The organism is Streptomyces sp. NPDC006207 (genome assembly GCF_040613835.1).
Classification (GTDB): Bacteria; Actinomycetota; Actinomycetes; order Streptomycetales; family Streptomycetaceae; genus Actinacidiphila.
The window spans coordinates 842-51485 of record NZ_JBEXSX010000069.1 but is presented as its reverse complement, the minus strand read 5'-3'; the positions used below and the strand labels follow the sequence as shown (position 1 = coordinate 51485).

General features: G+C 72.9%; 47 protein-coding genes and 1 pseudogene. 13 read left to right on the top strand and 35 right to left on the bottom strand.

Annotated features, from left to right (window positions below; all coding sequences use genetic code 11):
* Positions 1–130: 130 nt before the first annotated feature.
* The gene (locus ABZ312_RS37430) at positions 131–1192 is read right to left on the bottom strand and encodes a S1 family peptidase (RefSeq protein WP_500328515.1); all 1062 of its coding nucleotides are present in this window, start codon (positions 1190–1192) and stop codon (positions 131–133) included.
* 389 nt (positions 1193–1581) lie between these two features.
* On the bottom strand, positions 1582–2724 hold the full coding sequence (locus ABZ312_RS37425) for a DUF5685 family protein (protein ID WP_500328517.1): 1143 nt from the start codon (positions 2722–2724) through the stop codon (positions 1582–1584).
* A 292-nt stretch (positions 2725–3016) separates the two neighbouring features.
* On the opposite strand from ABZ312_RS37425, the gene ABZ312_RS37420 reads away from it, so the two are divergent.
* Positions 3017–3466, top strand: coding sequence for a cell division protein SepF (locus ABZ312_RS37420; RefSeq protein WP_499511054.1), 450 nt, complete (start codon positions 3017–3019; stop codon positions 3464–3466).
* Positions 3467–3527: 61 nt separating this feature from the next.
* On the opposite strand, the gene ABZ312_RS37415 is transcribed toward ABZ312_RS37420, so the two are convergent.
* Complete coding sequence (locus ABZ312_RS37415; protein ID WP_500360028.1) at positions 3528–4712, bottom strand: acyl-CoA dehydrogenase family protein; 1185 nt, start codon at positions 4710–4712, stop codon at positions 3528–3530.
* A gap of 82 nt (positions 4713–4794) precedes the next feature.
* The gene (locus ABZ312_RS37410) at positions 4795–6426 is read right to left on the bottom strand and encodes an MFS transporter (RefSeq protein ID WP_500328522.1); all 1632 of its coding nucleotides are present in this window, start codon (positions 6424–6426) and stop codon (positions 4795–4797) included.
* A 679-nt stretch (positions 6427–7105) separates the two neighbouring features.
* Between ABZ312_RS37410 and ABZ312_RS37405 the strand changes: the two genes are divergently transcribed.
* Complete coding sequence (locus ABZ312_RS37405) at positions 7106–8110, top strand: phosphatase PAP2 family protein (RefSeq protein ID WP_500328524.1); 1005 nt, start codon at positions 7106–7108, stop codon at positions 8108–8110.
* Positions 8111–8229: 119 nt separating this feature from the next.
* Here ABZ312_RS37405 and ABZ312_RS37400 read toward each other — a convergent pair whose 3' ends face one another.
* From ABZ312_RS37400 to ABZ312_RS37390, 3 genes are all read right to left on the bottom strand, one after another.
* Positions 8230–8445 carry an I78 family peptidase inhibitor gene (locus ABZ312_RS37400; protein ID WP_499511058.1) on the bottom strand — a complete coding sequence of 72 codons (216 nt, stop codon included), beginning with the start codon at positions 8443–8445 and terminating at the stop codon, positions 8230–8232.
* 219 nt (positions 8446–8664) lie between these two features.
* Positions 8665–9054: a DUF779 domain-containing protein gene (locus tag ABZ312_RS37395; protein ID WP_499511059.1), complete on the bottom strand. Its 390-nt coding sequence runs from the start codon at positions 9052–9054 to the stop codon at positions 8665–8667.
* Positions 9055–9058: 4 nt separating this feature from the next.
* Complete coding sequence (locus ABZ312_RS37390) at positions 9059–9979, bottom strand: bifunctional DNA primase/polymerase (RefSeq protein WP_500439649.1); 921 nt, start codon at positions 9977–9979, stop codon at positions 9059–9061.
* Between the two features lie 204 nt (positions 9980–10183).
* Here ABZ312_RS37390 and ctaD point away from each other — a divergent pair, with 204 nt between their 5' ends.
* Positions 10184–11890: an aa3-type cytochrome oxidase subunit I gene (gene ctaD, locus ABZ312_RS37385; protein ID WP_500439648.1), complete on the top strand. Its 1707-nt coding sequence runs from the start codon at positions 10184–10186 to the stop codon at positions 11888–11890.
* 45 nt (positions 11891–11935) lie between these two features.
* Here the strand turns inward: ctaD and ABZ312_RS37380 are convergent, their stop codons facing one another.
* The 3 genes from ABZ312_RS37380 to ABZ312_RS37370 form a co-directional block, all read right to left on the bottom strand.
* Complete coding sequence (locus tag ABZ312_RS37380) at positions 11936–13258, bottom strand: glycosyltransferase family 4 protein (protein WP_500328532.1); 1323 nt, start codon at positions 13256–13258, stop codon at positions 11936–11938.
* 503 nt (positions 13259–13761) lie between these two features.
* The gene (locus ABZ312_RS37375; RefSeq protein WP_500328533.1) at positions 13762–14259 is read right to left on the bottom strand and encodes a transglycosylase family protein; all 498 of its coding nucleotides are present in this window, start codon (positions 14257–14259) and stop codon (positions 13762–13764) included.
* A gap of 114 nt (positions 14260–14373) precedes the next feature.
* Entirely contained in the window at positions 14374–15000 is a 627-nt protein-coding gene (locus tag ABZ312_RS37370; protein ID WP_500328535.1) for a LysM peptidoglycan-binding domain-containing protein, read from the bottom strand.
* Between the two features lie 537 nt (positions 15001–15537).
* Between ABZ312_RS37370 and ABZ312_RS37365 the strand changes: the two genes are divergently transcribed.
* Together ABZ312_RS37365 and ABZ312_RS37360 are read left to right on the top strand one after the other, a co-directional pair.
* Positions 15538–16308: a DUF8842 C-terminal domain-containing protein gene (locus tag ABZ312_RS37365; protein WP_500328537.1), complete on the top strand. Its 771-nt coding sequence runs from the start codon at positions 15538–15540 to the stop codon at positions 16306–16308.
* Positions 16309–16486: 178 nt separating this feature from the next.
* A complete protein-coding gene (locus ABZ312_RS37360; RefSeq protein WP_500328539.1) occupies positions 16487–16729 on the top strand; it encodes a hypothetical protein in 243 nt (80 codons plus the stop codon).
* 184 nt (positions 16730–16913) lie between these two features.
* Here ABZ312_RS37360 and der read toward each other — a convergent pair whose 3' ends face one another.
* The 5 genes from der to aroH all read right to left on the bottom strand — a co-directional run bounded on the left by der (position 16914) and on the right by aroH (position 21342).
* Positions 16914–18371 carry a ribosome biogenesis GTPase Der gene (gene der / locus ABZ312_RS37355; protein ID WP_500328541.1) on the bottom strand — a complete coding sequence of 486 codons (1458 nt, stop codon included), beginning with the start codon at positions 18369–18371 and terminating at the stop codon, positions 16914–16916.
* 66 nt (positions 18372–18437) lie between these two features.
* Positions 18438–19136 carry a lysophospholipid acyltransferase family protein gene (locus tag ABZ312_RS37350; protein ID WP_500328543.1) on the bottom strand — a complete coding sequence of 233 codons (699 nt, stop codon included), beginning with the start codon at positions 19134–19136 and terminating at the stop codon, positions 18438–18440.
* Entirely contained in the window at positions 19094–19807 is a 714-nt protein-coding gene (gene cmk / locus ABZ312_RS37345; RefSeq protein WP_499511069.1) for a (d)CMP kinase, read from the bottom strand. The genes ABZ312_RS37350 and cmk overlap by 43 nt, the downstream gene beginning before the upstream one ends.
* A gap of 90 nt (positions 19808–19897) precedes the next feature.
* Positions 19898–20983 (bottom strand): prephenate dehydrogenase, encoded by a 1086-nt coding sequence (locus ABZ312_RS37340; protein WP_500359316.1) that lies wholly within the window; start codon positions 20981–20983, stop codon positions 19898–19900.
* Positions 20980–21342, bottom strand: a complete 363-nt coding sequence (gene aroH, locus ABZ312_RS37335) for a chorismate mutase (protein ID WP_500328547.1) — start codon at positions 21340–21342, stop codon at positions 20980–20982. The genes ABZ312_RS37340 and aroH overlap by 4 nt, the downstream gene beginning before the upstream one ends.
* Before the next feature lie 118 nt (positions 21343–21460).
* On the opposite strand from aroH, the gene ABZ312_RS37330 reads away from it, so the two are divergent.
* The 5 genes from ABZ312_RS37330 (at position 21461) to ABZ312_RS37310 (ending at position 24374) form a co-directional block, all read left to right on the top strand.
* Positions 21461–21823, top strand: coding sequence for a DUF952 domain-containing protein (locus ABZ312_RS37330; protein WP_500328549.1), 363 nt, complete (start codon positions 21461–21463; stop codon positions 21821–21823).
* Between the two features lie 89 nt (positions 21824–21912).
* Positions 21913–22572 carry a hypothetical protein gene (locus ABZ312_RS37325; protein WP_500328550.1) on the top strand — a complete coding sequence of 220 codons (660 nt, stop codon included), beginning with the start codon at positions 21913–21915 and terminating at the stop codon, positions 22570–22572.
* A gap of 33 nt (positions 22573–22605) precedes the next feature.
* Complete coding sequence (locus ABZ312_RS37320) at positions 22606–23196, top strand: DUF6529 family protein (protein WP_500328552.1); 591 nt, start codon at positions 22606–22608, stop codon at positions 23194–23196.
* Positions 23193–23645: a Rieske (2Fe-2S) protein gene (locus tag ABZ312_RS37315; RefSeq protein ID WP_500328553.1), complete on the top strand. Its 453-nt coding sequence runs from the start codon at positions 23193–23195 to the stop codon at positions 23643–23645. The genes ABZ312_RS37320 and ABZ312_RS37315 overlap by 4 nt, the downstream gene beginning before the upstream one ends.
* 18 nt (positions 23646–23663) lie before the next feature.
* Complete coding sequence (locus tag ABZ312_RS37310; protein WP_500328554.1) at positions 23664–24374, top strand: nucleotidyltransferase domain-containing protein; 711 nt, start codon at positions 23664–23666, stop codon at positions 24372–24374.
* Here the strand turns inward: ABZ312_RS37310 and ABZ312_RS37305 are convergent.
* The 11 genes from ABZ312_RS37305 to pyrG all read right to left on the bottom strand — a co-directional run bounded on the left by ABZ312_RS37305 (position 24333) and on the right by pyrG (position 37519).
* Positions 24333–25322 carry an ADP-ribosylglycohydrolase family protein gene (locus ABZ312_RS37305; RefSeq protein WP_500328596.1) on the bottom strand — a complete coding sequence of 330 codons (990 nt, stop codon included), beginning with the start codon at positions 25320–25322 and terminating at the stop codon, positions 24333–24335. The two genes, ABZ312_RS37310 and ABZ312_RS37305, sit on opposite strands and share 42 nt — an antisense overlap.
* Positions 25323–25342: 20 nt before the next feature.
* Positions 25343–26119 carry a nucleotidyltransferase domain-containing protein gene (locus ABZ312_RS37300; RefSeq protein WP_500328556.1) on the bottom strand — a complete coding sequence of 259 codons (777 nt, stop codon included), beginning with the start codon at positions 26117–26119 and terminating at the stop codon, positions 25343–25345.
* 118 nt (positions 26120–26237) lie between these two features.
* The gene (locus ABZ312_RS37295; RefSeq protein ID WP_500328558.1) at positions 26238–27338 is read right to left on the bottom strand and encodes a pseudouridine synthase; all 1101 of its coding nucleotides are present in this window, start codon (positions 27336–27338) and stop codon (positions 26238–26240) included.
* Entirely contained in the window at positions 27338–28015 is a 678-nt protein-coding gene (gene scpB / locus ABZ312_RS37290; protein ID WP_500328560.1) for an SMC-Scp complex subunit ScpB, read from the bottom strand. The genes ABZ312_RS37295 and scpB overlap by 1 nt, the downstream gene beginning before the upstream one ends.
* Positions 27960–29171 (bottom strand): segregation and condensation protein A, encoded by a 1212-nt coding sequence (locus tag ABZ312_RS37285; RefSeq protein WP_500439647.1) that lies wholly within the window; start codon positions 29169–29171, stop codon positions 27960–27962. Before ABZ312_RS37285 ends, scpB begins: the two co-directional genes overlap by 56 nt.
* 61 nt (positions 29172–29232) lie before the next feature.
* Positions 29233–29916, bottom strand: coding sequence for a hypothetical protein (locus ABZ312_RS37280; protein ID WP_500439646.1), 684 nt, complete (start codon positions 29914–29916; stop codon positions 29233–29235).
* Positions 29913–30986 (bottom strand): ParA family protein, encoded by a 1074-nt coding sequence (locus ABZ312_RS37275; RefSeq protein WP_499511083.1) that lies wholly within the window; start codon positions 30984–30986, stop codon positions 29913–29915. Before ABZ312_RS37275 ends, ABZ312_RS37280 begins: the two co-directional genes overlap by 4 nt.
* 364 nt (positions 30987–31350) lie before the next feature.
* On the bottom strand, positions 31351–32466 hold the full coding sequence (ald, locus tag ABZ312_RS37270; protein WP_500359318.1) for an alanine dehydrogenase: 1116 nt from the start codon (positions 32464–32466) through the stop codon (positions 31351–31353).
* Positions 32467–32716: 250 nt separating this feature from the next.
* A complete protein-coding gene (locus tag ABZ312_RS37265; RefSeq protein WP_500328566.1) occupies positions 32717–35056 on the bottom strand; it encodes a tetratricopeptide repeat protein in 2340 nt (779 codons plus the stop codon).
* A gap of 129 nt (positions 35057–35185) precedes the next feature.
* Complete coding sequence (locus ABZ312_RS37260; protein ID WP_499511085.1) at positions 35186–35809, bottom strand: NUDIX domain-containing protein; 624 nt, start codon at positions 35807–35809, stop codon at positions 35186–35188.
* 63 nt (positions 35810–35872) lie between these two features.
* Positions 35873–37519, bottom strand: coding sequence for a CTP synthase (gene pyrG, locus ABZ312_RS37255; RefSeq protein WP_500328600.1), 1647 nt, complete (start codon positions 37517–37519; stop codon positions 35873–35875).
* Positions 37520–37923: 404 nt separating this feature from the next.
* Between pyrG and ABZ312_RS37250 the strand changes: the two genes are divergently transcribed.
* Positions 37924–39732 (top strand): glycoside hydrolase family 15 protein, encoded by a 1809-nt coding sequence (locus tag ABZ312_RS37250; RefSeq protein ID WP_500328570.1) that lies wholly within the window; start codon positions 37924–37926, stop codon positions 39730–39732.
* A 28-nt stretch (positions 39733–39760) separates the two neighbouring features.
* On the opposite strand, the gene ABZ312_RS37245 is transcribed toward ABZ312_RS37250, so the two are convergent.
* The 6 genes from ABZ312_RS37245 to ABZ312_RS37220 all read right to left on the bottom strand — a co-directional run bounded on the left by ABZ312_RS37245 (position 39761) and on the right by ABZ312_RS37220 (position 46321).
* The gene (locus ABZ312_RS37245; RefSeq protein WP_500439645.1) at positions 39761–40897 is read right to left on the bottom strand and encodes a glycosyltransferase family 4 protein; all 1137 of its coding nucleotides are present in this window, start codon (positions 40895–40897) and stop codon (positions 39761–39763) included.
* Positions 40898–41384: 487 nt separating this feature from the next.
* On the bottom strand, positions 41385–43127 hold the full coding sequence (gene recN, locus ABZ312_RS37240) for a DNA repair protein RecN (protein ID WP_500360326.1): 1743 nt from the start codon (positions 43125–43127) through the stop codon (positions 41385–41387).
* A gap of 49 nt (positions 43128–43176) precedes the next feature.
* Positions 43177–44115, bottom strand: a complete 939-nt coding sequence (locus ABZ312_RS37235) for an NAD kinase (protein WP_500328576.1) — start codon at positions 44113–44115, stop codon at positions 43177–43179.
* Complete coding sequence (locus tag ABZ312_RS37230; RefSeq protein WP_500328578.1) at positions 44112–44918, bottom strand: TlyA family RNA methyltransferase; 807 nt, start codon at positions 44916–44918, stop codon at positions 44112–44114. The genes ABZ312_RS37235 and ABZ312_RS37230 overlap by 4 nt, the downstream gene beginning before the upstream one ends.
* A gap of 7 nt (positions 44919–44925) precedes the next feature.
* Positions 44926–45186, bottom strand: coding sequence for a hypothetical protein (locus ABZ312_RS37225; protein ID WP_500328580.1), 261 nt, complete (start codon positions 45184–45186; stop codon positions 44926–44928).
* The gene (locus ABZ312_RS37220; RefSeq protein WP_500439644.1) at positions 45179–46321 is read right to left on the bottom strand and encodes a histone; all 1143 of its coding nucleotides are present in this window, start codon (positions 46319–46321) and stop codon (positions 45179–45181) included. Before ABZ312_RS37220 ends, ABZ312_RS37225 begins: the two co-directional genes overlap by 8 nt.
* 147 nt (positions 46322–46468) lie before the next feature.
* On the opposite strand from ABZ312_RS37220, the gene ABZ312_RS37215 reads away from it, so the two are divergent.
* Entirely contained in the window at positions 46469–46819 is a 351-nt protein-coding gene (locus tag ABZ312_RS37215; protein ID WP_500328584.1) for a sterol-binding protein, read from the top strand.
* On the opposite strand, the gene ABZ312_RS37210 is transcribed toward ABZ312_RS37215, so the two are convergent.
* A complete protein-coding gene (locus ABZ312_RS37210; protein WP_500439643.1) occupies positions 46816–47838 on the bottom strand; it encodes an HAD-IIA family hydrolase in 1023 nt (340 codons plus the stop codon). The genes ABZ312_RS37215 and ABZ312_RS37210 overlap by 4 nt on opposite strands.
* Positions 47839–47910: 72 nt before the next feature.
* Here ABZ312_RS37210 and ABZ312_RS37205 point away from each other — a divergent pair, with 72 nt between their 5' ends.
* Complete coding sequence (locus ABZ312_RS37205; protein ID WP_500328588.1) at positions 47911–49194, top strand: DUF1015 family protein; 1284 nt, start codon at positions 47911–47913, stop codon at positions 49192–49194.
* Between the two features lie 65 nt (positions 49195–49259).
* On the opposite strand, the gene ABZ312_RS37200 is transcribed toward ABZ312_RS37205, so the two are convergent.
* Together ABZ312_RS37200 and ABZ312_RS37195 are read right to left on the bottom strand one after the other, a co-directional pair.
* Complete coding sequence (locus ABZ312_RS37200) at positions 49260–50132, bottom strand: hypothetical protein (RefSeq protein ID WP_500439650.1); 873 nt, start codon at positions 50130–50132, stop codon at positions 49260–49262.
* A gap of 50 nt (positions 50133–50182) precedes the next feature.
* Positions 50183–50644, bottom strand: a pseudogene (locus ABZ312_RS37195) (hypothetical protein); the annotation flags it as partial.

Sequence of the window (50644 nt, the reverse complement as noted above, 5' to 3'; positions counted from 1 at the left end):
TGGGCGGGGCATGGAGGATTTTGCCGCGGATCGGCCGGCGACACAGTAGCACAATGGGGGCGGGGCCGGGGGGGCGGGGGCCGCGGGGCCACGTCCGTGACGGAAGGGAGGGCGTGGACCTGCCCGGGGGTCAGAAGACGCTGACGCCGTAGACGCTGAGCGCCTCCGTCACCGGCTGGAAGAAGGTCGTCCCGCCGACGCTGCAGTTACCGCTGCCACCGGAGGTCAGACCCAGCGCGATGCCGCCGGATGTGTACAGCGCGCCACCGGAGTCGCCGCCTTCGGCGCACACGTTGGTGCGGATCATCTGGTAGACCACGTCGCCGCCGCCGTAGTTGACGGTGGCGTTGAGGCCGGTGACCGAACCGCTGTGGATGCCGGTGGTGGAGCCGTCACGCAGGACGGCCTGGCCCACGAAGGCGTTGCCGGCGCTGGTGATGTCGGTGTTGCCGGCCGTGCCGCTCTTGGTCACGGAGGTGTTGCTGTACCGGACCAGCGCGTAGTCGTTGGTCGGGAAGCTGTAGCTGACGTTCGAGCCCAGCACGGTGGACTGGCTGGAGTTGGAGTACCAGGTGGACGCGACCTCACCGCAGTGCCCGGCGGTCAGGAAGTAGTTGGTGCTGCCGCTGCGCACGTTGAAGCCGAGCGAGCAGCGGTAACCGCCGCCGTAGATGGCGTCGCCGCCGGCGATCAGCCGCTTGAAGGTGCCGGCCGTGCGGCGGAAGGTGACCGCGTCGCCGTAGGAGGCGGTGGCCTTCTGCAGCGTGGCGAGTTCGGCGCCGGTGACCGTGCTGTCGGCGGTGACCTCCAGGCGGTTGGACTTCGGGTCGACGACCCACGAGGTGCCCGCGATGTCCGCGGCGAGGGTGGCCTTCCCGGCCTTCTCCAGCTGGGCGGTGCTGTGCGCCACGAACTTCGGGACCGCGCCGGCCGCGCTGACGGCCTGGGCCGCCTTGTCGTTCGTGACGTTGACGACCATGGTCTTGGCCTTGGCGTCGTAGTACGAACCGGCGGTGGAGGCGGTGCCGAGGGACGTGGTGAGCGCGGCCGCGGCCTCGGGGGAGGCCTTGGGCGCGGGAGCGGCCTGGGCGGCGGGCAGGGTGAGCGCGGTGGCCGCCAGCAGACCGGACGCCACGGCGATCAGCCGTGCACGTCTCGGGACGGGGGTGTGGGTGGTGCGCTTGATCCTCACGCGTTTTCCTCCTGTGGGGGAACGGAAGTTGACCCGCGTAGCGCGGGCCGGTGAGGCGCAGCGAGGGCGCCGCCGTACTGTGGGGGTGGCGTGCCCCTGACAAGTGCTGCGCACACGGGAGTATTCAGAGTCATGCACAAGCGCACAAGGGCGGGTTTCGGCCGCGTCACGTACCCGAAACGCCCCGGCGGCTCCCCCGGGTCAACCGCTGTGACGGTGTATCACCTGGTGGGCCCACCGCCGCCGCCACCCGCCGGCCGCCCCCGCGCACCACCCCCGGTTTGGCGCGAACGGGCGGCTGCGCCGCGGCCCGCCCCCGCCCGCCGGGCCCGGCACGTCGAACGCCCGCACCGGTCACCGTCGTCGCGGGGAGGGCCGGCGTGTCCCCGTCAGCAGTCGCAGCCGCAGCAGTCGCAGTCGCAGCAGCAGCCGTCACCGCAGCCGCAGTCGCAGCCGGAGCAGTCGCAGTTGGAGCACCAGCCTTCGCGCCGCTTCCCGGTCCAGGGGTCGTCGTAGTGGTCCCGGCAGCAGATCTGGCACGTGCAGCAGAGCCCCGCGAACACCGCGCAGCCCATGAGCAGCCCGCGGCGGGGGCCCGGCTGGTGCGGGGGGCCGGGGGTCAGCCAGGGCGACTGCACCGGCCCGCCGGGGCCACCAGGGCCCGGGTGGTGGGCGCACGAGGCCCCGAACGCGCGGTCCACGGAACGGCGCAGTTCGTGGGCGAGCAGGACGTGGGCGAGCGCGCCGTCGGTGAACTCCACGTCACGCAGGGCCAGCCGGACCCCGTGCACCGCGTCGTCGCACAGCCGCCGCGCCTCGTCCACGCTCGTCCCGGTGGCGGTCAGCGGGTTCCACGCGCCCGCCGCCGCGTCGGCGGCCAGGTCCTCCACCGCGTCCAGCAGGTGGGCGAGGCGGCCGAAGAGCCGGCCTGCTTCCTCCAGCGGGGCACGGTTGCCGGGGCGTCCGGCCAGCACCGCCGTGTGGCCGAACGCGGCGGCGGTGGCGGTCTCGGTGGGCTCGGTGACGGTCAGCAGGGAGGTACCGGGCCCGGCGGCCGCCTCGACGGCGGTCTGCCGGCCCACGGCGTCCACCAGCACCGCGGTGTCGAAGCCGAGCCCCGAACCGGTCACGGCCCCCGCCCGGTCCCAGCGCCGGGCGACCGTGCGCGCCGCCGCGGCGACCGGACGGCGCGCCAGCAGACCGTCGCCGTCCGCCATGTGGTCGCGCATCTTCGCCGAGGCCAGCACCAGCGAGACCGCCGCGGCCAGCCGCGCGCCCTCCCCCTTGGCCACCGGCGCGGTCCGCATCGCGCGCAGCGGGCACGGCCCGGCGGTACGGCGTCCGTCCTCCGTCCACCCCGACTGGGCCTCCACCAGCACCGAGACGATGAGCCCGTCGTAATTCGTGGCGACCCTGGCCAGTTGACCGTGGTCGTCCCTCAGGGCGAGGCAGAGCCCGCACAGATGGGCCGTCCACGCTATGGCCAGCTTCTCCGGCAGACGGTGCCGGCATGGTCTGACGATTCCGAACATCACAATCCCCCGTACGTCATTCGCAGCAATGGAACACGTCATCGGCTGGTCGTTCTGTACGCCGCCCGTTCGGCTGTCCGGCGGTGAGCCATCACCCTACCGAGCGGGACCCTTTCCGATGATCCGTCAGGAGCCATATTCCACGGGGTACCTGGGGGCCACTAGTGCGATTTATGCACCAGGTCTGTCACGAATCCACCCCACGGTGGGTATCCGCTTGGCGCATCATCCGCATCATGGACGACCATAGGGGTGCGGACGGCAAACTGACCGCGTGCGAGAGGAGGCGTCCATGGGATCGGTACGACGGGCGAGCGCCTGGCTGGGACTCGTCGACGACAACAGCGCCGAGGAGTACTACGACGAGGACTACGCCGATTACGGCGACGGCGCCGAGACGTCCTCCCCCGACTCCTGGGTCACCGACCCCCGCGTGCGCGTGGCCTCCGATTCGGCGGAGGAACAGGGCCGCCGGATCGCCACGGTCACCCCGGACGGCTTCCGGGACGCCCGCGGCATCGGCGAGCTGTTCCGGGAAGGCGTCCCGGTGATCGTCAACCTGACGGCGATGGACCCCGCCGACGCCAAGCGCGTCGTCGACTTCGCGGCCGGCCTCACCTTCGGCCTGCGCGGTTCGATCGACCGCGTGGCCAACCGGGTGTTCCTGCTGACCCCGCCCGACTACCTGGTCGTCAACGCCGACAGCAAGCGCGGCGGCGACGGCTTCTTCAACCAGAACTGACCCGTGGCGTCGGCGCCGGAACCCGGCGCCGATGCCACGGCCTGCCCGCCCGCCTGCCCGCCTACCGGAAGGCGTCGAGTCCGGTGAGCGCCTTGCCGAGCACGAGCTGGTGCATCTCGACGGTGCCCTCGTAGGTGAGCACGGACTCCAGGTTGGTGGCGTGCCGCATGACGGGGTACTCCAGGGAGATGCCGTTCGCGCCCAGGATCGTCCGGGAGTTGCGGCAGATCTCGATCGCCTCGCGCACGTTGTTGAGCTTGCCGAAGCTGACCTGCTCGGGACGGAGCGTGCCCGCGTCCATGCGCCGCCCGAGGTGGTGGGCGAGGAGGACGCCCTTGTGCAGTTCGAGCGCCATGTCGGCGAGCTTGGCCTGGGTCAGCTGGAAGCCGCCGATGGGCCGGCCGAACTGCTCACGGGTGCGGGAGTACTCCAGGGCGGCCTCGAAACTGCTGCGCGCGGCGCCCATGGCACCCCAGACGATCCCGTAGCGCGCGTGGTTCAGGCAGCTGAGCGGGCCGCGCAGGCCGGTGACCTCGGGGAGCACGGCGTCGGCGGGCAGGCGCACGTCGTCCATGACCAGCTCGCTGGTGACGGAGGCGCGCAGCGACCACTTGTGCTTGATCTCGGGTGCGGAGAACCCGGGGGTGTCGGTGGGCACGACGAATCCGCGGATGCCCTCGTCGGTGCGGGCCCACACCACGGCGACGCCGGCGACCGAGCCGTTGGTGATCCACATCTTGCGGCCGTTCAGGACCCAGTCGGAACCGTCGCGCTTGGCGTGGGTGCGCATGCCCGCCGGGTCGGAGCCGTGGTCGGGCTCGGTGAGCCCGAAGCAGCCGATGACCTCGCCGGCGGCCATCCGGGGGAGCCAGCGCTGCTTGTGCTCCTCGGAGCCGTACCGGTGGATGGCGTACATCGCCAGCGAGCCCTGCACGGAGACGAGCGAGCGGATGCCGGAGTCGGCGGCCTCCAGCTCCAGGCAGGCGAGGCCGTACTGGACGGCGGTGGCGCCCGCGCAGCCGTAGCCGGCCAGCGACATGCCCAGCGCGCCGATCGAGCCGAGCTCGCGGGCCAGCTCGCGGATCCCGGGCAGCTCGCCGCGCTCGTACCAGTCCGCCACGTGCGGCAGCACGCGGTCGGCGGCCCAGCCGCGCACGGTGTCCCGCACGGCGCGGTCCTCGTCGTCGAGCAGGTCGTCGATGCCGAGCGGGTCGTACGGGTCGAACTGCGGCTTTCCAGCGGACATCGTCGTCCTCTCCGGTGATCACTGCGCTTCGCGGACGAAGCTACTTCCGTGGCGTGGACGGGTAAAGCCCCCGACGGTGTGCTCAGCGCGACACGTCGGCCCCGGCCAGGGCGTGCTCGCGCGGTGCCGGGATCCCGGGGGCGGCGGACCGCTCGGACGCCTCCGTGCCGCACTCCATGCGGCGGGGCAGCCGCAGCGCGGCGACCGCGCCGAGCAGCAGCAGACCGGCGCTGACCACCAGGGTGATGTGCATCCCGTGGACGAAGGCGTGCCGTGCGGCGTGCCGCAGGGAGGCTCCGGCGGTACCGCCGAGGCGGTCGGAGACCTCGTAGGCCTCGCCGAGCGACTTCCCGGCCGAGACGCGGGCGTCCGCCGGCACCCCGGGGACCCGGGCGACGCCGGGGGCGTAGGCGGCGTTCATGACGCTGCCCAGCAGCGCGATGCCGATGCCGGCGCCCAGTTGGTAGGAGGTCTCGCCGATCGCGGCGGCGCCGCCCGCCTGCTCGGCGGGGGCGTCGCTGAGCATGGACTCGTACGCGCCGAAGAGCGTGGTCTCCAGCCCGAAGCCGAGCAGGACGAAGCCCGTGGTCAGCACGCCCGGCCGGTCGTGCTGGCCCATGAGGGTCAGCACGAGCACCGCGCAGGCCGTGAGGACGAAACCGGAGCTCACCATGACGCGCGGCCCGAAGCGGCCGAGCATCCGGGAGCCCAGGAGGCCGGCACCCATGGCCGCGAGGGTCAGCGGCAGCAGCCGCAGCCCCGTCTGCAGGGGGCTCAGGCCCAGGACCAGCTGCAGGTACTGGACGGCGATCAGTTCCAGGCCGACGAGGGCGAGCAGCGCCAGCACGATGCAGCCCACGGAGGTGCCGAAGGCGGGCCTGACGAACATGCGTATGTCGATGAGCGGGTGCTCGCGCCTGCGCTGCCGGCGCACGAACAGCACCAGCAGGGTCAGGCCCACGAGCAGCGGGACGAGCGCGGAGGGCTCGTACGGAGCCGCGCCTCCGCCGACCCTCTTGACGCCGAGGATGGCGCCGAGGATGCCCAGCGCGGCCATGACCGCGCCCAGCACGTCCCAGGGGCCGTCCAGCTCGCCGCGGGACTCCGGCAGCAGCCAGCGGGCCACCGGAAGGATGACGGCCATCAGGGGGATGTTGACCAGGAAGACCGAGCCCCACCAGAAGTTCTCGACGAGGAAGCCGCCGAGGACCGGCCCGACGGCGGCGCCGACGGCCGCGACGGCGCTCCACACGCCGATGGCCACGGCCCGCTCACGGCGGTCGGGGAAGACCTGCCGGAGGATCGACAGCGTGGCCGGCATGATCATCGCGCCGCCGACGCCGAGCAGGGCCCGGGCCGCGATGAGGACGCGCGGGTCGGGGGCGAAGGCGGCCACCGCCGAGGCGGCCGCGAAGATCGTGCAGCCGAGCAGCAGGATCCGGCGTCTTCCGACGCGGTCGCCGAGGGTGCCGAAAAGGATGAGCAGGGACGCGGCGACGAGCGGATAGGCGTCGACGATCCACAGCAGCTCTATCGCGCCGGGGCGCAGGTCCTCGCTCACCGCGGGAACGGCGACGTGCAGCACGGTCGCGTCGAGGGCGACGAGCAGCAGGCTGACGCAGAGGACGATCAGCACGGTCCAGCGGTTGACCGGCCGAGTGTGCCGTGGGACGGCGGCCGGCCCGGGAATGCCGGCCGAGGACGTCCCTGTCATGTACGTACCTCCCAGCGGTGCGCTCGCGGTGTCCCTGGGCAGGACGAGGGGGACGGTCCCGGGGGAACCCAGCGACGAGGGCGAGTGAAGTCGTCAGACTACGCGAGTCCGCGCCGATGGTGGGTGGCGCGGGTCACGTTCCGACGTGGCCGTCGTCACGTGACGGCCATCCGCCGGAGACCTGCCGGACATTTCCGGTACCGCGCGGCACCGGGCCTCCCGCCGGGAACGGAACGGCCCCGCCCGCCGACTCGGTGGCGTGTACCCGCCCGTTCCGGTCGTATGCACCCCGAGCGCGGGGCGCGCGGTTCAACGCGTACGCCCGCCGCGCGCGTTCACACGCCCGCCGATCGGGAATCTCCCAGGTCACGACTGCGATCCGGGGCCGCGACGGACGGCGCGCAGGGAACCCGACCGCCCCGCCGGAATGGCAGGCGAACTCCAGGAGAAGTGACGGGTAATCAAAGATAAACAGGGCATGCGGAAATCGAACGCGCGATTTCCCAAGATCCTCCGCATGCACTTCGAAACATAAAATCAAGGAGTTCCCGCATTCGGCTCAATGTGCACGTCCGCACTACGGCCAATGGGTGGAGTGAGACGCAGTCCACATCACATCGTCATTACGAACCCGGCCTTCCGGCCGAACTCCGCCATCACACGCTGTAACGTCGATTGAGTGCGTACCGATGACAAGCTTCGCCTCATGGAGGAGCCCGAGACAGCCCAGGCGCCACCGGGCATGAGCCGGACACGCGTGCTGCTGTTCGGATCGACGCTCGTGGCCTATGTGGCCATCGTCGTAGCCGTCCTGACCACGTCCAAGCTCGTGACCCTGGACTGGCAGGTCATGATGTGGCGGCCCTACAAGCAGTGGCCGCAGATCCACGCGTTCCTGGACTACTTCGTGGTCCTGGGCCAGCGCGGCCCGACGGCCGTGATCGTCGCCTCCTGGCTGGGCTGGCGCGCCTGGCGCCACCGCACCCTGCACCCACTGCTGGTGCTGGGCACGTCGCTGCTCCTGCTGAACGTCACCGTGGGTTCGGTGAAGTACGGCCTCGGCAGGCTCGGCCCGCACTACGCGACCAGCGCCGGATCGGCCGAGCTCTTCGCCGGCGGCGATATATTTCCCTCCGGTCACACCGCGAACGCCGTGGTGACCTGGGGGGTCCTGGCCTATCTGGCCACCACCCCGTGGGTCCGCCGGGTCACCTCCGTGATCGCGGCGTTGCTGGCGCTGGGCGTCGGCATGACCACCATCTACCTCGGCACCCACTGGGTCAGCGACGTCCTGCTCGGCTGGGCGGCCGGCCTGCTGATCCTGCTGGCACTGCCCTGGTTCGAGCCGCTGATGGCCTCGGCCGAGCAGCGGATCACGGCCGCCTGGGCGCGCCGTCGCGGCACCCGCACGGCGCCCGCCACGGCTCCCGCCGCGAACACGGCGCCGGCCTCCGTGCAGCTCTCCGACAACCCGGACGGCGTACTCGAGCCCGTCGTTCTCAGCGGCCGCGCGACGACACCTGCGTCCGGCGTACCGCACCACCCGGCACGTCCGCACACCACCCGCCACGAACGCACCCCGGTCACCCCGGCCGGCAGCCGCCGCCCGCCCGCGGACCGGCCCGGCCGCCCGGCACCGGTCGGCCAGGCCGGCGTGGCCCGCGGCCGCGGCGCCACCGGCTGACGGCCCGCGGGGCAGGTACGCACACCTCCCGCCCCGCCCGCGCCCGTACGAAGGCCCCGGCCGCCCCTCTTCGGGGGCGGCCGGGGCCTTCGTCGTGCGGGGATGCGGGGAGAGGGCCTTCAGCCGCTCCAGCATCGGGTCACCCGGCCGCCCTCGACGGTGAAGTTGAGCCGGCCCACCCGGTACTCCATGGTGATGACGGCGCCCGGCGGCAGGGCACGCACCATGCTCCAGCCACGCTCGGTGGCCCGGCGCTCGGCCTCGTCGGCGCCGAGGCCGACGTAGGTGTCCGGTTCGTCCTGCGGTTGCCGTGCGGCACTCGGATCGGTTGCCATGAGAGCAACCGTAGGCGCACACGAGCCGTGACGGAAGACGGCGGCCGACTTGATCGTCACACTTCTGTCACAGAATCCAGGGCAGCGTTTGGCGTGCACCGTTCACTCTTTGGGGGCGACTTTTCCAATCACCCGCCGAATTCGCGGACCCGGCCGCCGAAAAGCGTCCGGGCCGGCCGCCACGGAATTCCGGGAAACGGTCCACACACTTCCCTCACATCACATCCCCAGCGTCGACAGCTCTTCATCCGTCAGCAACCGGGACCGAATGAGGAACCGGTTGCCCGTCGGCGCCTCCAGCGAGAAGCCGCTGCCGCGCCCCGGCACCACGTCGATCGTCAGATGCGTGTGGCTCCAGTAGGCGAACTGGTCGCGCGACATCCACACCGCCACCGGGTCGATGCCCAGGACGTCGAGGTCGCCGAGGTGCACGTCGGAGTCCCCGGTGAGGAACTCCCCCCGCGGATAGCACATGGGCGAGCTGCCGTCGCAGCAGCCGCCGGACTGGTGGAACATCAACGGGCCGTGCTGGTCGGCGAGACGCCGCAGCAGCCCCGCGGCCTCCTCGGTGACGGCGACCCGGCCGGCCCTCGGTGCGATAGAGGTCATGGGGTCAGAGTGCTCCCGCCGAGCGCCGCCCGCCAGACCCCCGCAGGACATGCCGACGGGCGGAACCCACCGTCGACTCCGCCTCGCGCTCCGACAGGCCGGTGCTGACGGCCGCCCCGACCATCTCCGCGGCGACCCGGTCGCCGTGGCCGTTCTCGAACGCGCGGCAGGCGGCCCAGAACAGCCGCTCGTTGCGCTCCCCCACCGACGAGCCCAGCACGAAGCGGATCAGCGGCCCGGCCGTGCCCCCGCCCGTCCCGGCACCCGACCCGGCGCCCGCCGGCGCGCCCGCCGCGGCACGCGCGGCACGGCGCTGGGGGGTCGTCAGCAGCAGCCGCAGCAGCCGCTTGGGCACGGCGGCCGGCGGCATCGAGGCCGTCGGCGGGTCCCAGCGGTAGAGCCCGGCGGTGGTCACCGAGCCGGGTCCCACGAGGTAGCCGCCGCTGCCGCGCACGTCGATCCCGTTGCCGAGCCGGCGCACGGAGTTGGGCACGATCGCCTCGGCCGGGCCGCGCAGCCACAGGTGCCGGCCGCCGCTCGGGGTGATGACCGTGCGCGTCCACGGCACGGCGAAGCCCCACCGGGCGGCCAGGTCCACCAGGTCGGTCACGCCGTCGACGCCGTCCTTGCGGTCCAGGTCGAGGCCGATCAAGTAGTGCGGTGAGCGTCCGCACGCGATCCCGTACCCGCTGGCCCAGGGGGCCGCCGCGAACATCTCGGTTATCCGGGCGGGCTCGGTGGCGGCGTCGTGCACGCCGTGGCCGAGCCGTCCGCACTGGCCGCGGCACATCCCGCGCCCGGTCTCCCCCCGGTGCGGCGAACGGACCGCGGGGAGCTTGGTCCGCGACAGCGGGATGACGGGGAAGCCGCGCCGCCCGGCGGCGAGCGCGCACTGCAGCGCGCGGTCGTGGTCCGGATGCGTCACGGGGTGCCCCCTCGGTGCGCTACGGCATGGCCCCTTTATCGTACTTTCGTTCGACCCTCCACTCAATGGCGCACCGACGGCGCGCGGCACGGCCGTCCCGTCCCGGTCCGTCACATGACGGGTCGTCTGCCCGAGACTGTACGGAAGATGCGAGTACGGAAGACCGAGTGCCGGCAGGATCTCCTACCGCGAGGGAACGCGCCGATGGGGACGAACGCAACGCAGACCGCGACCGACCGGGCGGCGGCGCCCCGGCGGCCGGGACGGCTGATGGTGGAATGGCTGACCACCACCGACCACAAGAAGATCGGGCACCTCTACCTGATCACGTCGTTCGGCTTCTTCCTCGCCGCGGGACTCATGGCGCTGCTGATGCGCGCCGAGCTCGCCCGCCCCGGCCTGCAGCTGATGTCGAACGACGGCTACAACCAGCTGTTCACGATCCACGGCACGGTCATGCTGCTGCTCTTCGCCACCCCGACCTTCGCGGGCTTCGCCAACGAGATCATGCCGCTGCAGATCGGCTCGCCCGACGTCGCCTTCCCCCGGCTGAACATGCTGTCGTACTGGCTGTTCCTCTTCGGCGGCCTGATCGTGCTCGGGAGCTTCCTGACGCCCACCGGGGGCGCCTCCTTCGGCTGGTTCGCCTACGCGCCGCTGAACAGCCTCACCCGCTCGCCCGGGATCGGCGCCGACATGTGGATCATGGGGCTGGCGCTGTCGGGCTTCGGCACCATCCTGGGCGCGGTCAACTTCGTCGCGACGATCGTGGGGATGCGCGCGCCGGGCATGACCATGTTCCGGATGCCGATCTTCACCTGGAACGTGCTCTTCACCTCGGTGCTGGTGCTGATGGCCTTCCCCGTGCTGGCGGCGACGCTGCTGGTGCTGGAGGCGGACCGGCGCTTCGGCTCGCTGGTCTTCGAGCCGGGCAACGGCGGGGCGCTGCTGTGGCAGCACCTGTTCTGGTTCTTCGGCCACCCGGAGGTGTACATCATCGCGCTGCCGTTCTTCGGCATCATCACCGAGGTCATCCCGGTGTTCTCGCGCAAGCCGGTGTTCGGCTACGCGACGCTGGTGGGCGCGACGACGGCCATCACCGGGCTGTCGATGGTGGTGTGGGCGCACCACATGTTCGTCACCGGCGCCGTGCTGCTGCCGTTCTTCTCGCTGCTGTCGTTCCTGATCGCCGTGCCGACCGGGGTGAAGTTCTTCAACTGGATCGGCACGATGCTGCACGGCTCGCTGTCCTTCGAGACACCGATGCTGTGGGCCGTCGGCTTCCTGGTGAGCTTCCTGTTCGGCGGCCTCACCGGGGTCATCCTCGCCTCGCCCCCGCTGGACTTCCAGGTCAGCGACTCGTACTTCGTGGTGGCCCACTTCCACTACGTGGTCTTCGGGACGGTGGTCTTCGCGATGTTCGCCGGCTTCTTCTTCTGGTGGCCTAAGTTCACCGGGAAGATGCTCGACGAGCGGCTGGGGAGGATCCAGTTCTGGACGCTGTTCGTCGGCTTCCACACCACCTTCCTCGTCCAGCACTGGCTGGGCGTTGAGGGCATGCCCCGGCGGTACGCCGACTACCTGGCGGCGGACGGCTTCACCGTGCTCAACACGATCTCGACGATCGGGGCGTTCCTGCTGGGCCTGTCCACCCTGCCGTTCCTCTACAACGTGTGGCGGACCGCCAAGTACGGCCGGCGCGTGGAGGTCGACGACCCCTGGGGCTTCGGCCGTTCGCTGGAATGGGCGACCTCCTGCCCGCCACCACGGCACAACTTCTCGACGCTGCCGCAGATCCGTTCCGAGTCCCCCGCCTTCGACCTGCACCACCCGGAGGTCGCCGCCCTCGACCAGGCACGCTCCACCGGCCGCCGCGACGCCGTCGAGCCCGGTGCCGGCGGCCAGGACTGACGGCGCCCGGTCGCGGCACCGGCAGCGCCGTCACCCGCCCGGGGTTCAGCCCCTCCGCGTCCGCCCGCCGAGCCGCCTGCGCGCCGCGGCCCGCAGCTTCTTGCGCAGCCTGCGGGCCCGCCGCTTCGCCGCACGGGCAAGGTCCTTGCCCGCGTACAGCACGCCCATCCCCAGTCCGCCGACGTGGCGCCAGGCCGCGCGCAGCCGTCCCGAGGGGCCCGTCCGGCGGGCCAGCAGCTCCTCCAGCAGGCGTTCGCAGCTCCTGGCGATCTCCGCGGGGTCGTAGCTGGCGCCCTTGTCCAGGGCCGCCCGGCCCATCCGGCGGCGCAGCTCGTCGTCGTTGATCAGCCGGAGCATCGCGGCGGCAAGGGCGTCGACGTCACGCGGGGGCACCAGCAGGCCGTCGACCCCGTCGCTGATGATCTCGCCGGGACCGAGCGGGCAGTCGGTGCTGACCACCGGCAGCCCCACGCGCATCGCCTCGACGATCGTCATGCCGAATGACTCCATGCTGGAGGAGACCGCCAGCAGCGAGCCCTTGGCCATCTCCGGCTCGATCGGCGTCACTGTCCCCATCATCGTCACCCGGTCGCCGAGTTCCAGGCGCTCGATGAGCTGTTCCAGCTTCTCCTTCTGCCCACCGGTGCCGTATAACCGCAGGCCCCAGTCCGGGTGTTCGACCGAGACCTTGGCGAAGGCCCTGATGAGGTCGCCGTAACGCTTCACGGGGGCCAGCCGGCCCGCCGCGACCACGTACTTGGCGTCCAGGGCGCTGGGCACGACACCCGGGTCGGGGACGCTGTTCGGCAGGGCGAGCACCCGTACGCCGGGCAGCCACAGTCTGCGGCGGTAGCAGACGGCGTCGGCCTCCGTCGTGGTGGTGACCGCGTCCAGCCGGGGGTAGAGCCGGCGCAGCCTGAGGACCAGCGCCAGCGAGTGGGTGTCGAGCGTCAGGTGCTCCTGTGCGATCCGGACCACGTGACGCGGCGCCTGCAGGGCGATGTGGACGTTCAGCCCGGGGCGGGTGCCGATGACGACGTCGGCGTCGAGCGCCGCGAGGTGGGCGGCGATCCGCTGGTCGGTGAGGGCGCTGTACTGCTCGTAGCGGTTCTCACCGGAGGGGAAGACCTTCGCCGGCCGGTGGTACAGCGGGTCGTCGAGGTCGCACGTGTCGCTGCTCCTGCGCAGGTCCACCAGGTGCCGCAGCCGGACCTGCGGGTCGAGGGCGAAGGAAGGTTCGTCGCGGTGGCGGTACACGGAGACGATCTCGACCTCGTGGCGCTCGGCCAGGGCGCCGGCCAGGTTGTAGGTCGTGCGGATGGTGCCACCGACCCCGTAGGCGTTGTGAATCAGTATGGAAATGCGCATGCGTCCCCGTGTTCTCCCGCTCCCCGCGGGCTCCCGCCCGCACTTCGTGCAGGCAAGACGATCGCCCCGGCCCTTAGGTTGCGTTCCTTCACCTTCCCTGCCCCTCGCCGTATACGCACTGTGATGTCCCCGTGACCGGTCGGTATCCTTCCGGATCGCGCCCGTCAGGCACGGTGGCCCAGCTGCGGCACGTCGAAGCAATTGCGCTCGATGCCGCCCCCCTCCGTCACCCAGCCGCCCCGGCGGCCGCTCGCCGCGTCACTCCACCGGGCTACGGACGGGCGGGCCCGAGAGGTGACGGACGGTTCGGCGAGCACCTGAGAGCGCGGCGGGAGCGACGGGCCGCACACATCGCGGCTTTGGGCGGACGGACCGTTCAGGGTATTGCCGCACACGACGTATTTCCACTAATCGGTTGACATGGCCATAAGATGACACGAATTCAGGCACGTCATGACCAGGACCCGCCAGGACCCGCCGCACCCGGCCAGGGTCCAGCGGGCTCAGCGCGGCAGGCGCAGCAGTGTCCCGGGCGTGAGCTGCCGGGTCGGGTCGGAGCCGATGACGTCCTGGTTGAGCCGGTACAGCTCGGCCGCGCCGCCGCTGACGTTGAAGCGCCGGGCGACTCCCTCCAGGGTCTCGCCGGGCTGGACCGCGTGCGCCCGGCCGGCCAGCCGCAGGCGCTGCGCGCAGGTCGGCCAGGCCTCCCAGCCCTGGTCGCGGAGGATCTCCTCGGCGACGGTCATCTGCTGGTCGGGGGTCGCGCGGTCGGGCCTGGCGGCCAGGTCGAGACCGCCGTGCTCGACCCAGGTGGGCTGGAAGATCTGCAGCCCACCGTAGAAGCCGTTGCCGGTGTTGGTCTTCCAGCGGTTGCTGCTCTCGCAGGTCGCCAGTTCCAGCCAGACGGGGGCGTGCCCGTCGGCCCGCGCTCCGGGAGCCAGGGCCGCCCACGTGGCGAGCAGAGCGAAAGCGGTCACCGCGAGACGGCGGGGACGGGACATGCGGGCCAGGCTAGGCACGGTGCGGCGGGCGCCGTCGCCCGCCGCGCCGTGCGCGCCCCCCGGCCCACCCGGTCGGAGCACGCCCCGCCGGGTGGGCCGGGAGTGCGCGGGAGGTCAGACCGACAGCCGCTGTCCCGGGTAGATCAGGTTGGGGTCGGTGCCGATCACGGACCGGTTGACGGCGTACAGCTTCTTCCAGGTCGTCCCGTGGGCGGCCGCGATGCCGCTCAGGGTGTCGCCGCCGCGGACGCTGTAGTTGCCGTGCCCCTTCGCCCGGCTCTGGCCGCGGTCGGCGTGACCGCCGCTGCCGCGCGACTGCTGCGCGGGCGCCGGGGCGGTGTGCCGCTTCGCCTTCGGCGCGGCCGGGGCGGTCCCGCGGGCGGGTGCGCTCCCGTAGGCGCCGGCGCGGGCGGAGCAGGTGGGCCAGGCGCCCCAGCCCTGCGCCCGCTGCACCTTGGCGGCGACGGCGATCTGCTGCTCACGGCTCGCCCGGTCGGCGGTCGCCGCGTACGCGGTGCCGCCGTAGGCGCGCCAGGTCCCGGCCGAGAACTGGAGTCCTCCGTAGTACCCGTTGCCGGTGTTGATGTGCCAGTTCCCGCCGCTCTCGCAGCTCGCGATGCGGTCCCAGACCCCGCCGTCGGCGGCCTTCGCGGGCCCCGCGACGGCCATGAGGGCCAGCGGGGTCAGCACGGTGACGCCGGCTACGACTGCGGACTGACGGTACTTGGCTGATACGGCCATGGAATCCCTCTCCACGGACCCGGGGTTCCCCCATGGCGCCGTACCTCCGGTACGGCACCCGACGGACGGGGTCCCCACGCATCCGGCGCGGCCCCCGTCCCCTTCGCTCGCCGACCGATGGATTTCGGATCCACGGTCACCCTCCGTGCGAGCCCTCCCGGGTGGTGCTCTCTGCACACGGCGGGCAAATCTAGGCAGGGTCGCGTTCCGTCGCCAAACAAACCCCTTACGCCGCAGGCCACTTGATGGTTACCGGTAGTAACGACCTGTTGAGGACACCGGATTGATGGTGTTTTTTGCGGCATATCCGCACAGCGTATATGCGCCGTGTGACCCGACTCATAGGCACGGAGGCTTCCCGGGGTGAAAGGTGGGACTTGGAGTGACCGGCTCCGCACCGCCGCTCACCCTCCGCACGCGGGCGCACGAGCACGCGCCAAGAAGGCCGTGACTCCCGCCACAGATCGGCCGTTGTCACTATGTGCCGGGCGAGGCCCGGCAAAGGAGCCCGTAGCCGTACATTTCAAGGAGGCTTCAGTGCCGCCCATGCTCGACGTCAGCGACGAGGTACGAGCCGAGATCGGCGATGAGGAGGCGGCACGCCTGCTGGCGGGCGACAGCGCGCCCGGCACGTACGACTGCACCTCCTGCCGTACCCCTGGGGACACCGCCACGGAGCGCACCAGCACGGTGCTCTTCGTCGGCGAGGAGACCGCCGTGCTCGCCTTCGCCCACGCGACCTGCATCCCCTCCCAGGTCGTGCCCGTCTCGGAGGAGCAACTGCAGGGAGCGGTGCAGAGCATCGCCGGTGAGGAGCCGTCCGGCGCCGCGGCGGCCACAGCTCCGCGCCAGGCGGTGCTCGGCATCACCTGCGGCCTCGTCCTCATCAAGGAGGAGGTGTGCCCGGCCCTGGTCATCGAGCCCACCGGCCCGATCGCCCGCCCCGGCGACAGCGGCCCCGGTGACGACTTCCTGCCGATCCTGATCGAGCAGGGCTTCCTCCCCGTGAACGACCTGTCCACGCCGCCCTCCCCGCTGCCCGGCTGGTCCGTGCTGCTGGCCATGGGGCAGTTGCACGCCATCCTGCAGCCCGGCTCCGCCGGCGCGTGGTGGCAGGCGCACCAGCCGCTCGCGGTGAGCGAGGGCTGGCGCCAGGCGGTCAACCGGTCCAACGAGGTGTACGTGTACGCCGCCCCGCACGGCACCATCGGCCAGCAGCCCCGCGAGGACCTGCTGCGCGACGCCCTGGAACGCGCCTGCGGGCGCGGACTCCTCGTCGCGGCGACGATGCCGCTCTCCGGCACCTGATCCCCCCGGCTCCGGCCAAAGGCGCGTACGGCTGCCCGTACGCGCCTTTGGCCTATGGCAGTGCATATGCGTGATTCATCCGTACGACCCGCATCCCCGCAGATGAGCCGCTCGTTGCCACGACGTGCACACCTTTGACGCTTCCTCACGAGCCCAGTTCCGCAGCCCCATCCCCCCCATGCGCACCGCGCAGGAGGCGTCCGTGAGCGAGGGCACGCCGATCTACGACGCGCTCTACTCCGAGTACCGCAGGCTCTTCCGCACCCTCCCCGGCGACCGCACCGGCGAGGAGGACCTGCAGTTCAACGGCTTCGCCGACCGCGGTGGCGCCAACTCCCCCTACCGCTCCGGCCGCCACCGCGGCGACCTTCCGGCCCTCCCCCCGGGCCTCGCGGAGAACCGCATGCACGGCGGCCTCTGACCCACCCCGCACGGCGAACCGCCCGCCCGATCGCCCCCCCTGGGGAGGCGACCCGGCGGGCGGCACCATGTCCGGCCCCGGCAGGGCTACTTCTTGCGGCCGCAGACCCCCACGAAGAACCGCCCGCCCGATCACCCCCACAGGAACGACCAGACAGGCGGCACCACGCCCACCCCCGCAGGGGCTACTTCTTCCGACCGCGCTTCTCCCGCACCCGCACCGACACCTGGATCGGCGTCCCCACGAACCCGAACTCCTCACGCAGCCGGCGCTCGATGAAGCGGCGGTAGCCCGCCTCCAGGAAGCCGGAGGCGAAGAGCACGAAGCGCGGGGGCTTGGTGCCGGCCTGGGTTCCGAAGAGGATGCGGGGCTGCTTGCCGCCGCGGATCGGGTGGGGGTGGGCGGCGACGAGCTCGCCCAGGAAGGCGTTGAGACGGCCGGTGGGGACCCGGGTCTCCCAGCCCGCCAGGGCGGACTCGATGGCCGGGACCAGCTTCTCCATGTGGCGGCCGGTGCGGGCGGAGACGTTCACCCGGGGCGCCCACTGGACCTGCACGAGGTCCTTCTCGATCTCGCGCTCGAGGTAGTAGCGCCGCTCCTCGTCCAGCAGGTCCCACTTGTTGTAGGCGATGACGATGGCGCGGCCCGCCTCGACGGCCAGCGAGATGATGCGGGTGTCCTGCTCGGCCAGGGTCTCGCCGGCGTCGATCAGGACGACGGCGACCTCCGCCTTCTCCAGGGCGGCCGCGGTGCGCAGCGAGGCGTAGTAGTCCGCGCCCTCCTGGAGGTGGACGCGGCGGCGGATGCCCGCGGTGTCCACGAACTTCCAGATCTTGCCGCCGAGCTCGATGAGCTCGTCGACCGGGTCGCGGGTCGTGCCGGCCTGCTCGTTGACGACGACGCGCTCCTCGCCCGCCACCTTGTTCAGCAGCGAGGACTTGCCGACGTTCGGGCGGCCGATCAGCGCGACGCGGCGCGGGCCGCCGATGGTGTTGGCGAAGGACTGCATCGGCGCCTCGGGGAGCGCCTCCAGCATCGCGTCCAGCAGGTCGCCGGTGCCGCGGCCGTGCAGCGACGAGACCGGGAAGGGCTCGCCGAGGCCCAGGTTCCACAGCATGGCGGCGTCCGCCTCGCCCGAGGGGCCGTCGACCTTGTTGGCGCACAGTACGACCGGCTTGCCGGCCTTGCGGAGCAGCTTGACGACGGCCTCGTCGGTGTCGGTCGCGCCGACCGTGGCGTCCACCACGAAGACCACCGCGTCGGCGGCCTCGATCGCGAACTCGGCCTGCGCGGCCACGGACGCGTCGATGCCGAGGACGTCCTGCTCCCAGCCGCCGGTGTCGACGACCTTGAAGCGGCGGCCGTTCCAGTCGGCCTCGTACGTGACGCGGTCGCGGGTGACGCCGGGACGGTCCTCGACGACCGCCTCACGGCGGCCGATGATCCGGTTCACCAGCGTCGACTTGCCGACGTTCGGGCGGCCGACGACCGCGACGACCGGCAGCGGGCCGTGGCCCGCCGCCGCGAGGTCGCCCGCGACCTCGTCGAGGTCGAAACCCTCCTCGGCGGCGAGCTCCATGAACTCGGCGTACTCGGCGTCGTCGAGCGCGCCGACTTCGCCGTACTCGTTCTCGATGTCCATGAAAGCTTCTCCGTCGATCGTCAAATGTGCGGGGGCTTGCACGCCCCAGTGTGGATCAGGCCGACGCTAGGAGGCGCGGCCCGTGGTGCGCCGGGCGTACTCGAGGTGTCCGCTCAGGTGCTTCTGGATGCGCACGGTGGCGGCGTCCAGTGCCGTACGCGTACGGCGTCCGCTGCCGTCACCGGCGTCGAAGGGGTCGCCGAAGACGATGTCGACCCGGCCGCGCACTGGCGGCAGGCCGCGGATCAGCCGTCCCGGCCGGGACGTGCCGAGGACCGCGACCGGCACTATGGGCGCGCCGGAGCGCACCGCGAAGTACGCCAGGCCCGCCCGCAGGTCGGCGAAGTCGCCCTCGCCCCGGGTGCCCTCGGGGAAGATCCCCAGGACCCCGCCGCGCTCCAGCACGCCGAGCGCGCTGGTCACCGCGGTGCGGTCGGTGCTGTGGCGGTCCACCGGGAGCTGGCCGATCCCACGCAGGAACGGGTCCAGCGGCCCGATGAACGCCTCCTTCTTGATCAGGAAGTGCACCGGGCGCGGGCAGGTGCCCATGAGCACCGGCCCGTCCACGTAGTGCGAGTGGTTCACGGCCAGGATCACCGGCCCCGAGGCGGGCAACCGCCAGGCGCCGAGCACCCGGGGGCGCCAGAGGCTGTTGATGATCCCGATGCCGATGCGGCGGCCGACGGCCGCGCCCTTCGGTCCCGGAACCGCGGAGGAGTCGCTCACGAAGCCGCCCGCTTCTCCTCGATGAGGGTGACGACGCACTCGATGACCTGGTCGAGGGTGAGCTCGCTGGTGTCGACCTCCATGGCGTCGTCCGCCTTCGCCAGCGGGGAGGTCTTGCGGCCGGAGTCCGCCGCGTCGCGCCGTACGAGGGCCTCCCGGGTCGCCACGAGGTCGACCTGGGCGCTGCCGGTGGCCTTCAGCTCGCCGCCGCGGCGGGCGGCGCGGGCCTCCGGGGAGGCGGTGAGGAAGATCTTGACGGTGGCGTCCGGCAGCACCGTGGTGCCGATGTCGCGGCCCTCGACGACGATGCCGGCGGGCGCGGCGGTGGCCGCGTCGCGCTGCAGCCCGACCAGGCGGCTGCGCACCTCCGGCACCGCACTGACGGCGCTGACCGCCGCGGTGACCTCCTGGGTGCGGATCGGGCCGGAGGCGTCCACGCCGTCCACCGTGATCGTGGGCGCCGCCGGGTCGGACCCGGAGACGATCACCGGCTTCTCGGCGGCGGTCGCCACGGCGGCTGCGTCGTTCACGTCGACGCCGTTGCTCAGCATCCACCAGGTCATCGCCCGGTACTGCGCTCCGGTGTCCAGGTAGCTCAGGCCGAGCTTGGCCGCGACCGCCTTCGAAGTGCTGGACTTGCCAGTGCCCGAGGGGCCGTCGATCGCGACGATCACCGGATTCGACACAGTCGGGGGACCTTCCTTGTGCATGGAGCAGGTACACGGCTGGCGCAATGCCATCCCCACAAGGTTACCGGCCCACCCATTCGGCTCCGTACCACGAATTCCCGGGCCCCCCGCTCAGGCGCGCAGCGACCAGCCACGCTCCCGCAACGCCGCCGACAAACGGGCCGCCGCAGCCGGCTCCACCATCAACTGGACCAGACCCGCCTGCTGCCCCGTCGAATGCTCGATCCGCACGTCCTCGATGTTGACCCCCGCCGCCCCCGTGTCCCCGAAGAGCCGCGCGAGCTCCCCCGGCTGGTCGCCGATGAGGACGGCGACGACGTCGTAGGACTTGGGGGCGGAGCCGTGCTTGCCGGGGACCTTGGACCGGCCGGCGTTGCCGCGGCGGAGGAGGTCCTCGATGCCGGCGGCGCCGTCGCGGCGCTTGACGTCGTCCGCGGACTGCAGGGCCCGCAGGGACTCGACGGTCTCCGTCAGGTCGGCGGCGAGATCGGCGAGGACGTCGGCGACCGGGCCGGGGTTGGCGGAGAGGATGTCGATCCACATGCCGGGCTGCGAGCCCGCGACCCGGGTGACGTCGCGGATGCCCTGGCCGCACAGGCGGACCGCGCTGTCCTCGGCGTGCTGCAGCCGCGCCGCGACCATGCTGGAGACCAGCTGGGGGGTGTGCGAGACGAGGGCGACGGCGCGGTCGTGGGCGTCGGCGTCCATCACGACGGGGACGGCGCGGCAGAGCGCGACCAGCTCCAGGGCGAGGTTGAGCACCTCGGTCTCGGTGACCGGGGTCGGGGTGAGCACCCAGGGGCGGCCCTCGAAGAGGTCGGCGGTCGCGGCCAGGGGGCCGGAGCGCTCGCGGCCGGACATGGGGTGCGTGCCGATGTACGAGGTCAGGTCGCAGCCGAGCGCCTCCAGGTCGCGGCGCGGTCCGGCCTTGACGCTGGCGACGTCCAGGTAGCCGCGGGCGAGCCCGCGGCGCTGGGCGTCGGCGACGGTCGCGGCGACGTGGGCCGGCGGCACGGCGACGATCGCGAGGTCGACCCGGCCGGACGGGGGTTCGTCGGTGCCCGCGCCGAGCGCGGCGGCGGTGCGCACCACGGCGGGGTCGTGGTCCTCCAGGTGGACCTCGACGCCGCGCGCGGCGAGCGCGAGGGCGGCGGATGTGCCGATGAGGCCGGTACCGATGACGAGGGCGGTTCTCACTGGGCGATGTCCTTGCGGAGGGCGGCCGCGGCGCCGAGGTAGACGTGGGAGATCTCACCCTTGGACAGGCCGGACTCGACGTGGGCGAGGATGCGCACGACCCGGGGCATGGCGCCGGCGATGTCGAGTTCCTGCGCGCAGATCAGCGGCACGTCGGTGATGCCGAGCTTGCGCGCGGCGACCGCCGGGAAGTCGCTGTGGAGGTCCGGGGTGGCGGTGAACCAGACGCTGATCAGGTCGTCCACCGCGATGCCGTTGCGCTCCAGGATGGCGGTGAGCAGCTCGGCGACCTGCTCGTGCATGTGCTCCGCCTCGTCCCGCTCCAGCTGGACGGCTCCGCGGACCGCTCGTACCGCCACGTCATCGCTCCCTGTGTTGCTGCGCGCACGTACCTGGTCAGCGTAGTCGGGGCGGACGGGGCGCGGCGGACACGCCCGCCCTGCGAGACGCCAGGGGTGCTGCGGTACACCATGAAGCATGATCTTCCACCTTGTTCCGCTGGACGACTGGCTGCGCGACCCGGACCGTCCGTACGCGCCCTCGTCGCTCGCCGAGGACGGGTTCGTGCACTGCGCGCCCGACGAGGCGGTTGCGCTCGCCGTCGCCGACGCCTTCTACCGGGGCACCCCGGGCCCGCTGATGGTGCTGCTGATCGACGAGGAGGCCCTGGAGGCCCGTGTGCTGTGGGAGGACGCCGATCCGGTGCCGCCGCCGGGGGTCCCGCAGGAGACGCGCTTCCCGCACGTGTACGGGCGCATCAACCGCAGCGCGGTGGTCGGGATGCTGGAGGTGCAGCGGGACACGGAGGGTCGCGCGGTGGCGCTGGCGGTGTGGTCGTGAGCGCCGCTTCGTCCTGACACGCCCCTGGACGCGGGGCGGGCCGTCCGCTTCGATGGTGCCCTGACCGCGCGGCCTCGGGGGAGGCGGACATGAAGCGTTCCGGACCGCTCCACACGCTCCTCGCGGGGCTGGCACTCGCGCTGATCATGCTGTCGCTCAACGCGACGACGGAACCGCCGCAGGTGGGGCCGAAGGGCGGCGGCCCGCCGGCCGCGAGCCGGACGCCGTCCGCCGCCCCGCCGTCGTCGGCCCCCGCGGCCTCCCCGTCCCGCAGCACCGCGGTCCCCCGCCCGGACGCGGACTACGCGGGCCGCACCGGCGACGACGCGGCGAGCGTCGCGATCGCGCTGCGCGACGGCAAGGCCGTCGCGTACGTCTGCGACGGGCGCACCAAGGAGGCCTGGCTGCGCGGCGACGTCCGGGAAGACGGCGGCATGCGCCTGACCGGCGACCGGGGCGCCTCGCTGGAGGGCACCCTGGAGGGCGGCCGCGTCACCGGCGAGGTGCGGCTGACCGGCGTGGAGCAGCCCTTCACCGCGCAGCGCGCGGTCAAGCCGTCCGGTCTGTACCGGGCGACCGCCTCGGTGCGCGGCGCGCGGGTCGTCGGCGGCTGGATCGTGCTCCCGAACGGCAAGCAGGTGGGGATCGTCTCGCGCGACGGCGAACCGTCGGCGGCGCCCGTCATCGACCCCGCCACCGGCGCCGTGACCGTGGACGGCACGCAGCTCACCGCACGGCCGATCCCCTGACCGTCCGCCCGCAGGCAGGAGCAGGAGCGCCCCATGAACGTGGACCCGAACGCCGCCACCACGTCCTTCCCGGCCCCGTCACCGCGCCCCCGCCGACGGGTCGCCGTGTTCCTCGTCCCCGCGGTCGCCGCCGCGGCGGTCGCGGTCGCCCTCGGCGCGTACGGCAGGGTGCACGACCCGGCCGGCACCGCCTTCAACCTGGCCGGTTTCTCCAGCACGGGCGCGGTCAAGTCCTGGCTCGCCACGGCCGCCTTCGCCTTCGCCCTGGTGCAGGCGGTCTCGGCGCTGGTGATGTACGGCAAGGTGCCGGGCGTCCGCGCCCCCTCCTGGACCGGAGGGCTGCACCGCTGGTCGGGCCGGATCGCGTTCCTGCTGGCCATCCCGGTCGCCGTGCACTGCCTGTACGCGTTGGGCTATCAGACGTACAGCAGCCGCGTGATGGGGCACTCGCTGCTCGGGTGCTTCTTTTTCGGGGCATTCACCGCAAAGATGCTGCTGCTGCGGGCCGAGCGACTGCCGGGCTGGCTGCTGCCGGTCGTCGGCGGGCTGGTCTTCACGGCGCTGACGGTGCTGTGGCTTACGTCCGCGTTGTGGTTCTTCAGAACGGTCGGGGTGACGACATGAAGCGACGCATGGTGCTGCTGTCCACGGCAGCGCTGGCGGGTTGCAGCAAGTACGGCGAAGAGAGCGCGCCGCCCGCGGCGGCGACCTCCGCGCCACCACCGGCCTCGGAGCCCGTCTCCGCGCCGAGCTCGGCACCGGCCTCCGCTCCCCCGTCGGGGGAGGGCGCGGCGCTGGTGAAGGCGGCCGACGTGCCCGTGGGCGGCGGCACGGTGATCACGGACAAGAAGGTCGTGGTGACCCAGCCCCAGGCCGGCGAGTTCAAGGCCTTCTCAGCCGTCTGCACCCACCAGGGTTGCATCGTGAACAGCGTCTCCGACGGCACCATCAACTGCCCCTGCCACGGCAGCAAGTTCCGCATCACCGACGCCTCGGTGGCCGCGGGACCGGCCAAGAAGCCGCTTCCCCCCGAGGAGATCACCGAAAAAGACGGCGAGATCTTCCTCGTGTAGCCCGTACGATCCCCGTCCATGCGCGACCACGACCTCGTACGCCGGCACACCGTCTACGCCTGTGTGATGGGCTCACGCGCCTTCGGCCTGGCCACGGACGGCAGTGACACCGACCGCCGCGGGGTGTACGTGGCGCCCACGCCGCTCTTCTGGCGGTTCGACAAGCCGCCCCGCCACGTGGACGGCCCGGAGCCCGAGCAGTTCTCCTGGGAGCTGGAGCGGTTCTGCGAGCTCGCGCTGCGCGCCAACCCCAACATCCTGGAGTGCCTCCACTCCCCGCTCGTCGAGCACGTGGACGACACCGGGAAGGAACTGCTCGCCCTGCGCGGCGCCTTCCTGTCCCGGCACGTCCACGAGAGCTTCGCCCGCTACGCCACCGGCCAGCTGCGGAAGCTGGAGGCCGACGTCCGCACGCACGGCGCGCCCCGCTGGAAGCACGCCATGCACCTGCTGCGTCTGCTGATCAGCGCCCGCGACCTGCTGCGCACCGGCGAACTGCGCATAGGGGTCGGCGACCACCGGGAGCGGTTGCTGGCGGTCAAGCGCGGCGAGGTCGGCTGGTCCGAGACGGAGTCCTGGATGCTCCGGCTGTACGGGGAGGCCGAAGCCGCCGCGCCGCGCAGTCCGCTCCCGGACGAGCCGGACCGGGCCCGCGTCGAGGACTTCCTCGTCCGGGTCCGGCGGGCGTCAGCCGCCGTCACCGTCCCAGAGGGCGCCGAGGGCCAGTAGTTCGTCGCGGTGCTCGATGCGCTCCACCCAGGCGTCCGGCCAGGCCGCGAGACCGTGGTGCGCGCCGGCGAAGGCGCCCGTCAGGCAGGCGATGGAGTCGGAGTCCCCCGAGGAGCACGCCGCCCGGCGCACCGCGGTGACGGGTTCGTCGGGGAAGAGCAGGAAGCACAGCAGGCCGGTCGCGAACGCCTCCTCGGCGATCCAGCCCGCGCCGCCGGCCAGGCACGGGTCGGCCTCCCGGTCGGGCGCCGCGAGCGCCTCGTCGAGGCGGTCGAGCACCCCGAGGCACTCGTCCCAGCCGCGCCGGACGAAGGCCACCGGGCCGTGGTCCTGGGCACGCAGCCACAGGTCGCCGAGCCACCACTCGTGGTACGTGTCGCGCTGCTCCATCGCGTAGCCGCGCAGCAGGGTGGTCAGTTCCGCGGGCGCGGCGCCCTGAGCGAGCAGGTGGACGGCGTGCGCGGTGAGGTCCGAGGCCGCGAGCGCCGTGGGGTGGCCGTGGGTGAGCGCGGACTGCAACTGGGCCGCCCCCGCCCTTTCCTCGGGGCGCAGGCCGGGGACGAGGCCGACCGGGGCGACCCGCATGTTCGCGCCGCAGCCCTTGGAGCCGGTCTGGCTGGCCTCCTGCCAGGGCCGGTCCGGGTGGTCCAGCTTCTCGCAGGCGACCAGGCAGGTGCGGCCGGGGGCGCGGTTGTTGTCGGGCGAGTGGTACCAGTCGACGTACTCCTCGCGCACCGGGCGGGCGAGCCGGGACGGCGTGAGGGGGCCGCGGTCCATCGCCGTGCGCAGCCCGCGGGCGAGGGCGAGCGTCATCTGCGTGTCGTCGGTGACGAAGGCCGGGCGGGGCAGCTCCATCTCCCGCCACGGACCGCACTTGGCGAGGATCGACGGGACGTCGTTGAACTCCGTGGGGAAACCGAGCGCGTCACCGATCGCCAGCCCCGCCATCGCCCCCGAGGCGGCCCGTCTCACGCCGCGGCCACCCGGGTGCGCACGACCAGGTCGTGGAGGGCGTCGTAGGCCGCCGGCTCGCCGGGCAGCCGGGTGTCCCGCTGCGCGTCGTCCAGACCGGCGTGCAGGGCCTCGACGTCGGCGCGGACGCGGCGCGGGTCGAGGTCCATGGCGAGGCCGTGCTCGGCGACGGCCTTCTCGTGGATGAGTTCGCGGACGTACCCGGGGGCGGTGACGTGGTCCAGCAGCGTCGGCAGGTGCGCCTCGACGGTGCCGGTGCGCATCAGGTGGATGCCGGTCAGCAGCACCCGGAAGGTGTAGAGCAGCGGCTTGAGCTCGCCGGTCTTCTCGTACAGCTCCCACTGGGTACGGGCGAAGCCCCGGTAGTGGTGGGCGTGGTGGCTGGTGATGACCCCGGGTGCCAGGTCGACCAGTTGGGCGTGGACGCCGCTGGTGTGCACCACGAGCGGGGACAGCAGCTGCTCCAGGACGTAGCCGTTGCGCCGCAGCATGAGACGGGCGAACTTCAGCAGGTCGTGGGTGACCAGGTCGAGTTCGAGGCCGTCCTGCTCCCACATGCGGGTCTGGGTCTCCTCGCCCTCCCGCAGCCCGATCAGGTCGGACAGCGGGAGGAGGTGGACGCCGCGCAGGTCCACGTCGGAGTCGCGGGACGGGAAGCCGTACAGGTGCGCACCGGAGACGGTGGCGAACAGCAACGGGTGTCCCTGCTGCGCGAGGACCGGGGAGAGTTCGGGCAGCCCGGCCCCGCGCAGACGTTCGGCGTGGATGGTCATGGCGCCATCCTTCCCGGAACGGCGTCCTCCGGGAAAGTCCTTATCCGATGGGAAGCCGGTCAGAGAACCGGTCCGGCAGGGGGCGCGGACCGGCCCGTGACGGCGGGGACCGGACGGCTCAGAGGTCGACCTCGCGCATGAGCATGCCCACCTCGGTGTTGGTGAGCCGCCGCAGCCACCCGGACTTCTGGTCGCCGAGCGCGATCGGGCCGAAGCTGGTGCGGACCAGCTTGTCGACCGGGAAGCCCGCCTCGGCCAGCATGCGGCGGACGATGTGCTTGCGGCCCTCGTGCAGGGTCACCTCGACGAGGTAGTTCTTGCCGGTCTGCTGCACGACGCGGAAGCTGTCGGCGCGGGCCCAGCCGTCCTCCAGCTCGATGCCGCTCTTGAGCTGCTTGCCGATGTCGCGCGGCAGCACGCCGTTGATCGCGGCGAGGTACGTCTTCTGCACGCCGTATCGGGGGTGGGTCAGACGGTGGGCCAGCTCGCCGTGGTTGGTGAGCAGGATGATGCCCTCGGTCTCGGTGTCCAGCCGCCCGACGTGGAACAGCCGGGTCTCGCGGTTGGTGACGTAGTCGCCGAGGCACTGGCGGCCCTCGGGGTCCTCCATCGTGGAGACGACGCCGGCCGGTTTGTTCAGGGCGAAGAACAGGTACGACTGCGTGGCGACGGTCAGCCCGTCGACGCGCACCTCGTCCTTGTCCGGGTCCACGCGCAGGCCCTGCTCGGTGACGATCTTGCCGTTCACCTCGACACGGCGCTGCTCGATCAGCTCCTCGCACGCGCGGCGCGAGCCCATGCCCGCCCGGGCCAGCACCTTCTGCAGGCGCTCGCCCTCCTGCTCGGCGCCCGGGAAGGTCTTGGGGAGGTTCAGCTTGGGCTTGCTGTGCCGCTCGCGGTTGCGCTCCTCGATCTGGGCGTCGAGTTCGCGCGGGCGCGCGGGCGTGGACTTGCGGGGCTTGCCCGAGGCACCGCCCGGCTTGCCGCCGGTGCCGCCCGGCCTGCCGCCGGTGCCGCGCTTGGCGGCTCCGCCCGCTCCACCGGGGCCGCCGGAGCTGCCGCCGACGTCGTAGCGCCGCTCCTCCGGACGGGGCCGGCCCGCGCGCTTCTGCTGGTCGTCGCGCTGCCCCCCGGTCCTGGACCGGGACGTGCCCCCATCGGCACCCCGGGGATTCCGGTTGCCGCCGCTGTTCCTGCCGCTGCCGCTACTGCTTCGCATCAAGTATCCGTCGTCGAGTCCGGGTCGAATGAGGGGACGCCCTCCAGGGAGTCCGCCTCGACGGCGGCCGCCTCCGGGAGGAACGGGGCGAGCTCGGGCAGCTCGTCCAGGCCGCGCAGGCCCATCCGCTCCAGGAAGTAGTTCGTCGTCCTGTACAGGATCGCACCTGTCTCGGCTTCCGTCCCACACTCTTCCACCAGACCCCGCTGCAGAAGGGTGCGCATCACGCCGTCGCAGTTGACCCCGCGCACCGCGGAGACCCGGGACCGGCTCACCGGCTGCCGGTACGCGACGACCGCCAACGTCTCCAGCGCGGCCTGGGTCAGCCGGGCCTGCTGGCCGTCCAGGACGAACTTCTCGACGGCCGCGGCGTACGCGGGCCGGGTGTAGAACCGCCAGCCGCCCGCGATCAGGCGCAGGTCGAAGCCGCGGCCCTGCGCGGCGTACTCCTCCGCGAGGTCGTGGAGCGCGATCGCGATCTCCCGGCGCGGGCGCTCCAGCACCTTCGACAGGGTCTCCTCGGTGACGGGTTCGTCGACGACCATCAGGACCGCCTCCAGGGCGGGCCTCAGCTCCAGCTCCGCCACGGACAGCAGCCCCGCGGGCGCGCCCTCCGCCGCCTCACCGGTCCCCTCGACCGCCTCGGTCACCCCGGTCACCTCCGTCACGTCGGCCATCCTTCCCGTCCTTCGCGGCGGCCGGCACTTGGTCGAATTCGTCGGTGACGAGCGGCTGGGCCGGTGCCGCCTCGCCACCCGTCCAGCGGACCCGGAGCGTACCCAGGGCCTCCTCCTGCTCGAGCGCCACCGCCTTCTCCCGGTAAAGCTCCAGGAGTGCCAGGAAGCGCGCGACGACCGTCAGGGTGTCGGGGGCGTCGAAGGTGAGCTCCGTGAAGCTCGCCTCGCCGCGTTCGCGCAGCATCGCGATGACGTGCTCCGCCTGCTCGCGGACGCTCACCAACGGCGCGTGGATGTGGTCCACGTACACCTGCGGCTTCGGCTTCGGCTGCATCGCCTTGACGGCGAGCTGCGCGAAGCGTTCCGGACCGATGCTCAGCACCACCTCGGGCAGCAGCTCGGCGTGCTGCGGCTCCAGTCCCACGGTGCGGGGGTGGTGCAGCGCCTCGGCCTCCAGCCGCTCGGCGAAGATCGCGGCGATCTGCTTGTAGGCGCGGTACTGGAGCAGCCGGGCGAAGAGCAGGTCCCGGGCCTCCAGCAGGGCGAGGTCCTCCTCGTCCTCCACCTCGGCGGCGGGCAGCAGGCGCGCGGCCTTCAGGTCCAGCAGCGTCGCCGCGACGACCAGGAACTCCGTGGTCTGGTCCAGGTCCCAGTCCGGTCCCATGGCGCGGATGTGCGCCATGAACTCGTCCGTCACCTTGGACAGGGCGACCTCGGTGACGTCGAGCTTGTGCTTGGAGATCAGCTGCAGCAGCAGGTCGAAGGGGCCCTCGAAGTTCGCCAGCCGGACGGTGAACCGGCCGTCGTTCGCGGCGGCGCCCTCCTCGGCGTTCCCCTCGTCACCCGGCTCGTCACCCGGCTCGCCGGCAGGCTGCGGCTCCCCGTCCGGCGCGGCCTGGGGTCCGTCGTCCCCCGCCTCCGGTGCGGGCGGCGGCTCCGCGACGAGCAGGTGCCCCTCGGGCTGCGGGACGGCCTCCGCCGCTGCTTCGACGGCGGCAGGTGGCGGCGGCGCCGCGGGCGCGGTGTGGCCGAAGTCACTGCCCGCCTCGCCCGCGCCCTCGTCGGCCACGGCCGGAGGCGGCACGGGGTTCGCGCCGGGACCGCGGCCGAGGAGGCGGCGGGAGCGCTGCGGGCTGGCGGTGTCGTCGGGGGGCATGGGGGTCCAGATGGTGCTGACGGGGCCGTACGGAGGACGGCACCGTATCGCGCGGAGCGCGTCAGCGGCCGCGCAGGCGGCGTACGAGGATGCTCGCGTCGCCGCGGGACTCGAGGTCGGCCAGGACCACCGCGACCGCTTCGCGGACGATGCGCCCGCGGTCCACGGCGAGCCCGTGCTCCCCGCGCAGGACGAGGCGGGCGTGCTCGAGGTCCATCAGCTCCTCGGCGGAGACGTAGACGGTGATCTTCTCGTCGTGGCGCTCGCGCCCGCTGGGCCGCCTGGGGGCCCGACCGGACTTGCGGCGCGGCTGCGGGGGCTGCGGCGGCTGCGGAGCCGCCTGGGGGCCCGTGGAGCCCGTTCCGGGGGCCTGCAGGCCGCGCCGGACGGCCGGACCGGACGGACCCGCCTGCTCGGGGACGGAGCGGGCCGCGGGGGCGGGCGCGGTGCCGGGGTCGGTGCCGGCGTCCCGTCCGCCGTGCTCGGCGGCTTCGGAGGGCGCCGCGGACTCGCTGACGGGCGCCTCCTCGGGCGCCGGCTCCTCGGCGGGGGCGGGCACGGGCCGCAGCGGGCGTTCGCCGGGCGCGCCGGAGTCCGTGCCGGGGCCGCCGCCGGGGCCCGTGCCCGTGCCCGTGCCCGTGCCCGTGCCGGGAGTCTCGCCGTTGGCGTGCTGCCGCGGCGTCGCGGACTGGAGCCCCCGCCCCCCGGTGGTGCGGAACAGTTCGTCGGCCCCCGGGAGACTCACTCGGCGTGACACCGGGCGAGCACCTCCCTGGCGAGCTGGCGATAGGCGGCGGCGCCGACCGAATTGGAGGCGTAGGTGGTGATCGGCTCACCGGCGACCGTCGTCTCCGGGAAGCGGACGGTCCGTCCGATGACGGTGTGGTAGACGTGGTCGTCGAAGGCCTCGACGACCCGCGCCAGCACCTCGCGGCTGTGCACGGTGCGCGAGTCGTACATCGTGGCGAGGATGCCGTCCAGCTCCAGCTCGGGGTTGAGCCGTTCCCTGACCTTCTCGATGGTCTCGGTGAGCAGCGCGACACCGCGCAGCGCGAAGAACTCGCACTCCAGCGGGACGATCACCTGGTGGGCCGCGGTCAGGGCGTTGACGGTCAGCAGGCCGAGCGAGGGCTGACAGTCGATGATGACGTAGTCGTAGTCGGGCAGCAGCGGCTTCAACGCGCGCTGCAGCGAGGACTCGCGGGCCACCTCGCTGACCAACTGGACTTCCGCGGCCGACAGGTCGATGTTGCTGGGCAGCAGGTCCATGCCGGGCACCGCGGTCTTCAGCAGCACCTCGTCGGCCGAGAGCCCGCGCTCCATCAGCAAGTTGTAGACCGTGACGTCCAGTTCCATCGGGTTGACGCCGAGGCCGACGGAGAGCGCGCCCTGCGGGTCGAAGTCGACCAGGAGGACGCGGCGGCCGTATTCGGCCAGCGCGGCACCGAGGTTGATGGTGGACGTCGTCTTGCCGACGCCGCCCTTCTGGTTGCACATGGCGATGATCTTCGCCGGGCCGTGGTCCGTCAGTGGGCCGGGGATCGGGAAGTACGGCAACGGGCGGCCGGTGGGGCCCACGCGCTCACGGCGCTGGCGCGCCGCGTCGGGTGCGAGCGTGGCCGCGTACTCGGGGTCGGGTTCGTACTCCGCGTCGGGGTCGTAGAACTGACCGTCCTGCAGCTCTTCTTCGTAGTGCGCCATGGGGTTCGCGTAACGCGTCTCGTTGTCTGTCCCGGTCCTGCGCGCCTCGAACGTCCGGACGGCCACGGAGGCCACCGGTTCGAGCCGTGCGGAGCCGTCGGTCTGCACGGTCATTCCTGGCTGACCACCCCCGGGAGCAAATGTCGACTCATTCACAAGTCGTCTTACCTCCTTGGTGACCAGGAAACTTCTCAATAGGTCAGCGTTGCAGCATGCCGACGGTTGGCGACTCTATGGCGTGTCGGTGGTTCACAGCAACACAATCCACCGGACACGGCACGATGTGTCGGCAACCGAACGTCTCGCTGTCAAGGGTGTAACGACGACGCCGGGGATGTTTCGCGGGGGGACGAATCGGCAAAACAGTATGGTTCCACGCGAACGGCCGGGCCTTGAGACTCAAGACCCGGCCGTGCGTACCGGATTGGCGACAAGTTGACGCCAACGCGAGAAAAATCGATCAGTCGACCAGCCGGCGTCAGCCGAGGACGGTGGCCAGGTCGACGGCGTCCAGGCCGTGGGCCTCGGCGACCGGGCCGTAGACGACCTGCCCCTCGTGGGTGTTGAGGCCCTTGGCGAGCGCGGCGTCCCGGCGCAGCGCCTCGCGCCAGCCGCCGTTGGCCAGCTCGACGATGTACGGCAGCGTCGCGTTGGTCAGCGCGTAGGTGGAGGTGTTCGGCACCGCACCCGGCATGTTGGCGACGCAGTAGAAGACCGAGTTGTGCACCGCGAAGGTCGGCTCGGCGTGCGTAGTGGGACGGGAGTCCTCGAAGCAGCCGCCCTGGTCGATCGCGATGTCGACGAGCACCGAGCCGGGCTTCATCCGGGAGACCAGCTCGTTGGTGACGAGCTTGGGGGCCTTGGCGCCCGGGATCAGGACCGCGCCGATGACGAGGTCGGCGTCCAGGACGGCCTTCTCCAGCTCGAAGGCGTTGGAGACGATGGTCTGCACCTTGGTGCCGAAGATCTTGTCGGCCTCGCGCAGCTTGTTGATGTCCCGGTCGAGCAGGGTGACGTGGAAGCCCATGCCGACGGCGATCTGCGCGGCGTTCCAGCCGGAGACGCCGCCGCCGATCACGACCGCCTTGGCCGGGGCCACACCCGGGACGCCGCCGGGGAGCACCCCGCGCCCGCCGGCCGAGCGCATCAGGTGGTACGCGCCGACCTGCGGGGCGAGCCGGCCGGCCACCTCGGACATCGGGGCGAGCAGCGGCAGCTGGCGGTTGGCGAACTCGACGGTCTCGTAAGCGATCGCGGTGGTGCCGGACTCCAGCAGCGCGTCGGTGCACTCGCGGGACGCCGCCAGGTGCAGGTAGGTGAAGAGGGTCTGGTCCTTGCGGAGACGGTGGTACTCCTCCGCGATCGGCTCCTTGACCTTCAGCACCAGGTCGGCGGCGGCCCACACCTCGTCGGCGGTCGGGAGGATCGTCGCACCGGCGGAGACGTACTCCTCGTTCGGGATGGACGAGCCGACGCCGGCGTCCTGCTCGACGAAGACCTCGTGGCCGCCTCGGACGAGCTCGTGCACGCCGGCGGGGGTGATGGCCACGCGGAACTCGTTGTTCTTGACCTCGCGGGGGATGCCGACCTTCACGTCGATCACGGTCCTGTTCACGGGAGTGGAGGGTTTGTGCAGGTCTCCGGACATGTCACCCCATAACGGAGTACGCCGGACCTGACCGCGATGTTCTGCGGTGTGACCAAGTGTAGTGAAGGAAGAGTCACTGTCCAGCCTTACAAAGTGACTACTTTCAGCGAAGGCATTGGCAGTTTCGTAGGTACAGCTCGCGGACGGCGTGATCTGAGGGCCCCCGGTGGGCCCTTGGGCCCGGAAACAGAGGCGCTCAGTCCTCCTCGGGCTGCGGAATCTCCTCGGCGGGCAGCAGCCGGCGCGCCGCGGCCCGCTGGAGCCGGGCGCCCGCCGGGTCCCCGAGCCGCTCCAGGGTGTCGGCCATGCGCAGCAGCACGGCGCCCTCCAGCCGCCGCTCCCCCGCCTGCCGGGCCCAGTACAGGGCGTCACGGCAGGTCCGCAGGGCGTCCTCGGGGTGGCCCGCGTACTCCTGGACCCGGGCCACCTCGCTGAGGGCACGGGCCTGCGCGGGCAGGTCCTTCAGCCGGCGGTGGGCGGCCGCCGCGGCACGCCACTCGCGCAGCGCGTTGCCGTAGTGGGCGGCGTAGGTGAACAGGGCGCCGAGCCTGGAGTGCAGCCGCGCCTGGTGGACCACCTCGCCCCGGGCCTGCCGCAGGGCCAGCGCCCTGCCGTACCAGTCGGAGGCGCGCTGTGGGTCGTCCAGCTCCAAATAGGTCCCGGCGATGGCCTCCAGCGCGCGGCCCTCGGCGTCACCGTCGTAGGCCTCCCGGGAGGCCACCAGCGCGGCCCGGTAGCGGTCGAGGGCGTCGAGCGGGCGGGCCGCCTCCACGTCCAGGTCGCCGATGTTCAGCAGGGCCGCCGCCTTCTCGCGGTGCAGTCCGCGCCGCTCGGCCACGTCCAGCACCAGGTGGTGGAGCCGGTAGCGCTCCGGCGCGGTCGCGCCGCCGTCGGGGTCCGCGGCGAGGGCCCGGACGAGCGCGGCCATGAGACGGCGGGCCAGGGTGTCCAGTTCGCCGTCCGCGACCGCCAGTCGTGCGGAGGCCAGCAGGACCGGCAGCCGCAGCCGCAGCCACCCGGCCGCGACCGGACGGCCGGCGAAGCGCAGCGACTTGGGCAGCCCGTCCGGTTCCGACTCGCCCTCCAGGCACATCCGGCACGCGTGCAGCAGCCGTACCGTGCGCTCCAGCATCCGGGCGCGGGCGAGCAGCACCTCGGACGGCTTCTCCGTGCTCTCCAGCAGTGCCCGCAGCGGCGGGGTGAGCCAGCCCGGCACGCGGTACTGCGCCGGCAGGTCGCCGGCCGCCGGCTCGGGGTGCAGCAGCCCGCAGCCGGCCAGGTCCGCGAGCGTGGCCTGCGCGGCCTCGACCGAGCAGCCGCCCAGGGCGGAGGCGGTCTGCGCGTCGGTCAGGCCCGAGGGGGCGAGCGCGAGCAGGCGCAGCATGCGGGCCACGGCGGGCGACAGCGCTCCGTAGACGAAGCGGAAGGCGCGCAGCAGCTCCGGCGCGGGAGTGGCGCGCGGGGTGGGCGGCGGGGCGGCGTTCCCCTTCTCCTCCGCTCCCCCGGAACCGTCGGCGTCCCGAGCGCCGCCGGGCTTCCGCGCGGTCGGGTCGGCGGACGTGCCCGCCCGGCGCAGCACCCGCGCCTGCCCGTCCGCGGCCAGGCCGCGCAGCGCCTCCGGCAGCGGGTTGCTGCCCGTGCGGTACCCGACGTCGGCGCGGAGCGTGCCGTCGCCCCGGGTGGCCGTGCCGCCCTCGGCGGCCACAGGAGCCGCCGGTCCGGCGGCGGCGGCCGGCTCGGCGGCCTCGGCGTGCAGCCTGCGGGTGGCCTCGGCGACGGAGGTGCGGGGCTGGGCGGCGAGCCATGCGGCGACCAGGCGCAGCGCCGCGGGATGGCCGCCGCACTCCTGGGCGAGAGCCTCCGCGGCCCGGGGGTCGTTGGTGATCCGCACCCGGCCAACGGCCTCGGCCAGCAGGTCGACGCACGCCACCGGGTCGAGCCCGCCCAGGGTGCACGGGCGTACGTCGTGGACGCCGGGCAGCGGCCCCTCGGCCGTGGCGACCAGCAGGTTCCCCGAGCCCTTGGGCATCAGGTCCAGCAGCTGGCGGGAGTCCACGACGTCGTCCAGGACGAGGACGGCCTTGCGCCCGTTCAGGGCGGTGCGCAGTGCGGCCTGCAGTTCCTCGCGCTCCGCGGCCGGTTCGACCTCGACGTCCATCGCGCGCAGCAGCGAGCGGGCGGACTGCTCGGGCGGCACCGGACGGCCGTCGTTCTCACTGAGCCGTACGTAGAACTGGCCGCCGGGGTAGCGGTCGGCGACCTCGTGGGCGAGGCGCACGGCCAGCGCCGTCCGTCCCGAGCCCGGCCGGCCGGCCACGAGGAGCACGCGGCTGCCGTCGGGCGTCTGGCCGCGCAGGGCCGCCAGGCCCGGCCGGTCGATGTCGGCACGCAGTTCCTCGAGCTCGCGGCGGCGCCCGACGAACCCCGGCAGGCCGGGGGGCAGCGTGCCGTGTGCCGGGGTCTGCGACGCCGGCCCCCACGGGCCGTCGTCAGAGGCCGCCGCCGATGCGTCGGCGTCCAGCACGTGATCCGCCACGGGCCCACTCCCGTTCTCCTACGAACGGCAAGAGCCTAGTTCACGGTATGGGTCCAACCCCCCTGCGCGACGCGGCGGATCCGGTCAATGATCACCCTCTCGGACGATCGGATGGTCAGACCGAACGGGTCACACGGAGAACGGTCGCGCGGGCCACTCGGCCTCGGCGGGACGCAGCGCCTCCAGGCCGTCCCCCGCCCGGGCGGCCTGCAGCGCGAGCACACCCACCACGAGGCAGTTGTTGTGCAGTTCCCCGGCGAGGACGCCGCGGACCAGCTCGTCCACCGGGACCCGGGCGAACTCCATGTCGGCCTCTTCCTCCGACACCTCGAAGCGCTCGCCCTCCACCTCGGACAGGCCCCGCGCCAGGAAGATCCGCACGGCCTCGTCGCAGCCGCCGGGCGTGGTGTACACGTCCGTGAGCACCCGCCAGTCCTCGGCCTTGACGTGGGCCTCCTCGTACAGCTCGCGCTGGGCGGCGTGCAGCGGGTTCTCGCCGGGGACGTCGAGCAGTCCGGCGGGGATCTCCCACAGCTTCATCCGCACGGGGTGGCGGTACTGCTTGAGGACCAGCACCCGGTCCCGGTCGTCGAGGGCGAGCACGGCCACCGAGCCGGGGTGGACCTGGTAGTCGCGCCGGGCGACGCCGCCGTCGGGCATGACGACGTCATCGGTGCGGACGCTGGTCTTCTTCCCGGTGAATGGGGTGGCGGTGGCGGTGACCCGCCACTCCTCGGGAGTGTCCTTCAGCATGGTGCCCTCCGTACGCGGTACCGGGGCGGGCCGTTCGCCGGCCCGCCCCGGCAACCGTACCGATCAACCCTTGAGGCGCTCGACGGCGGCCGCGACCAGACCCGCGAACAGGGGGTGCGGACGGGTCGGGCGGGACTTGAGTTCGGGGTGCGCCTGGGTGGCCACCAGGTACGGGTGCACGTCGCGGGGGTACTCGACGTACTCGACCAGCGTGTTGTCCGGGGAGGTGCCGGAGAACACCAGGCCGGCCTTCTTCTCCAGCTCGCCGCGGTAGGCGTTGTTCACCTCGTAGCGGTGGCGGTGCCGCTCCTCGACGTAGGGCTCGCCGCCGTAGACCTCGCGGACGATGGAACCCTCGGCGAGCTTCGCCGGGTACAGGCCCAGCCGCATGGTTCCGCCGAGGTCGCCCTGGCCGGCGACGATGTCGAGCTGCTCGGCCATGGTGGAGATCACCGGGTGCGCGGTCGCGGCGTCGAACTCGGTGGAGTTGGCGTCCGGAATGCCGGCCAGGCTGCGGGCCGCCTCGATGACCACGCACTGCAGGCCCAGGCACAGACCCAGCAGCGGGATGCGGTTCTCGCGGGCGAAGGTGATCGCCGAGACCTTGCCCTCCACACCGCGGTCGCCGAAGCCGCCGGGCACGCAGATCGCGTCCACGTCGCCGAGCTGACGGGCCGCGCCGGCCGCGGTCTTGCAGTCGTCCGAGGTCACCCACTTGATGTTGACCTTGGCGTTGTTGGCGAAGCCGCCGGCGCGCAGCGCCTCGGTCACCGACAGGTAGGCGTCCGGCAGGTCGATGTACTTGCCGACGAGGGCGACCTTCACCTCGTGCTCGGGCTGGTGGACCCGCCCCAGCAGGTCGTCCCACTGCGTCCAGTCGACGTCGCGGAACGGCAGGTTCAGCTTGCGGACCACGTACGCGTCCAGGCCCTCGGTGTGCAGCACCTTGGGGATGTCGTAGATCGACGGGGCGTCGATCGCCGCGACCACGGCCTCCTCGTCGACGTCGCACATCAGCGAGATCTTGCGCTTGATGGAGGTCGGCACGTCGCGGTCGGCGCGCAGCACGATCGCGTCGGGCTGGATGCCGATGCTGCGCAGCGCGGCCACGGAGTGCTGGGTCGGCTTGGTCTTCAGCTCGCCGGAGGGGCCGATGTACGGGAGCAGTGAGATGTGCATCACGAAGACGTTGTCCCGGCCGACCTCGTGCCGGACCTGCCGCACGGACTCCAGGAAGGGCAGCGACTCGATGTCGCCGACGGTGCCGCCGACCTCCGTGATCACCACGTCCACGTCCTCGGTCGCCATGCGCCGGATGCGGGACTTGATCTCGTTGGTGATGTGCGGGATGACCTGCACGGTGTCGCCCAGGTACTCGCCGCGCCGCTCCTTGGCGATCACCGAGGAGTACACCTGGCCGGTGGTGACGTTGGCCGAGCCGGCGAGGTTCACGTCCAGGAAGCGCTCGTAGTGGCCGATGTCCAGGTCGGTCTCGGCGCCATCGTCCGTGACGAACACCTCACCGTGCTGGAACGGGTTCATCGTGCCCGGGTCCACGTTGAGGTACGGGTCGAGCTTCTGCATGGTGACGCGCAGACCCCGGGCCTTGAGCAGTGCGCCGAGGCTGGAGGCGGTCAGTCCCTTGCCGAGCGAGGAGGCGACACCCCCAGTGACGAAGAGGTGCTTGGTCGTCGTGGATTTGGGCGGCAGTGCCAACAGGGGGCTCCCGTGGTCGCGAGGTGGTGGTCGGGACGGCACCATGGTGATGAAGAGGGGTGTCGTCGCGGCGGTTCAGTGGTTCAGGCCACCGGCCCACGGGCTACCAGGGTATCAGTGACGCGCACCAGACGGTGCGGGCGGCTCTCTGACGAAAAACGCGGTCACCGGGAGTTTGGTACGACAAAATGCACCCGACCGGCCCAGCGGGGGCGGTCGTCGCTTCCGCACAGCCCGCGTTGTCGTCGTATCCTGCTCGGACACATCGATTCGATGCGAGTGAACCGGCACGGCACTACCCCGCCCGCTCCCGGGAAAGAGCTCGTCGACAGATCCACAGACCGCAATCACCGCCCCAGTCCCAAGGGGCGCCGCCGTCGTTCGACTGGGAGACCTACGTGGCCGGGCGTATCGAGGATTACGCACTCATCGGCGATATGCAGACCGCCGCCCTGGTGTGCCGGGACGGCACGGTCGACTGGCTGTGCCTGCCCCGCTTCGACTCCCCCGCGATCTTCGCGGGCCTCCTCGGCACCGAGGAGCACGGCTACTGGCGGCTCGGCCCCGCCCACGCGAACGGCACCCCGTCCCCGGCCGCCACCCGGCGCCGCTACCGGGGCGACTCCCTGGTGCTGGAGTCCGAGTGGGACACCCCCCGCGGCACGGTCCGTGTGATCGACTTCATGCCGCCGCGTGACGGCGCCCCCCAGCTGATCCGGATCGTCGAGGGCGTCAGCGGCCGGGTGCCGATGCGGTCCGCGCTGCGCATGCGCTTCAGCTACGGCTGGGTCGTGCCGTGGGTGCACAAGGTGGGCGAGCGCACCGTCGCCGTCGCCGGCCCGGACTCCGTCTGGCACGACACCGATGTCGAGACGTACGGCAAGGACCTCACCACCTACGCGGACTTCACGGTCTCGCCCGGCGACCGCATCGCCTTCACCATCAGCTGGCAGCCCTCGCACAAGGAGCCGCCCCCGCTCGCCGAGCCCGAGGCGTCGCTGGAGGCCACCGAGGACTTCTGGCGGGAGTGGGTCGCCCAGTGCACCTACCACGGCCCCTACCGGGACGCCGTGGTCCGCTCCCTGATCACCCTCAAGGCCCTGACGTACGGGCCGACCGGCGGCATCGTCGCCGCCCCCACCACCTCCCTGCCCGAGGACATCGGCGGCGTCCGCAACTGGGACTACCGCTTCACCTGGCTGCGCGACGCGGCGATCACCCTGTCCTCCCTGCTGCGCACCGGCTACCGCGACGAGGCCCGCGCCTGGCGCGAGTGGCTGCTGCGCGCGGTCGCCGGCGACCCGGAGAACCTGCAGATCATGTACGGCATCGCCGGTGAGCGCGAGCTCGGCGAGACCGAGCTGGACTGGCTGCCCGGCTACGAGGGCTCGATCCCGGTCCGGGTCGGCAACGGCGCGGCCCACCAACTGCAGCTCGACGTCTACGGCGAGGTCACCGAGGCCCTGCACCTGGCGCACATGACCGGCCTGGCCCGCAACGACTACGCCTCGCTGCTGCAGATCCGGCTCATCCAGTACCTGGAGGACCACTGGGACGAGCCGGACGAGGGCATCTGGGAGGTCCGCGGCCCGCGCCGGCACTTCGTCCACTCCAAGGTCATGGCCTGGGTCGCCGTCGACCGCACCGTCAAGCTCATCGAGTCCGGCGAGGTCGACGGCCCGCTGGAGCGCTGGCGCGACCTGCGCGACGAGATCCACCGCGACGTGTGCGAGAAGGGCTACGACAAGGAACGCAACACCTTCACGCAGTCCTACGGCTCGCGCGAGCTGGACGCCTCGCTGCTGCTCATCCCGCAGGTCGGCTTCCTGCCGCCGGACGACAAGCGCGTCATCGGCACCATCGAGGCGATCCAGCGGGAACTGTCCACCGAGGACGGCTTCGTGCTGCGCTACCCGACCGACGCCCCGCCCGGCGGCGAGAACCTGGACGGCCTCCCCGGCGACGAGGGCGCCTTCCTCGCGTGCTCCTTCTGGCTCGCCGACGACCTCGCCATGATCGGCCGGGTCGACGAGGCCCGCAGGCTCTTCGAGAAGCTGCTGGCGCTCCGCAACGACCTCGGCCTGCTGGCCGAGGAGTGGGACCCGCGGCTGCAGCGGCAGGTCGGCAACTTCCCGCAGGCCTTCAGCCACGTGCCGCTGATCGACACGGCGCTGCGGCTCACCGCGAGCGGCGCGTACGGCGGCTGACGCACCGCCGCCGCCCGCGAAGCGGCCCTCAGGACGAGGTCAACTCGTCGTAGATGCTGAGCACTTGGGCGACCGTGTCATCCTCGGTCGGCCAAGTGGCGGCCTGCACGGGACCGGCCGCGGCGAACCCCGCACGCCGTGCCGGGTCCCCCAGCAGACGCGTGACGGTGTCCGCGAGCGTCTTCGGATTGCCGTAGGGCACCAACACCGCTGCCTCGCCGACGAGTTCGGGCGTACCACCGACGGAGGTCGCCACCAGCGGCGCCCCGGCGTGCAGCGCCTCCTGCGCGAGAAGGGACCGCGCCTCCCAGCGCGACGGCAGCACCACCACGTCGGCGGCGGCGAGGAGTTCGGGCACGTCGTCGCGGCGGCCGAGCAGCCGCACCGGCAGCTCCTCGCTGTCGATCCGCTCCTGGAGCTCCGTACGCAGCGAGCCCTCGCCCGCGACGACCAGCAACGGCGCCGGGTCGAGCCCCGCCCAGCCGTGGGCCGCGTCCAGCAGCAGGTGATACCCCTTGCGCGCCTCCAGACGGCCCACCGCGAGCAGCAACGGACGCTCCCCCACGGCGAATTCGTCCCGGGTCTTGTACCGGCGCCGCTCCGCCTCCGCCACCGCCTCCGGGGACGGCGCGGCCCGCGGCGGCGCCGGCACCCCGATCGGCCCGAGCCGGGCGTCCCGGGCCCCGGCCGCACGGGCCCGGTCCACCAGGTCCGACGAGGCGCCCAGCACGACCGCCGCCGCCCGCGCCACCCGGCGCTCCAGCAACCGCAGCACCCGCCCCCGCGCCCCCTCCGCCAGCACCGCGCCGTGCCAGGTCACCACCAGCGGCGTACGGCGCCCGCTCAGCGCCATCGTGGCGAGCAGCCCGGCCCGCAGCCCGTGCGCATGCACCACGTCCGCCCCGGCGCAGGCCGCCCGCAACGCCGTCACCACGGCCGCGTCCGCCCTCGGTTGTGCGCGCCGCGTGATCTCGACCGGCGCGAACCGCGCTCCCGCCGCCCCGAACCCGTACCGCTCCTCGGCCTCGGCGGGCCCGCAGACCGTCACCTGTACGCCGCGCGCCACCAACCCGCCCGCCACGGAGGCGACATGGGCCCGCGCCGTCTCGCCCAGCACGTGGACGGCGTGCAGCTGCCCGTGCAAGGGGCTCGGTGAACTGCTCACGCGGGGTAGGACTCCTGACTCGGCATCGTGCGGAGGGCGGCGGGGTCTGCTCCCTCAAGGATGCCAGGCCGATAGGCCATCCAGGGAGCGATGCCCCACCCCCACCCGGCCACACGTACGCGGGACCACCCTTACGAGTGCCCCCCGCTCCCCCATCACGCCGACCCCGCACCCGCAAGCGGGGGTACCCGCCCTCGGGCGTGGCACGCGCCGGTGCACGCCCACGGCCGGGGGACGGCGGTGCCCCCGACGGACCGGCCACGGACCGGCCGGCGGCGTTGCCGACCGCCTCCGCCCCGTGTGCGGTGCGCGGAAACCCCTCCCGGGGGTCCGCCGGACGGCGCCCGGGGAACGTCGGTCGGCCACCCGCCGCGCGGCAAGACCGCACCCCCACTGGCGAAGGCGAGACGACCTCCCGGCCACGACCACAGCCGCCCTGCGATCCGCACACCGGCCGGAGCGACGGCCCACGCGGGTCCGGCGCGCGTCAGCGCGCTTCGCGGGCCGCGGCCAGCAACTCCTCCGCGTGCGCCCGCCCGAGCTCCGAGTCCTCCAGCCCCGCGAGCATCCGCGACAGCTCGCGTACCCGCTCCTCACCCTCCAGGACGCGCACCCCGCTCCGCGTCACGGACCCGTCGTTCGTCTTCTCGACCAGCAGCTGCCGGTCCGCGAACGCGGCCACCTGGGGCAGGTGCGTGACGACCACGACCTGCGCGGTCCGCGCCAGACGCGCCAGACGCCGGCCGACCTCGACCGCCGCCTTGCCGCCGACGCCCGCGTCGACCTCGTCGAACAGGTACGTCGGTACCGGGTCCGACCCCGCGAAGACGACCTCGACGGCGAGCATCACCCGGGACAGCTCACCGCCGGAAGCACCCTTGGCGATCGGCCGGGCCGGGGCGCCGGGGTGGGGTGCGAGCTGCAGCTCGACCTCGTCGGCGCCGGTCGCGCCGAAGGCGACCCGGCGGCCGCCGACCTCGATGCCCTCCGCGTCCTCCGTCTGCCGGAGGGCGACGCCGACCCGGGCGTGCGGCATGGCGAGCTGCGCGAGCTCCGCCGTGACGGCCGCGGCGAACCGGTCCGCCGCCTCCCCCCGGGCGTCGGTGAGGGCCTGGGCGAGGTCGCCGAGCTCGAGGCGCAGCGCGTCGCGCTCCCCGGTGAGCTCCCCGATCCGCTCGTCGTCGCCCTCCAGCTCGCCGAGCCGGGCCGCGCCCTGCTCGGCCCACGCCAGGACGGCGTCGATGGACTCCCCGTACTTGCGAGTGAGGTGGGCGAGGACGGCCCGCCGCTCCTCCACGACCGCCAGGCGCCGGGGATCGGCGTCCAGGTCGTCGGCGTACCCGGCGAGCTCACCGGCGACGTCGCCGAGGAGGATGCCGATCTCGCCGATCCGGTCCGAGAGCGCGGCCAGCGCCGGGTCGTGGGAGCGGACGGCCTCCAGCGCACGCTGGGCGCCCGCGACGAGCATGCCGGCGTCGACGCCCTCGGGGTCCTCGGGGTTCCCCGCGAGCGCGGCGTGCGCCTGGGTCGCGGCCGACGCGAGCGCCTCGGCATGGCCCAGCCGCTCGGCCTCGGCGGCCAGGTCGGCGTCCTCGCCGGGCAGCGGTTCCGCGGCGGCGACCTCGTCCAGGCCGAAGCGCAGCAGGTCCGCCTCCTGGGCGCGCTCCCGGGCCCGGGTGGTCAGCTCGTCCAGCTCGCCGGCGACCTCGCGCAGCCGCCGGTAGGCGCCCGCGTACTTGGCCAGCGGCACGGCGACGGCGTCGCCCGCGTACCGGTCCAGGGCCTCGCGCTGGCGGGCCGGCCTCAGCAGGCCCTGCTGGTCGGTCTGGCCGTGCACGGCGACCAGCTCGTCCGCCAGCTCGCCCAGCAGCCCCACGGGGACCGTGCGCCCGCCCACGAAGGCCCTGGAGCGGCCCTCCGCCGAGACGGTACGGCTGATGAGCAGCGCACCGTCGTCCAGCTCGGCGCCCGCCTCCTCGGCCCGCACGGCGGCGGGCGCGCCCGCCGCCAGCGTGATCCGCCCCTCGACCGACGCCGATTTCGTACCGATCCGGACCAGACCGGGATCGGCACGGCCGCCCAGCAGCAGCCCGAGACTGGTGACGACCATGGTCTTGCCCGCGCCGGTCTCGCCGGTCACCGCGGTGAAGCCGGGCGACAGCTCGACCACGGCGTCCTCGATGACTCCCAGCGACCGGATCCGCATTTCCTCCAACACGGATACGACCATACGAGGTTTGCGGGCCGCCGCGCGACGGGCCTCACCCCTGAGGGCAATCTCAGTGCGGCGCGCCCCGCCAGCCGGCCACCGGCAGAGCGAACTTCGCGACCAGCCGGTCCGTGAACGAGGCGTGGTGGAGCCGCGCCAGCCGCACCGGCACCGCGCCCCGCCGGACCTCCACGCGGGCCCCGGCCGGAAGGTCCACCGAGCGCCGCCCGTCGCACCACAGCACGCCGTGCGGAGTCTTCGGCTGCACCTCCACCGCCAGCACCGACTTCGGGGAGGTCACCAGCGGCTTCGCGAAGAGCGCGTGCGCGCTGATCGGCACCATCAGCAGCGCCTCCACCTCGGGCCAGACCACCGGCCCGCCGGCCGAGAAGGCGTACGCGGTCGACCCGGTCGGGGTCGCCATCACCACCCCGTCGCCGCCGAAGCGGGAGACCGGACGGCCGTCCACCTCCGTGACGACCTCCAGCAGCCGCTCGCGCGCCTGCTTCTCCACCGACGCCTCGTTCAGCGCCCAGTCGGTGTGGACGACCCGGCCGTCGTTGCGCACCAGGACGTCGATCGTCATGCGCTCCTCGACCTCGTAGTCGCGGGTGACCACGCGGTCGACGACCTTGTCCAGGTCATCGCGCTCGGCCTCCGCGAGGAAGCCGACCCGGCCCAGGTTGACGCCGAGCATCGGCACCCCGGAGGCACGCGCGAACTCCGCGCCGCGCAGGAGCGTGCCGTCACCGCCCAGGACGATGATCAGCTCGCAGTCCGCGACCGTCTCCGGTCCGATCTCCTGCACCCGCTGCACCCCGCCGTCCCCGGGCAGCGTCAGGTCCTCGGCCTCCTCGGCCAGCACCCGTACGCCGATGTTGCAGCGCTTCAGCCCCTGGACCACCCGCTCGGCACTGCGGATGGCCGCCGGCCGCCCGGTGTGGGCGAGGAGGAAGACGGTGCGGCCGGACGTCCCGTGCACCTCGTGCGTCTCGTGCGTCTCGCTCAACGGGGCCCCTCCGCCACAGCGCGTTCGACATCCGCCGGGTCCAGTTCGGGCGCCCCGGCGCGCAGCCACAGAAAGTACTCCACATTCCCCGACGGTCCCGGCAACGGGCTCGCGGTCACGCCCAGCACCCCCAGTCCCAGTGCGGCCGCCTGTCCGGCGACCTGTCGTACGGCATCGGCGCGCAGCTGAGGGCTGCGGACGACACCGCCGCTGCCCAGTCGCTCCTTGCCCACCTCGAACTGCGGCTTGACCATCAGGACCAGGTCCGCGTCGGGCGCGGCGCAGCGTACGAGGGCGGGCAGGACGAGCCCGAGCGGGATGAAGGACAGGTCGCCGACGACAAGGTCCACCGGCTGGTTGTCGATCTGCTCGAGCGTCAACTCGCGGACGTTGGTACGGTCCTTCACGGTGACGCGTTCATCGCTCTGCAGCGACCACGCGAGCTGTCCGTAGCCGACGTCGACGGCGACGACGTGCGCCGCGCCGTTGCGGAGCAGGACGTCGGTGAAGCCGCCCGTGGACGCCCCGGCGTCCAGCGCGCGCCGCCCCTCCACGAGCAACCCGTGGGGCACGAACGCCGCCAGCGCCCCGGCCAGCTTGTGGCCGCCGCGGGAGACGTAGTCCGGGTCCGAGGCGTCATCGGCGACGACGACCGCGGCGCTGGTCTCCACCTGCGTGGCGGCCTTCGTCGCGGTCGTCCCGCCCACGGTCACCCGGCCGGCCGTGATCAGCTGCCCGGCGTGCTCCCGCGAGCGGGCCAGGTTCCGGCGCACCAGCTCGGCGTCGAGTCGGCGTCGTGCCACGTGAGGTTCAGCTCCTGTTGTCGGCGTCGAGTCCTGTGAGCGTGTCGCGCAGCCCACGGTGTACATCCTCGTACACCTCGACGTGGTCCTCGGTGGGAAGCAGGTCGGCATCCCGCAGGCGGACAAGGACGGCGTCCACCTCGGTATTCCCCGTGGCGTCCAGCACGACGCCCAGCGGCCGCGGCCCCGCGTCGACGACCGCCTCCGCCGGGACCGCGGCCTCCGGTGCGGGCGCGGGTGCCACGCCCTCCAGCCCGGTCTCAGTCACGTCCCTTCACCTCCTGCGTGCGGCCCGCCGCCTTCTTGGCAGGGGTGGCCTTCTTCGCCGCCGTCGTCTTCTTCGCGGGCGCAGCCGCTCGGGACACCGCGGCGGTCTTCTTGGCCGGGGCGGTGGCAGCGGTGCCGGACACCGCGGCGGTCTTCTTCGCGGGGGTGGCCTTCTTCGCCGCCGTCGTCTTCTTCGCGGGCGCAGCCGCTCGGGACACCGCGGCGGTCTTCTTCGCGGGGGTGGCCTTCTTCGCCGCCGTCGCCTTCTCCGCGGGCGCAGCCGCTCCGGACGCCGCCGCAGTCTTCTTGGCCGGGGCGGTGGCAGCGGTGCCGGACACCGCGGCGGTCTTCTTCGCGGGGGTGGCCTTCTTCGCCGCCGTCGCCTCCTTGGCGGGGGCGGTGGCAGCGGTGCCGGACACCGCCGCGGTCTTCGTGGCGGGGGCCGCGTTCTTGGCGGCGGCGGCCTTCTTGGCGGGGGCGGTCTGCTTCGCGGCAGGAGCCTTCGCGGGGGCCGCGTTCTTCCGCGCGACCGGCACGGCAGCCGTGCCCGCGGCCATGTCGGGCTCCGGAACCACAGGGGCTGCAGGCGTGGCGGGAGGCTGCGCCGGCGCGGCGTTCTTGCGCGCCACCGGGGTGGCGGCGGCAGCGCCCGTCCCCGTGGGCTTCTTCGCGGGCGCAGGCGCAGGCGCGGGCGCGGGCCTGGCGACCGGCGCATGCTCCACCGGCGGCTGCGGCGGCACGTACAGACCGGGGTCCGGCTCCTCGTCCGTCATGTCGGCCCCGGCCGGCTCCCGGTCGTCGTCCTCCAGGTTCCGGATGCGGCGTTCCAGGGCCTCCAGGACGACGCCGACCTTGGTGACCTCGTCCGCGAGCCGCCCGACCCGGCCCATCGCCTTGTCGATCTCCTCGCGGACGAGACCCACGAGCAGGTCGCGGTTGGCCCTTCCCGACGCCATCAGCTCGTCCGCGAGCGTCTGCACCTCGGGCGGGATCCGCTCGCCGATGCTCCGCTGGACCGCGTCGACGTCTATCCCGGTCTGGTCGAGCAGTTCCTTGGCCGCCCCGACCGCCCGTCGCCGGGTGGCCTCGGTCAGGCCGCCCGCGATCTGCAGACAGGTCCGCAACGCGTCCCGCATACGCCCTCACTCCTCGCCTTCACCAGTTCCCCAGACTTCGTCGGTCACGACGCTACCGTCTATGGCGCCGCGTCTCCCCGACAGTCCCCTGCGGTACCGTCGATCAAGACCAGCACGAGCCACGTCCGAACGGGAGAAGCACAGCCCATGGCGACCATCGAGGAGTGCCGCAGCGCGCTCGAGCGGCTGTCCGAGAACCTCGCCGGGACCGAGGGCGGCGACCTGCGCAGCGCGGCCGCTCTCGACCGCTCGCTGAGCTGCCGCATCACCGATCTCGACGTCACCTTCGTGGGGCGTCTGGTGGACGGCCGCATCCAGGACGTGGTCACCGTGCAGGGCCCGCCGGCCGAGCGCGCCGAGATAAGGCTGACCATGGCCGGTGACGACCTCGTCGCGCTCGTCGACGGCAAGCTGCACTTCGCCAAGGCGTGGGGCAGCGGCAGGGTCAAGCTGGAGGCGGGCTTCCGCGACCTGCTGCGGCTGCGCAAGCTCCTCTAGAGCCCCAGCCGGTCCAGCGCCTTCTCCGCGTCCAGGTCGCAGGAGCCGTCCCCGGCCCGTGTCCAGGCCGCCGCGCACAGCGCCCGCAGTCCGTCCATGGGTTCGCCGTCGCCGTCCAGCAGCAGCGCCCCGTCGCCCGCCGAGGCGGTCCAGCTCCCGCAGCGGTACGCACCCGCACCGGCGTCCGTGACCCCGGGCTGCGGGGTGAGCAGGCCGCGCAGATCGGCGTCGACGTAGGTGGGCCGGTGCTGCGGCGGAGCGGCGAGCAGCAGTGCGGGAGTGGTGACCCCGGTGAGCACCAGCAGCGAGTCGACGCCGCCCGCGTGGGCGCCCTCGATGTCCGTGTCGAGCCGGTCGCCGACCACCAGCGGCCGTCGCGCGCCCGTCCTGATGACCGTCTCCCGGTGCATGGGCGGCAGCGGCTTGCCCGCGACCTGCGGTTCGCCACCGGTCGCGATCCGGACGACCTCGACGAGCGCGCCGTTCCCCGGTGCCGTGCCACGGGCGGTCGGGATGGTCAGGTCGGTGTTCGAGGCGAACCACGGCGCACCGCGGTTGACCGCGAACGCCGCCTCCGCGAGCTGCTCCCAGCCGACCTTGGGCGAGTAGCCCTGCACGACCGCGGCCGGGTCGTCGTCGGCCGAGGCGACCGGCTGGAGCCCGCGTTCACGCAGCGCCTCCACCAGCCCCTCGCCGCCGATCGCCAGCACCCGTGCGCCCGACGGGACCTGATCCGCGATCAGCCGGGCCACCGCCTGGGCGGAGGTGATGACCTCTTCCGCCTCGGCCGGCACGCCGAGCCGCGTCAGGTGCTCCGCGACGGTCCGCGGCGTGCGGGCCGCGTTGTTGGTGACGTACGCCAGCCGCATGCCGTGGGCCCGGGCCGAACCGAGCGACTCCACGGCGTGCACGATCGCGTCACCACCCGCATAGACCACTCCGTCCAGGTCGAGCAGGGCGGTGTCGTACGCCTGGTCAAGGGGGCTTTCACTGCCGGCCGGGCCGGTCCTGTGGGTCATCGGGCGGTCGCTCCTCGTATGTCGTCGATCACTCGGCACACTTCGCGGACATGACCCGCGTAGCATGCCCGGATGAGCAATTCCGGACCCGCTGTACGGGGCTTGCGGCTGGCGCCGTTCCGCGCGCTCCGCTACGTCCCCGAGCGGGTCGGCAGCCTGGCCGCGGTCACCTCGCCACCGTACGACGTCGTCGTCCGGCCCGAGGAACAGCGGCACCTGGAGACAGCCGACCCGCACAATGTCGTGCGGCTCATCCTGCCCACCGCCGAGCCCCCGGACGGCCGGCACCGCAAGGCCGCATGGGCGCTGTTCCAATGGCAGGAGGAGGGCGTCCTGGCCCTCGACCCCAAGCCCGCCCTGTACGTGTACGAGCAGCGCGAGGGCCATCAGGTGCAGCGCGGCCTCATCGGTGCCCTGCGCCTGACCCCGCCCGAGGAACGGATCGTGCTGCCGCACGAGGACGTGATGCCCGGCCCGGTCGCCGACCGCGCGGCGCTCATGCGTGCCACGGCCGCCAACCTCGAACCGCTGCTGCTGGCGTACCGGGGCGATGACGGGGAGGCGGCCGAGGTCGTCGAACGCACCGTCGCGGAGCCGCCCTTGCTGGCCACGACAACCGAGGACGGCATCCACCACCGGCTGTGGGCGATCACCGACCCGGGGGCGATCGCCGCGGTCGACGCCGACCTGTCCCGGCACCAGGCCGTCATCGCCGACGGCCACCACCGCTGGGCCACGTACCTGCTGCTGCAGGCCGAGCACGAGGCCCCCAGCCCCTGGGACTACGGCCTGGTGCTGCTGGTGGACACCGCCCGCTACCCGCTGCGGGTCCGCGCCATCCACCGTGTGCTGCCGCAACTGCCCGTCGCACGGGCCGTCGAGGCGGCCCGCCACGCCTTCCGCGTACAGGAGCTGCCCGGCCCCCTCCCCCAGGCCCTGGCCGCCCTGGAGGCCGCGGCGGCCGAGGGCAACGCCTTCCTGCTCACCGGCGACGGCCGCTTCCACCTCCTGGACCGGCCGGACACCGAGGCCCTCGACCGCGCCATCCCCGTGGACCGGCCCGAGGAATGGCGGCAGCTGGACGCCACGGTGCTGCACAGCCTGCTCCTGGACCGGATCTGGGAGGTGCCCGACGCCCCCGAGCACATCCACTACATCCACGACACCCAGGCCGCGGTCGAGCGCGCCGAGCATTACGGCGGCACGGCCGTGCTCATCCACCCGGTGCGCGAGAGCGTCGTGCACGACCTCGCCAAGCAGGGTGTGACGATGCCGCGCAAGTCGACCTCCTTCGGCCCGAAGCCGGCGACCGGCCTGGTGCTGCGCAGCCTGGAACTCGACGGCACGCCCGCCTGAAGCCGCACAACGCGAAGGGCGGCATCCGCGTGACGCGGATGCCGCCCTTCGCGTTGTGCCGGCGATCAGTCCTCGGTGCCCTTGGCGGGCTCCTTGAACGGGTCGTCGAGGAACGCCGTCGGATCGGCCTCGTCGGTCAGGTCGACGTCCGGCTCCCCGGCGTCACCGACCTCGCGCTCCCCGTGCTCCTCGTCGTCGGAGGCCTCGGCATCCGCGGAGTCCTCGGCGGCGTCGTCGTCGATGTCGTCGCCGTCCCGATCCGCCGCGACGGGCGCGCCGGCCCCGGCGCCCTCGTCGGCACCCTCGTCCAGCGCGTCCACGAAGGCCACGCCGTCCAGCTGCGCCAGCCGGTCGGAGGCGTCCGTGCTGCCGCTCTGGTCGGCCTCCAGCGCCTTGGCGAACCACTCCCGGGCCTCGTCCTCACGGCCCGCCGCGAGCAGCGCGTCGGCGTACGCGTAGCGCAGTCGCGCCGTCCACGGGTGCACGGCGTTGGACGCCAGTTCCGGGCTCTGCAGGGTGACGACGGCGGCCTCGTTCTGGCCCATGTCGCGCCGCGCACCGGCGGCGACCAGACGCATCTCCACCTGACCCGCGCGGTCCAGCTTGTGCACCTCCGGCGCGCCCGCCATCTCCAGCGCGCGCTCCGGGCGGCCCATGCCCCGCTCGCAGTCCGCCATGACCGGCCACAGGTCGACCGTGCCCGTCATCCGCCGGCATGCCCGGAACTCGGCCAGTGCCTCGGCGTACCGCTCCGTGGCGTACGAGGCGAAGCCGGCCGCCTCACGGACGGCGGCGACACGGGACGCGAGTCGCAGCGCGACCCTGGAGTAGCCGTAGGCCAGGTCCGGGTCCTCGTCCAGCAGCCTGGCCACCATGACGAGGTTGCGCGCCACGTCCTCGGCGAGCGTCTTCGGCAGGCTCATGAGCTCCTGACGCACGCTGGGGTCGATCTCCTGACCCGTCACGTCGTCCGGGATCGGCAGCCGCTTCACCGGCTCCCGCTCCTCACGGCGCTCGTCACGGCCCCGGGTGTTCTCGAACCGCCCGCGCCCCTGCACGTACGGCCGCCGGCCGCCGCCCTGGCCGCGCTCGTCATCACGACGCGGGCCGCGGGGACGCTCGTCCCGACGGTCGTCGCGACGGTAGCCGCCACGGTCGTCGTCCCGGCGCGGCCCACGGGGCCGGTCGTCCCGCCGGTCGTCACGGGGACGATCCTCACGGGGACGGTCGTAGCGCGGCCGGTCATCGCGACGGAACCCACCACGGTCGTCCCGCCGGTCGTCACGGGGACGATCCTCACGGGGACGGTCGTAGCGCGGCCGGTCGTCACGACGGAACCCACCACGGTCATCACGCCGGTCGTCACGGGGACGATCCTCACGGGGACGGTCGTAGCGCGGCCGGTCGTCGCGACGGAACCCACCACGGTCATCACGCCGGTCGTCACGCG

What these genes read in the sequence shown, in the direction of transcription:
- ABZ312_RS37295 (WP_500328558.1), bottom strand. Translation starts at nt 27,338, where the DNA reads ATGCGAAGCAGTAGCGGCAGCGGCAGGAACAGCGGCGGCAACCGGAAT.
- ABZ312_RS37375 (WP_500328533.1), bottom strand. Translation starts at nt 14,259, where the DNA reads ATGTCCCGTCCCCGCCGTCTCGCGGTGACCGCTTTCGCTCTGCTCGCC.
- ABZ312_RS37425 (WP_500328517.1), bottom strand. Translation starts at nt 2,724, where the DNA reads ATGTTCGGAATCGTCAGACCATGCCGGCACCGTCTGCCGGAGAAGCTG.
- ABZ312_RS37320 (WP_500328552.1), top strand. Translation starts at nt 22,606, where the DNA reads ATGAACGTGGACCCGAACGCCGCCACCACGTCCTTCCCGGCCCCGTCA.
- ABZ312_RS37410 (WP_500328522.1), bottom strand. Translation starts at nt 6,426, where the DNA reads ATGACAGGGACGTCCTCGGCCGGCATTCCCGGGCCGGCCGCCGTCCCA.
- ctaD (WP_500439648.1), top strand. Translation starts at nt 10,184, where the DNA reads ATGGGGACGAACGCAACGCAGACCGCGACCGACCGGGCGGCGGCGCCC.
- ABZ312_RS37380 (WP_500328532.1), bottom strand. Translation starts at nt 13,258, where the DNA reads ATGCGCATTTCCATACTGATTCACAACGCCTACGGGGTCGGTGGCACC.
- ABZ312_RS37260 (WP_499511085.1), bottom strand. Translation starts at nt 35,809, where the DNA reads ATGCTGAAGGACACTCCCGAGGAGTGGCGGGTCACCGCCACCGCCACC.
- ABZ312_RS37360 (WP_500328539.1), top strand. Translation starts at nt 16,487, where the DNA reads ATGCGCACCGCGCAGGAGGCGTCCGTGAGCGAGGGCACGCCGATCTAC.
- ABZ312_RS37325 (WP_500328550.1), top strand. Translation starts at nt 21,913, where the DNA reads ATGAAGCGTTCCGGACCGCTCCACACGCTCCTCGCGGGGCTGGCACTC.
- ABZ312_RS37275 (WP_499511083.1), bottom strand. Translation starts at nt 30,986, where the DNA reads ATGACCGTGCAGACCGACGGCTCCGCACGGCTCGAACCGGTGGCCTCC.
- recN (WP_500360326.1), bottom strand. Translation starts at nt 43,127, where the DNA reads ATGGTCGTATCCGTGTTGGAGGAAATGCGGATCCGGTCGCTGGGAGTC.
- ABZ312_RS37205 (WP_500328588.1), top strand. Translation starts at nt 47,911, where the DNA reads ATGAGCAATTCCGGACCCGCTGTACGGGGCTTGCGGCTGGCGCCGTTC.
- ABZ312_RS37305 (WP_500328596.1), bottom strand. Translation starts at nt 25,322, where the DNA reads ATGGCGGGGCTGGCGATCGGTGACGCGCTCGGTTTCCCCACGGAGTTC.
- ABZ312_RS37420 (WP_499511054.1), top strand. Translation starts at nt 3,017, where the DNA reads ATGGGATCGGTACGACGGGCGAGCGCCTGGCTGGGACTCGTCGACGAC.
- ABZ312_RS37400 (WP_499511058.1), bottom strand. Translation starts at nt 8,445, where the DNA reads ATGGCAACCGATCCGAGTGCCGCACGGCAACCGCAGGACGAACCGGAC.
- ABZ312_RS37315 (WP_500328553.1), top strand. Translation starts at nt 23,193, where the DNA reads ATGAAGCGACGCATGGTGCTGCTGTCCACGGCAGCGCTGGCGGGTTGC.
- ABZ312_RS37215 (WP_500328584.1), top strand. Translation starts at nt 46,469, where the DNA reads ATGGCGACCATCGAGGAGTGCCGCAGCGCGCTCGAGCGGCTGTCCGAG.
- ABZ312_RS37220 (WP_500439644.1), bottom strand. Translation starts at nt 46,321, where the DNA reads ATGCGGGACGCGTTGCGGACCTGTCTGCAGATCGCGGGCGGCCTGACC.
- ABZ312_RS37330 (WP_500328549.1), top strand. Translation starts at nt 21,461, where the DNA reads ATGATCTTCCACCTTGTTCCGCTGGACGACTGGCTGCGCGACCCGGAC.
- ABZ312_RS37395 (WP_499511059.1), bottom strand. Translation starts at nt 9,054, where the DNA reads ATGACCTCTATCGCACCGAGGGCCGGCCGGGTCGCCGTCACCGAGGAG.
- ABZ312_RS37310 (WP_500328554.1), top strand. Translation starts at nt 23,664, where the DNA reads ATGCGCGACCACGACCTCGTACGCCGGCACACCGTCTACGCCTGTGTG.
- ABZ312_RS37210 (WP_500439643.1), bottom strand. Translation starts at nt 47,838, where the DNA reads ATGACCCACAGGACCGGCCCGGCCGGCAGTGAAAGCCCCCTTGACCAG.
- ABZ312_RS37300 (WP_500328556.1), bottom strand. Translation starts at nt 26,119, where the DNA reads ATGACCATCCACGCCGAACGTCTGCGCGGGGCCGGGCTGCCCGAACTC.
- ABZ312_RS37285 (WP_500439647.1), bottom strand. Translation starts at nt 29,171, where the DNA reads ATGCCCCCCGACGACACCGCCAGCCCGCAGCGCTCCCGCCGCCTCCTC.
- scpB (WP_500328560.1), bottom strand. Translation starts at nt 28,015, where the DNA reads ATGGCCGACGTGACGGAGGTGACCGGGGTGACCGAGGCGGTCGAGGGG.
- der (WP_500328541.1), bottom strand. Translation starts at nt 18,371, where the DNA reads ATGGACATCGAGAACGAGTACGGCGAAGTCGGCGCGCTCGACGACGCC.
- ABZ312_RS37415 (WP_500360028.1), bottom strand. Translation starts at nt 4,712, where the DNA reads ATGTCCGCTGGAAAGCCGCAGTTCGACCCGTACGACCCGCTCGGCATC.
- cmk (WP_499511069.1), bottom strand. Translation starts at nt 19,807, where the DNA reads ATGCACAAGGAAGGTCCCCCGACTGTGTCGAATCCGGTGATCGTCGCG.
- ABZ312_RS37370 (WP_500328535.1), bottom strand. Translation starts at nt 15,000, where the DNA reads ATGGCCGTATCAGCCAAGTACCGTCAGTCCGCAGTCGTAGCCGGCGTC.